Source organism: Streptomyces sp. NPDC043853, from assembly GCF_056436025.1.
Window position 1 is genome coordinate 376,811 of the sequence record NZ_JBWKDJ010000002.1, and the last position, 55,428, is coordinate 432,238.

Consider the following 55,428-nt stretch of genomic DNA (forward strand, 5'->3'; position numbering starts at 1 on the left):
GCGGCTCGCCGCGGGTACGAGGCGGTCATCACCCTCTCCAACGACGTCGCCGTGGAAGGCACGGCCATGGTCGACGTCAAGACCGACGGCCGGCGCAAGCACAAGGTCGCCCTCTGGCACCTTTCGTGGGCGGAGGTGGCCCACCAGGCTCAGATGCTCATCCGGCACGAGGGGGTGGGGAATGCGGCGCACGCCTGGCTCCTGCAGGAGCTCCTGGAGTACCTGCAGCACGAGAACTCCGGGTGCCACGGCTTCCAGAACATGGGGGCATCCTGGGTCCCCGTGCGCAAGGGTATCGAGGACGAGACCCTCGGGCAGGGCGACCCGCGCGCGGTAGAGGTCGTGGAGAACTGGGAGCGGCTCATCCGCCAGGTCTGTCTGCGGCTGGGTGGCGAACTGGGCCAGAAGGCCCTTCCGGTCCAGCGGTCGAGGAAGGACGGCGATCCGTCCGCCCGTCGGCTCGCCGCCGCAGACCGGCTCTGTGCGGAAGGGCGGCTCTCCGCGGAGCTGCGGATCGACGGTACGACCAGCGTCATCGCCGTGACCGCCGACCTCCGGACCAGCCGGATCCGCACCTCGATCGACATCCCTGCACCGGCGGGCTCGTACCCGCTGTCCACCGCCAAGAAGCTGGTCCGGCTGCTTTCCGACGCCCCTGCCGACCTGCACGTCGAGAGCCTGGTGGAGGCCCAGAACGGACCTCGGGGAACGCTCGAGCGGTTGCGCCCGGAACCGGGCGACCTCCTGCCGAAGGACGGCGGCCCGATCATCGGCTTCCGGCTCACGCTGCTCAAGGGCATGGGCAACACCCGGGGCAGTTCGGAGTCCGGTTTCATCCGGAGCGTCGACGACGCGGTTGACCGCTTCTACCAGGGGGTCGTGGCGCACGTGGCGTCCGGGCCCCGCCGGACTGCACGCCGCGGCTGAAGTGGCGGGCGGCCTGCCGCAGGGGAATCTCCCTGCGGCAGGCCGCCCGTCGGAACCGGCCGGCGCAACCGGCGGCGGAAGCCGGCCGCGACGGCTCAGACGTCGGTGACGCGGAGGCCGGCGTGGGCCTTGTAACGGCGGTTGACCGAGATCAGGTTGGCGACGAGGGCCTCCACCTGGTGGGCGTTGCGCAGGCGGCCGGAGAAGACGCCGCGCATGCCGGGGATGCGGGCGCAGAGGGCCTGGACCAGGTCGGTGTCGGCCCGGGACTCGCCGAGGACCATCACATCGGTGTCGATCTCCTCGACCGACGCGTCCTGGAGCAGGACCGCCGAGAGGTGGTGGAAGGCGGCCGTGACCCGGGAGCCGGGGAGCAGGGCCGCGGCCTGCTGGGCGGCGGAGCCCTCCTCCGGCTTGAGGGCGTAGGCGCCCTGCTTGTCGAAGCCGAGCGGGTTGACGCAGTCGATCACGAGCTTGCCGTCGAGCTCCTCGCGGAGCGACTCCAGGGTCTTGGCGTGGCCCTCCCAGGGGACGGCCACGATCACGACGTCGCTGCGGCGCGCGCACTCCGCGTTGTCCGCGCCCTCGATGCCCAGGCCCAGCTCCTCGGCGGCGGCGACGGCCCGTTCGGCCGCCCGCGAGCCGATGATCACCTTCTGGCCGGCCCGGCCGAACCGGTAGGCGAGGCCGCGGCCCTGGTCGCCGGTGCCGCCCAGGACGCCGATCACGAGGCCGGAGACGTCCGGCAGGTCCCAGGGGTCCTTCGCGGGTGCCTTGGCGGGGGCCGCGCCGCCGGTGCTGTTGCTGCTGTCAGTGGAGGTCATGGGGGCGAGGGTACTGCCGGGTAGCGCAAGGCCGAACGGGTGAGGCCGCGGCAATCGCCCGCCGTCACGCGCTTCCTGCGGCAGGATGCCGCGCATGGACGCCGTCAGGGTCGCGCTGCTGCGTGAGGTGCTCGCCGGTACGGAGTGGCCCGGGGCGGCCCGCCGGTTCGCGGGTTCGCTGCGGCGGTCGGTGACCCCGTCCGGGGCCGGTCTGCTGCTGGTGGGCACCGAGGAGTACGAGCCCTGGCACCTGGCGGCGCACCTGGTGGACGAGGCGGCCTGGTCCGGACTGCCGGAGCTGGCCCCGACGCTGGTCCGGCACCGGGTGCTGCCCGGCGATCCGGCCCACCTGTCGGTGGGGCTGGGGCGGCTGGAGGCGGCCCGGCGCGGCGAGACCCTGCTGGTGGTGGCGCCGGAGCGGCCCCCGGCCGGGCTGCTGGAGCGGGTGCACGGCGCCCGTCGCGCCGGGGCGACCGTACTGTCCCTGGACGGCGGCGACCCGGAGCTGGGCACCCTGGCGCACGATGCGCTGTCGGTCCCGGCGGGCGCGGATCCGGGCCTGGACCTGGACACGGTGCAGCACCTGGTCAGCGCGGCGGCCGGGGAGAACAGCCTGCCGGCGCAGCGGGGCCCGCGCCGCTTCCGGGACCGGCTGGCGCGGCTGGCCGACCGGCTGGCGGACCAGCTGACGGCGCCGCCGGCCGGCCGCTGGTGACCGTGCCGGACCAGGGCCGGACCAGAGTGGGTCGGGGTGGGGCGGGGTGGGTCGGACGGACCGGGAGTGGATCAGGGGCTGCCGGTGGCCGCGCCCCCGTCCTCCTCGCGGGAGACGTCGTTCCACTTGGGGTCGGTCTGCCAGTCGAGGTTGCGCTCCTGGGCGGTCTCCATCGCGTGGGCCGCCTCCTCCGGGGTGGCGTACGGCCCGAACCGGTCCTTGGCCGGGCACTCGGGTCCCTCTTCCACCTTCTTGTGGACCAGGCAGTAGTACCACTCGCCCGCCTTGCCGACCTGACGCTTCTTGAACAGAGCCATCCTGTGCTCCTTCCTCTGCCGCCATGCTGCCCGATCCCCGCTGGATACACTCGCATGCATGTCTGGCCAGTCGCTGCTCGTACCGGGGACGCTCTCCCCCACCCGTTCCGTACCCGGAAACATCCGCCGTCCCGAGTACGTGGGGAAGCCCGCGCCCACTCCCTACTCCGGACCGGAGGTGCAGTCGGCCGAGACGATCGAGGCCATGCGCAAAGCCGGCCGGATCGCCGCCCGGGCGATGGAGGAGGCGGCCAAGCTGATCGCCCCGGGGGTGACCACCGACGCCCTGGACCGGGTCGCGCACGAGTACATGTGCGACCACGGCGCCTACCCCTCGACGCTGGGCTACCGGGGCTTCCCCAAGTCGCTGTGCGCCTCGGTCAACGAGGTCATCTGCCACGGGATCCCGGACTCCACGGTGCTCCGGGACGGCGACATCGTGAACCTGGACGTCACGGCGTACATCGGCGGGGTGCACGGCGACAACAACGCCACCTACCTGTGCGGGGACGTCGACGAGGAGTCGCGGCTGCTGGTGGAGCGCACCCGGGAGGCGCTGAAGCGGGCCATCAACGCGGTCAAGCCGGGCCGCCAGGTCAACATCATCGGCCGGGTCATCGAGTCGTACGCGAAGCGCTTCGGCTACGGCGTGGTCCGTGACTTCACCGGTCACGGCATCAACTCCTCGTTCCACTCCGGCCTGATCATCCCGCACTACGACAGCCCGCACGCCACCACCGTGATCGAGCCCGGGATGACCTTCACCATCGAGCCGATGCTGACGCTGGGCACCCACGAGTACGACATGTGGGAGGACGGCTGGACCGTGGTCACCAAGGACCGGAAGCGGACCGCGCAGTTCGAGCACACCCTGGTGGTGACGGAGAGCGGGGCGGACATCCTCACCCTGCCGTAGGTTTCCGGCCCGCGCGTTCTTCCGCCCGCGCGTCTTCCGCCCCGGATGTTTTCCGAGGGGCCGGACAGGGGATGCATTTACCGACAGCCTGTCGGCAACACATTGACTTAGGTAAACCTAAGTAGCAGGATCGGGTGCGGCGGCGCTGCCGCCGCACCCGTCCGCCTTCCTCTGGAGGTCCTGTCTTGGACGCCTTCTCCACCGTCATCCGCGTCGCGTCGCACGAGCAGCACACCGAGGCCGAAACCTCCAGCTTCATGAGCGACCTGCTGGGCGGCCGGCTCGGGGTGGACGCCTACGCGCGCTACACCGAGCAGCTGTGGTTCGTCTACCGGGCCCTGGAGGACGGGGCCCAGGCTCTGGCTGGCGACCCGGTGGCCGGTCCGTTCATACGGCCCGAGCTGATGCGGGTGGCCGAGATCGAGCGGGACCTGGCACACCTGCGCGGGCCGCAGTGGCGCGAAACCCTCGTCGCCCTGCCGGCCACCGCGGCGTACGCGGCCCGGGTCGCCGAGTGCGCGGACGGCTGGCCCGGGGGCTACGTGGCCCACCACTACACCCGCTACCTCGGCGACCTCTCCGGCGGTCAGATCATCCGCGACAAGGCGGAGCGGACCTGGGGCTTCGAGCGGAAGGGCGACGGAGTCCGCTTCTACGTGTTCGAGGCGATCGACAACCCGGCCGCCTTCAAGCGGATGTACCGGGGCCTGCTGGACACGATCGCCGCCGACGACCTGGAGAAGCAGCGCATCATCGACGAGTGCAAGCGGGCTTTCGACTTCAACGGCGCGGTCTTCCGCGAGCTGGGCGCCGAGTTCCCGCTGAGCGCATGAACGCCTGCGCGCCTGAACGCCTGAGCGCCTGAGCGTGCGGACTGTGACGGCCGAGGCCCCGATCCGGGTGCCTCGGCCGTTCACGGACGCCGTCGGTCAGCTGTCGTCGCTGTCCTCGTAGTCCTCGCCGAAGCGCTTCTCCCACTCCGCCTGCGGCATGTTGTACAGCTCGTGGCAGTTGAGCCCCTCGGTGTTGTCCCCCCAGGTATCGGGGTCCTGGTGCGCGTACGCGCAGGTGCTCAGGCGGTGCTGCTTCTCGAACTCCGTCGCGGTGTCGGGCTGGTCGGAGTACATCAGGCCGGTGAACACCGCGGTGGCCACGAGCGAGGCCACCGCTATCAGCCCGCCGGCCAGCACGAGCGGACTGCTGCCGGAGCGTACCGGCCCGGAGACGGGCGGCTGCACCGCGCCCACCTGCTGATAGGTGGGCTGCGGCGGAATGCCGTACTGCTCGGGCGGCACCGGCGGCTGGGGCGGCGTGGTCACATGACCTCCAGAAGAGGGCCGTTCATCCTCAAACGGCGTTCAAGGGACCATACTTCGGCAATGCGCTATCGCACCCCGGCGTCCGCGAAACGGACCCGGCCGCCTATCTCTATCGTGCCGTCGGGTCCCGGTGCCGTCAGGATCTGCGAACCCTCGCCCTGGGTGATGTTCAGGGCCCGGTTCAGCTGTGCCGTCAGCAGCAGCGCCGCCGAACCGGTCGCCTCGTCCTCGGTGATGATGCCGTCCGGGCGGCGCGGGAAGCCGCGGGCCCGGATCCGGCCGGCGGTCTCGTCCTCCCAGGCCCAGGCGTAGAGCCAGCCCTCGCCGGGCGGCGGCGCCGGAAGCGCGTCCACCTCCTCCGGACTGGCGTACTGCCGGGTCCGCTTGGCCGTGACCCACTCCGGGCGGGCCGTGATCCAGGTGAACTCGCCGTCGTCGCGGGCCCAGACCGGTCCGGCCGGCGGGTTCAGCTCCTCGATGTCCAGCAGCCAGGCCACCCCGACCAGCGGGTGCCCGGCGAAGGACATCCGCGTGCCGGGGGTCCGGATGTCGACGATCCCGCGCTCGGGGTCGTCGACGAACACCGTCTCGCTGTAGCCGAGTTCGGCGGCGAGGGCCTGGCGGCCGGCGTCGTCGGGGCAGGTGCGGCCGTCCCGGACGACACCGAGCCTGTTGCCGTACCGTCCGTCACCTGCGCAGAAGACCATGAGCACGTCGAGATCGTTCACGCGGGCATTGAAGCACGCTCAGCGGCGGAACGTCCGGCTCCGCCGGGCGAGGAACATCGAGCCGGCACCCGCGGCGACCACCACCCCGGAGGCGGCGAGCAGGCTCCCGGCCGGGACTTCGGCGCCGGTCGAGGCCAGGCTGCCGCCGCCCTGGGCGGTGGTGCCGCCGCCGGAGGAGCCACCGGTGCCGGCCGGGAGGGACGCACTCTTGTCCAAGGCCACGGACAGGGTCAGCGGGTCGATGGCCTGGCCCGCCCGGTACATCGAGCCCGTGGTGCCGTTGGCGAAGACGGCGGCGCCTTCGGCGGTGAAGACCGCCGGGACCCCGTTCAGTGCCAGCACCCCGTTGGCGGCCCGGTAGTCGGCCTTCGACAGGTCGAGTGTGGCGAAGGGGACCGCCGTCTTCGTGCCGGAGGCGGTCTTCACGTCGAGCACCAGGGTGCCGGTCTTCCCGGCCGCCTGAACGCGCAGGTTGCCGAAGGTCATGTCGATGCCGTGGGCGGCGTAGAGGAAGCGCAGGCTGCCGTTGAAGGAGGCGTTCAGCTTCTTGTTCTTCGTGTCGAGGTCGCCCTTGCCGAGGGTGAAGTCGAAGAGTGCGCCGTTCCGTACGGCGCCGCCGGTCGGGGTGACCGTACCTCCGGCGTTCTGCACGTAGCTGCGGAAGGATTCCTTCATACCCCAGGTGGCCTTGCCCGCGACGAGCTTCTGCGGACCGCCGGGGGCCGGGCTGCCGGTCCGCGGCGGCGTGGAGGTCTTCGTCGGGCTCGGGGTCTTCGCCGGGGTCTTCGTCGGCGTCGGGGCCTTGGTCGGGGTCTTCGTCGCCGTCGGGGAGGGGGTGGTGCCGGTGGTGCCCGTCGGCTTCGGGCTCGGCCGGTCGAACTGCAGCTTCGCGGTGAGCGGGTCTCCCGGCTTGTTCTCGTACGTGGCCGAGCCGAGCGAGTCCGCCGCCTGCTTGGTGAGGGTGGTGGCCAGCCCCGTCATGTCCGGACCGGTGAAGGCCGCGGTGGCCAGCGGCACGTCCTGGGCGGTGGCGCCCCCCTTGGTGACGTCCGCGGTCACCTGCCGGGTACCGCTGTCGATGCGGAAGTCGGAGAGCTTGACCTCGAAGCCGTGGCCGGTGGGCGGGGCGGGCGAGAAGAAGGTGACGCTGCCCTTGAAAGCGGCCCTGACCACGTGGGTGGCCGGGTCGTACTGCCCGGTGGCGGACCCGAACCGGAAGGTTCCGTCGGCGTTGCGCTGCGCCCCGTCCGCGACGGTGATCGTGCCGGCGGCCATGCCCGTGACGTAGGCGCGGTAGCTCGCCTTGACCCCCCAGTCCAGGGTGCCTCCGGTGACCTTCAGCGGAGTGGTGGGGCGTTCCGCCGCGGCGGCGGTGCCGGGGAGGGAGAGGGTGGTCGCGCCGAGGGCGACGGCGGTGAGGGCGGCCGCCGCGAGGGCGAGCGGGCTGCGGTAGGGGGAGGAGGACATGACTGAGGAACTCCTGAACGGATGAGAGGGGAAAGGAGGAAAAGAGGAAGGGAAGAGAAGCGGGGAGGAGAAGAAGGGGAAGGGGGCGGACCCGGGGTCAGTCCTGCGGGGCTGCGGCAGCCGATGCCCGGCGTCTGCGGACGGCGAGCCAGGCGCCCCCGCCGGCCAGGACCAGCACGGCCGCGCCGAGCGCGACGTAGGTGCCGGTGTCCGAACCGGAGCCGGACCCACCGCCGGCGAGCCCGGCGGTACCGGACGGGTCGGCCTGCGGGGCGGTCGTCGGCGGGGTCGAGCCGGTGGTGCCGGTGGAGCCGGTGGAGCCGAGGTCGGGCAGGGCCGGCAGCTTCGCCGAGGGGTCGAGGGCGACCGACAGCGAGACCGGGTCCATCTCCGTGCCCGCCTTGTACATGGAGTTGAACGCCTTGGATCCGCCCTCGGTGAGGGTGGCGGGCGCCTCGGTGACGGTGGCCAGACCGCCCTCGGTCTTCAGTCCCCGGGCATCGAACTCGACCAGCGCGACCGCCGGTTCGGTGCGCCCGCCACTGGTGACGTCGGCGGACAGCACGCCCTTGCCGTCGGCGATCCGGACGGCGACCTTGCCGAGCGTGAGGTCGAGGTGGGCCCCGGTGAAGCGGACGGCACCGGCGAACGCGGCGTCGAGCGTGCCCTTCCGGCCATCGTGGGTGCCCTTGCCCTGCGGGAAGCGGAAGAGCGCGCCCCCGTCCTGGGCGCCTTCGGTGAGCTCCCACCCGCCCTGCCCGATCGGGCCGGTCACGTACTCGCGGAAGGTACGGCGGACCCCCCAGTCGACGGCGGCGTCGGCGAAGGCCCCTGCCCCTGCGGGCTGCCTGCCGGTGTGCCGGCGGCGGGCGGGGCGCTCGGGGCGGGCGATGCCGCTCCGGGGGCCCGTACGTCCGCGGACAGGCTCACCGGATCGAGTTTGGTGCCCGCGGGGTAGTAGCCGGCGAAGGACTGCGCGCCCTCCTCGGTGAGGGTGGCGGGTACGCCGTCCAGGGCGATCCGGCCGCCGTCCCCGCCCTTGAGGTCCGCCAGGTGGGCGCCGGTCAGGGAGAGCGAGGCGAAGGGCACGTCCTTCCGGTCGGTGACGGCCCCGGTGCCCTTGGCCCGGCCCACCACGTCCACGTAGAGGGTTCCGGTGCCGCCGTTGATCCTGACCGTGGGGTGGCTCACGGTCAGGTCCAGCTCGTAGGAGCCGTCCGGCTTCTGATGGCCCTGGAACTGCACCCCGCCGGTGAACGCGGCGTCCAGGCTGCCGGCTTCGGGGTCGTGGGACCCGGCGGCGGAATGGAAGCGGAACAGGCTCCCGCCGGCCGTGGCGGCACCTCCCTTCAGCCGGAAAGCGCCTTTCCCGACGGGGCCCGTGACGTAACTCTGGAAGGAGGACTTCACTCCCCAGTCGAGCCGGCCGCCCTGCACCGTGCGGGGCGCGGCCTCGGCGGTGTCTGCCGGGAGCAGCACCACCGAGAGGGACGCCAGCAGGGCCACCGGGAGTACGGCGCCGAGCGCGCGGGCTGGTCGTACGGACATGGAAGTCCCCTTCAAGGCCTGGCGGGTAAGGTTAGGCTAACCTAAGCTATCTCGGCCTGGGTTTGGCAAGACCCCGGTCCCCAGAACATCGAAAACCGGACCCAGCCGGACGAGCCGGACGACAGGACGGTGCCTTCGTGCCCACGCCCGCCAGACCAACCCCCTTGCGCCGCACGCTCGTCGCGCTGGCCGCCCTGACCCTCGCCCTGACGGGCTGCGGTACGGGCGGCGGCGACGGCCCCGGCCCCGCGGCGGCCCCCTCCGCCGCCCCGGACCGGGTGGAACCCCTGGCCTCCGTGCCCGTACCGGCGCTGCCGGCCACGGTCCGCTCGGCCGAGGGCCGCGAGGTCACCGTCGGTTCGGCCGACCGGATCGTGCCGCTCAGCGGAAGCCTGAACGAGCTCGTGCACACCCTCGGACTGGGCGGGAAGGTGGTCGCCCGGGACATCACCGCCACCTTCGAACAGGCCGCGCACCTGCCGGTGGTGACCCGGGCCCACGACGTGTCGGCGGAGAGCGTGCTCTCACTGCGCCCGACGCTGGTGCTCGCGGAGAGCACGACCGGTCCCGCCGAGGCGGTCCGGCAGATCCGCGACGCGGGGATCCCGCTGGTGGTGCTGCCCCCGGCCAAGTCCCTGGCCGACGTGCCTGTACGGATCCGCGCGGTGGCCGCGGCGCTGGGCGTCCCGCAGGCCGGCGCCGAGCTCGAACGGCGCACCGCCGACCGGATCGCCGCCGCCCGGAGCAGGGTTCCCGGCTCCGCGCCCGGGAAGCCCAGGGTGGCGTTCCTGTACCTCCGCGGCTCCGCCTCCGTCTACCTGCTGGGCGGCGCCGACTCGGGAGCCTCCTCGCTGCTGGAGGCGGCCGGCGCGACGGACGCGGGCAAGGAGGCGGGACTGACGAAGGACTTCACGCCGATCACCAGCGAGGCCCTCGTCGCCGCCGCGCCCGACGCGATCCTGGTCATGACCAAGGGGCTGGAATCGGTCGGCGGGATCGACGGACTCGTGAAGATCCCGGGGGTCGCCCAGACCCCGGCCGGCCTGGACCGCCGCGTGGTCACCGTCGACGACGGCGTGCTCCTCAACTACGGCCCGCGCACCGACCGGGTGCTGGCCTCCCTGATCGCCCAGCTCTACCGTCCGGACACCGCGGGGACCGGGTGACGGCGCCGCACGACGAACTGCGCGGCCCGGCCCCGGCCCTGACGCACCCGGCAGCGGAGTCGAGGCCGGAGACCGGCCCGGCCGCCGCCCGCCCGCGCCCGAGCCGGGCCCCGTGGCTCGGACTCGCCCTGGTCGCCGCCCTGGTGGCGCTCGCGCTGGTGTCCGCCGGCACCGGCGCCTACCGGATCCCCGCCGGCGACGTCCTCTCCTCCGTCCAGTACCGCCTGGGCCTGGGCGGAGCCCCTCTCGACCGGGTCGGCGAGAGCGTGCTGTGGAACGTACGGCTGCCCCGGGTGGTGCTCGCGCTGCTGGTCGGGGCCTCTCTCGGGTGCGCGGGCGCGCTCATGCAGGGCGTGTTCGGCAATCCGCTCGCCGAGCCCGGGGTCATCGGCATCTCCGCCGGGGCCGCGGTCGGCGCGGTGGCAGCCATCGCGCTCGGGCTGTCGTTCCTGGGCAACTGGACGGTGACCGCCTGCGCGTTCGCCGCCGGACTGGCCACCGTCACCGCCGTCTACCTGCTGTCCCGCAGCGGCGGCAGGACCGAGGTGGTCACCCTCATCCTCACCGGCATCGCCGTCAACGCCTTCGCCGGTGCCCTCATCGGGCTGTTCGTCTTCTTCGCCGACAGCGGCCAGGTCAACCAGATCACCTTCTGGCAGCTCGGCTCGCTCGCCCAGGCCACCTGGCCCAAGGTGCTCGCCGTACTCCCCTGCGCCGCCGCCGGCCTGCTGGCCGCTCCCCTCCATTCCCGCCGTCTGGACCTGCTCTCCCTCGGTGAGCGGCCGGCCCGGCACCTCGGCGTGGAGGTGGAACGCCTGCGGATGTCGCTGATCCTGGTGGTGGCCCTGCTGACGGCCGCCGCGGTGGCCGTCGCCGGGGTCATCACCTTCGTCGGCCTGCTCGTTCCGCACCTGCTGCGGATGGCGGGCGGTCCGGGCCACCGCTTCCTGGTCCCCGGCAGCGCCCTCGCCGGAGCCGTGGTCCTGGTCGCCGGCGATCTGGCCGCCCGTACCCTCGCCCAGCCCGCCGAACTGCCGCTGGGCGTCCTCACCGCACTGCTCGGCAGCCCCTTCTTCTTCTGGCTGCTGCGCCGGACCCGCCGCAAGCAGGGAGGCTGGGCATGACGCCTGCCCGAAGGCCGTTCGCCCGGAACCGGCGCAGCCTCCCCGCGCCCGCCGCACCCGGCACCGTGCTCGCCGAGGCGGCGGCGCTGCGGGTCCGGCTCGGGCAGCGGGACGTCCTGGCCGGTATCGACCTGGCCGCCCGGGCCGGCGAGGTGCTCGCCCTGGTCGGCCCCAACGGGGCGGGAAAGTCGACGCTGTTGGCCGCTCTGGCCGCCGACCTGCCGGCCGCGGGCGGCGAAGTGCGCGTCGGCGGGCGCCCGGTGGGCGAGTGGTCCGCGCCCGATCTGGCGCTGCGCCGCGCCGTGCTCCCCCAGGCGGCCGCGCTGTCCTTCCCGTTCCCGGTGGCGGAGGTGGTGCGGATGGGCCGGGCGCCCTGGTCCGGCACGCCCCACGAGGACGAGGACGAGGTGGCGGTGGCCGCCGCGATGGCCGCCACCGAGGTCGCCGGTTTCGCGGCCCGGCCCTTCTCCGCGCTGTCCGGCGGCGAGCGCGCCCGGGTGGCGCTGGCCCGGGTGCTGGCCCAGCGGACCGCGCTGCTGCTGCTCGACGAGCCGACCGCGGCCCTGGACCTGCGGCACCAGGAACTGGTGCTGCGGATCTGCCGGGAGCGGGCCGCGGCAGGGGACGCGGTGGTGGTCGTCCTGCACGACCTGGGACTGGCGGCGGCGTACGCGGACCGGGTGGCGGTGCTGCACGGCGGACGCGTCGCGGCGGCCGGGCCCCCGGCCGCGGTGTTCGAGGAGGGGCTGCTGAGCCGGGTGTACCGGCAGCCGGTGGAGGTGCTGCCGCACCCGCGGACCGGGGCCCCGCTGGTGGTCCCGGTCCGCGGATGAGCCCCGGCCGGGTGCGGGCCGGGGGCGGGTCCCGTCCGGTCGTACCCCGTCGGCCGCACGCGACGTACAGAACATAAAGGGCATATGTGCATATGCAGCCAAGAAATCCCCCTACTTGACCGGCACTTGACTCCCGCTTGGGAGCTCCGTGCCCGCATCTTGAGGTGACCGTGATGACCCCGTGACGGGGCGGCGACCCGCCCCGAATCCTGTGACACGGATCACGACGGGAGGGTTCTATCCGCAAGTAAGGCTCGGCTAAGTTAGGGGCGCCTCACCGGCCCGTCCTCCGCTCTGGGCGGCCCCACGCCGAATCTGTCAGGAGCCTCCATGCGCCCCGCCCGCCGTACCGCCCGCCTCACCGCCGCCACCGCGGCCGCCGTCGTCGCCGCCGTCGTCGCGGCCACCGGCTGCTCGAAGAAGACCGAATCGGGCTCCGCGGACCTGGTCAAGATCACGGCCACGGACAGCGCCTGTGAGGTCTCCGTCAAGGAGTTCCCGGCCGGCAAGGTCTCCCTGGAGGTCCAGAACAAGGGCTCCAAGGTCACCGAGGTCTACGTGCTGTTCCCGGACGACCGGATCGTCACCGAGCGCGAGAACATCACCCCCGGCACCAAGGCCACCATCACGGCCGAGATCAAGGCCGGCGACTACGAGATCGCCTGCAAGCCCGGTATGAAGGGCGACGGCATCCGCCAGCAGGTCAAGGCCACCGGCGGCGCCGTCGTCGCGAAGCGCAGCCCCGAGCTGGACACCGCGGTCGCCGCGTACCGCAGCTACGTGCTGCAGCAGGCCGAGGAGACCCTCCCCAAGGCGCAGGCGTTCGCGGACGCCGTCAAGGCCGGTGACGTGGAGGCCGCGAAGAAGGCCTACGCCGTCTCCCGCATCGGCTGGGAGCGCACCGAGCCGGTCGCCGAGTCCTTCGGCGACATCGACCCGAAGGTCGACGTCCGCGAGGACGGCCTGGAGGCCGGCCAGGACCCGGCGAAGGACTGGACCGGCTGGCACCGCCTGGAGAAGGCGCTGTGGCAGGACGGCAAGATCGGCGACGCCGAGAAGCAGCTCGCCGACAAGCTGATGGCCGACCTCACCGACTGGCGGAAGAAGGTCGGCCAGGCGGAGATCACCCCGACCTCGATGGGGAACGGCGCCAAGGAGCTCCTGGACGAGGTCGCCACCGGCAAGGTGACGGGCGAGGAGGAGCGCTACAGCCACACCGACCTGGTCGACTTCAAGGCCAACGTCGAGGGCGCGCAGAAGGCGTACGAGCTTCTCAAGCCGGTCGCCTCGAAGAACGACCCGGCCCTGGCCGCCGAGCTGGACAAGCAGTTCGCCGCCATGAACACGCTGCTCGACAAGTACCGCGCCGACAAGAACACCTACGAGTTCGAGTCCTACGACAAGGTCGGCGAGCCGCAGCGCAAGGAGCTGTCCGACGCCGTCAGCGCGCTCGGCGAGCCGCTGTCGAAGCTCGCCGCGGCCGTCGTCAAGTAGTCCGGGAGTCCTGAGATGACGGAAAAGACGGACAAGACAGGCGAGACGGAATCGGCGCCCGCGGTGGACGCGGCGCCCGTGGCGGTCCCGGCGGACGGCGGCACCCCCGCCGCCGCCCCCTCCCGCCGCTCGGTCCTCGGCTGGGGCGGTGCCGGGCTCGCGCTCGGCGCCGCCGCGGCGGGCGGCACCGCCGCCGTGCTGCGCGGCGGCCCGGACCACGTGCCGGCCGCGCTGACCGGGGCGGCCGTGCCCTTCCACGGCGAGCACCAGGCGGGCATCGCCAGCGCCGTTCAGGACCGGCTGCACTTCGCCGCGTTCGACGTGAAGACCAAGGACCGGGCCGAGCTCGTCCAGCTCCTCAAGGACTGGACCCGCGCGGCCGAGCGGATGGCGGCCGGCCTGCCGGTCGGCGAGGGCGCCGTCGGCGGCCTGCCCGAGGCCCCGCCGGACGACACCGGTGAGGCGCTCGGCCTCAAGCCGTCCCGGCTCACCCTCACCATCGGCTTCGGTGCCTCGCTGTTCGCCAAGGACCGCTTCGGCCTGGAGGGCAAGCGCCCCGAGGCGCTGATCGACCTCGAACTGTTCCCCGGCGACAACCTGGACCCGGCCCGCTCCGGCGGCGACATCTGCGTGCAGGCCTGCTCCGACGACGTCCAGGTCGCCGTGCACGCCATCCGGCAGCTGGCCCGCATCGGCTTCGGCAAGACCGTGATGCGCTGGTCGCAGCTCGGCTTCGGGAAGACCTCCTCGACCACCCCCGAGGAGCAGACCCCGCGCAACATGATGGGCTTCAAGGACGGCACCCGGAACATCTCCGGCACCGACACGGCCGCCCTGGACAAGCACGTCTGGGTGTCCGGGAAGGACGTCCAGGGCCCTTCGGCGTGGCTGGCCGGCGGCTCGTACCTGGTGGCCCGGCGGATCCGGATGAACATCGAGATCTGGGACCGCACGCCGCTCCAGGAGCAGGAGGACATCTTCGGCCGGGACAAGGCCGAGGGCGCCCCCGTCGGCAAGTCCAAGGAGCGCGACGAACCCTTCCTGAAGGCGATGAAGCCGGAGGCGCACGTTCGCCTGGCGCACCCGGACACCAACGACGGGGCGATGATGCTGCGCCGCGGCTACTCCTTCACCGACGGCACGGACGGACTGGGCCGGCTCGACGCGGGCCTGTTCTTCCTCGCCTACCAGCGGGACGTGCGCAAGGGCTTCATCCCGGTGCAGCGCAACCTGGCCAAGGCCGACGTCCTCAACGAGTACATCCAGCACGTGGGTTCGGCCGTCTTCGCCGTTCCGCCGGGCGTCCGCGACAAGGACGACTGGTGGGGCCGGGCGCTGTTCTCGTAGGGGGCCGCCGGACATGTTCAGCAACTACCTGATCGGTCTCCGGGAGGGCCTGGAGGCCAGCCTGGTCGTCTGCATCCTGGTCGCCTACCTGGTCAAGACCGGCAACCGGAAGAAGCTGCCGGCCATCTGGCTCGGCGTGGGCATCGCGGCCGGGGTCAGCCTGGCCTTCGGCGCCGCGCTGGAGTTCGGCACGCAGGAGCTCACCTTCGAGGCGCAGGAGGCGATCGGCGGCACCCTGTCGATCGTCGCCGTGGGCCTGGTGACCTGGATGGTCTTCTGGATGAAGCGCACCGCGCGGACCCTGAGGGCCGAACTGCACGGCAAACTCGACGCGGCACTCGCCATGGGCACCGGCGCGCTGGTGACCACCGCCTTCCTCGCCGTGGGCCGGGAGGGCATCGAGACCTCGCTGTTCGTCTGGCGCTCGGTGAAGGCGGCCGGTGACGGCGCCGGCCCGCTGACCGGCGTCCTGCTCGGCATCGGCTCCTCGATCGTGCTGGGCTGGCTGTTCTACCGGGGTGCGCTGCGGATCAACCTGGCCCGCTTCTTCACCTGGACCGGCGGACTGCTGCTGGTCGTCGCGGCGGGCGTGCTCGCGTACGGCGTCCACGACCTGCAGGAGGCGGACTTCGTGGGCGGGCTGACGAACAAGGCGTTCGACGTCAGCTCCACGATCCCGCCGGACAGCTGGTACGGCACCCTGCTGAAGGGCACCGTCAACTTCCAGCCGGACCCGACCGTGCTGCAGGTGTGGGTGTGGGCCCTGTACCTGGTCCCGGCGATGCTGTTGTTCCTGGGCACGGCCTGGGTGGGCCGGCTGGTGAAGCTGGCGTCGTCGGTGGCCAGGGCGAGCACCGACTGATCCTCCGCGGAACGCCGGGGCCGGAGGGGCATGCATGCCCCTCCGGCCCCGGCGTTCCGGTATTCCGGTTCAGCCGATCCGGGCGCCCTCGCCGCCGACCCGCACCCGGGGGTCGCCCGCGCGCAGCTCGACGGTCAGCACGCCCGGCCGGCCCATGTCCTCGCCCTGGTGGAGGGTGAGCACGGCCTCCTCCGGGACCAGGCCCAGTTCGCGGGCGTACGCGCCGAAGGCGGCGGCCGCGGCCCCGGTGGCCGGGTCCTCCACGACCCCGCCGACCGGGAAGGGGTCCCGTACGTGGAACACCCGGTCGCCGGCCCGGTGTACGAGCTGGACCGTGGTCAGGTCCAGGCGGCGCATCAGCGCCTCCAGGCGCGGGAAGTCGTAGGCGAGTTCGGCGAGGCGGGCGCGGGTGGCGGCGCCGAGCACCAGGTGGCGGGCGCCCGCGTAGGCGATCCGCGGCGGGAACGCCGGGTCGAGGTCGGCGGCGGGCCAGCGCAGGGCGGCCAGTGCCTCGGCGAGGTCCTCGCCGGCGATGTCCTCGACGTGCGGCTCGACGCTGGTGAGGGTGGCCCGCAGGGTGCCGCCGTCCTCGGTGACCGTCACGGGGACCGGCCCGGCCTGGGTGGCGAACAGCAGCTCGCCCGGCCCGGTCCGCTCGGCCAGCGCCACGGCGGTGGCCACGGTCGCGTGTCCGCAGAAGGGCACCTCGGCCTTGGGGCTGAAGTAGCGGACGGTGAAGGCCCGTACGCCGTCCCCGCCCAGCCCCTGCGGCGGCGCGGTCAGGAAGGCGGTCTCGCTGTACCCGAGCTCGGCGGCGATGCCGAGCATCGCCGCCTCGTCGAGTCCGGACGCGTCCAGGACGACCCCGGCGGGGTTGCCGCCGTCCGGGTCGGCGGAGAAGGCGGTGTAGCGCAGCACATCAGTCATGCCCACCCCAACTGCCTCTCCGGCCACAGCATTCCCGGCCCTTCCCGGCCCGTCATACCGGCGGCGGCCCGGATCTCACTGCTTGCGCGGCTGGTTGAAGCGGAGCATGTTGCCGGAGGGGTCGCGGAAGGCGCAGTCGCGGACCCCGTAGGGCTGGTCGATGGGCTCCTGGAGCACGTCGCCGCCCGCGGCCTGGATCCGCTCGAAGGTGCCGTCGACGTCGTCGGTGGTGAAGATGACCCCGCGCAGCAGGCCCTTCGCCAGCAGCTCCGCCATGGCCTGCCGGTCGGCGGGCGAGGCGTTCGGGTCCGCGAGGGGCGGTTCGAGGACGATCTCCACACCGGGCTGCGAGGGCGAGCCGACCGTCACCCAGCGCATCCCCTCGAAGCCGACGTCGTTGAGGACCTCCAGGCCGAGCACGTCGCGGTAGAAGGCGAGCGCCTTGTCGTGGTCGTCGACGGCGATGAAGCACTGCGAAAGCTTGATGTCCATGCGCCACACGCTACGCGCGGGGGTCGGCCTTCGCTTCTCCGTTCCTGACCGGTCGGGTGTGGAGTCTGGCGATGCAGGCCGGGATGACGGCGCCCTCGTCGTGGTCGCGGGCCCGGTAGGCGCTCGGGGACTCGCCCACCAGCTCGGTGAAGCGCGAGCTGAAGGATCCCAGGGAGGTACAGCCGACCTCGAAACAGACCTCGGTCACCGTCAGGTCGCCGCGCCGGAGCAGCGCCTTGGCCCGCTCGATCCGGCGCGTCATCAGGTAGCTGTACGGGGTCTCGCCGTAGGCGGCCCGGAAGCTGCGGGAGAAGTGCCCGGGCGACATCAGGGCGACCTTCGCCATCGCCGGGACGTCGAGCGGCTTGGCGTACTCGCGGTCCATCAGGTCACGCGCCCGGCGCAGCCTGACGAGGTCCTCCAGTGTGCTCACCCGACCACCTTCCCACAGCCCCGGGCGCCGCCGCCCGGGTCGGCCCCGGCCCGCCCCGGCGGCCCCGGCCCGGTCAGCCCCGCCCGATGTACGGCATCGCGGTCGCCATCACCGTCGCGAACTGCACGTTCGCCTCCAGCGGGAGCTCCGCCATGTGCCGGACGGTCCGCGCCACATCGGCCGCGTCCATCACGGGCTCGACGGCGAGCTGCCCGTTGGCCTGCAGGATGCCCGTCTGCATCCGCTCGGTCATCTCCGTCGCCGCGTTGCCGATGTCGATCTGGCCGCAGGCGATCCGGTACGGGCGGCCGTCCAGGGACAGGGACCTGGTGAGGCCGGTCATGGCGTGCTTGGTCGCGGTGTAGGCGATCGAGTTCGGCCGCGGCACGTGGGCGGAGATGGAGCCGTTGTTGATGATCCGGCCGCCCTGCGGGTCCTGCTCCTTCATCATCCGGAAGGCCGCCTGCGCGCACAGGAACGCCCCGGTCAGGTTGACGTCGACGACCTGCTTCCAGGCCTCGTAGGCGATGTCCTCGACCGGCACCCCGGCCGGCCCGAAGGTGCCCGCGTTGTTGAAGAGCAGGTCCAGCCGGCCGTACCGGTCGCGCACGGCGGCGAACAGCGCCGTCACGTCCTGCGGGTCGCTCACGTCCGCCGGTACGCACAGCACCTCGGCGCCGGGCCGGGCCGCCCGCGCCGCCTCGGCCATCGCCTCCAGCGGCTCCGGCCGGCGGCCCGCGACCGCCAGGGACCAGCCGCCTTCGGCCAGGGCCAGGGCCACGGAACGCCCGATGCCCGAACCGGCGCCGGTCACCACAGCGATCTTGTTCCTGCTCGTGTCGTTCATGCTGCCGGAGATTACGTCACACGGCGCTCACCGCCCGGGACCTTCCGACAGCTGAGAACATGAACCGGTCGGGGATGTTGAAAAGAAGACGATCAGACTGGAGCAGCAGATGCCCGAGAGAGGTCCCACGCCGGTTTCCTCCTCCCCCACGTCCCCGCCGACCGCCTCGGGCACGCCCCCCGCGACGCCCGCCGCCCGCCGGACCGGGCTGCTCGTCACCTTCGTCCTCGGCGGGCTCTCCGCCCTCCCCCCGCTGTCCATGGACATGTACCTGCCGGCGCTGCCGCAGGTCACCACGGCCCTGAACAGCCCGGCCGCCACCATCCAGCTGACCCTGACCGCCTGCCTCGCCGGCATGGCCGTGGGCCAGCTGGTCATCGGCCCGATGAGTGACAAGTGGGGTCGCAAGCGCCCACTGACCGTCGGCATGATCATGTACGTGCTGGCCACCGCCGTCTGTGCCTTCGCGCCGACCGCCGAGATGCTCATCGGCTTCCGGCTGCTCCAGGGCCTGGCCGGATCGGCCGCCATCGTGATCGCCCGGGCGGTCGTACGGGACCTCTACGACGGCGTGGAGATGGCCCGGTTCTTCTCCACCCTGATGCTCATCTCCGGGGTCGCCCCGATCGTCGCCCCCCTCATCGGCGGCCAGGTGCTGCGCTTCTCCGACTGGCGCGGCGTCTTCCTCGTCCTGACCGCCGTCGGGGTGCTGCTGACCGTGGTGATGTGGCGCGGTCTCGGCGAGACCCTGCCGCCGGAGCGGCGGCAGACCGGCGGGGTCGGCGCGGCCCTGCGCACCATGCGCGGACTGGTCGCCGACCGGGTGTTCGCCGGGTACATGCTCGCTGGCGGCTTCGCCTTCGCCGTGCTGTTCGCCTACATATCGGCCTCGCCCTTCGTGGTGCAGGAGATCTACGGCGCCTCCCCGCAGACCTTCTCCTTGCTCTTCGGCCTGAACTCGGTCGGCCTGATCGCCGCCGGCCAGGTCAACGGCAAGCTGCTGGTCGGCCGGGTCAGCCTGGACAAGGTGCTGGCCGTGGGACTGGCCGTGATCACGGCCGCCTCGCTGGCGCTGCTGCTGATGTCCGCCGGGGTGTTCGGCGAGGTCGGACTGGTCCCGATCGCCGCCGCGCTGTTCGTCGTGATGTCCGCGATGGGCATCGTCCTGCCCAACACCAACGCCCTCGCCCTGATGCGGACCCCGCACGCGGCCGGGTCGGCGTCCGCTCTGCTCGGCACCTCCTCCTTCCTGGTGGGAGCGGTCGCCTCCCCGCTGGTGGGGATCGCCGGGGAGGACACGGCGGTGCCGATGGCCGTGGTGCAGCTGACCTGCGCGCTGCTCGCGGTGGCCTGCTTCGCGGGCATGGGCCGCCCCTGGCAGCGCCGGGGGACCGAGGGCCAGGGGGCGCGGGCCGGGGAGGACGGGAAGGCCGGGGTCACGCCTCCCGCGGCCGGCGCCGAGGCCTCCCGGGAGCCGTAAACTTCGCGGGTGAACCCCGACTCCACCTCCGCCGAATCCCTGCGGGCCGCGCTCGCCGGCCTCCTCGACGGGCTGCCGCCCAAGCAGGCCGCGGCCGCCGTCGACCGGCTGATCGCCAACTACCGCGGCCGGACCCCGACGGACGCCCCCGTGCTGCGCGACCGCTCCGACGTGGTGGCGTACGCGGCGTACCGGATGCCGGCGACCTTCGAGGCGGTACGGGCGGCCCTGGACGGCCTGGCGGCCGCCGCCCCCGGCTGGGCTCCGGACTCGCACGTGGACGTGGGCGGCGGCACCGGCGCGGCCACCTGGGCCGTGGACGCCACCTGGTCGGGGCCGCGCGAAACGGTGGTCCTGGACTGGGCGGAGCCGGCCCTGACCCTGGGCCGGGAGCTGGCCGTCGCCTCCGGATCGGAGGTGCTGCGCGGCGCCGAGTGGCGCCGGGCGGTCATCGGCACCGGGCTGAGCCTGCCGGAGGCCGGCCTGGTCACCGTCTCCTACGTCCTGGGCGAGCTCACCGAGCAGGCCCGGCGGGCGGTGGTCGCCGAGGCGGCCCGCGCCGGACAGGCGGTGGTGGTGATCGAGCCGGGCACCCCGGAGGGCTACCTGCGCATCCGGGAGGCCCGGGAGCAGCTGATCGCGGCGGGGCTGCACGTGGCGGCGCCCTGCCCGCACGACGGCACCTGCCCGATCGAGGTGGGCCAGGACTGGTGCCACTTCGCCGCCCGGGTCAGCCGGTCCTCCCTGCACCGGCAGGTGAAGGGAGGCTCACTGGCCTACGAGGACGAGAAGTTCAGCTACGTGGCGGCGGTCCGCTTCCCGGTGGCCCCGGCGCCCGCCCGGATCACCCGGAAGCCGCAGATCCGCAAGGGGCTCGTGCTGCTCGACCTGTGCGGCCCGGAGGCGGAGGGCCTGACCCGGGCCAACGTCAGCAAGCGCCACGGCGACCTGTACAAGGCGGCGCGTGACGCGGAGTGGGGCGACGCCTGGCCGCCGGCCGCGGACTGACCGCGGCCGGGGCCGGGGCGTGTTTCCGGCGCCGGGCGGTGAGCACCGGACGCCGGCTCCGGTCAGTCGCGGAGCTCCATGGTGCAGCACTTCACGCTGCCGCCGCCCTTGAGCAGCTCGCCCAGGTCCAGGCCGACCGGTTCGAACCCGCGCGCCCGCAGCGGCTCGAACAGCCCGGTCGCCGCCTGCGGCAGGAACACGTGCCGGCCGTCGGAGACGGCGTTGAGGCCCAGTACGGCCGCGTCCTGCTCGGTGGCGATCAGCGCGTCGGGGAAGAGCCTGCGCAGCACCGCCCGGCTGCCGGGCGAGAACGCCTCCGGGAAGTACATGACCTCGTCGCCGTCGAGCACGCTGAGGGCGGTGTCCAGGTGGTAGTAGCGCGGGTCCACCAGGTCCAGGCCGATCACCGGCCGCCCGAAGAACTCCTGGGCCTCGTCCGCCGAGAGGGGACTCGACCGGAAGCCGCGGCCGGCGAGCAGGTAGCTCGCCGTGACGGCGAAGTCCCCCTCGCCCTCGTTGATGTGGGAGGGCTCGTGGACCTCGGTGTAGCCGTGGGCGCGGAACCAGGCGAGGTGGGCCTCGGCCTCGGCGGCGCGTTCGGGGTAGGCGAACCGGGCGCCGAGCACCCGTCCGTCCACGACGGTCGCGCCGTTCGCCGCGTAGACCATGTCGGGCAGGTCCTCCACCGGGTCGAGGACCTCGACGGTGTGGCCGAACGAGCGGTAGCGGTCACGGAGGTCCTCCCACTGGGCGAGTGCGAGGGGCAGGTCCACCGGTTTCGTGGGATCCATCCACGGGTTGATGGAGTACGTGACCTTGAAGTGCACGGGTGGGCACATCAGGTAGCGCCGGGGTGTGGCGTCTCTGCGCAAAGAAGGCTCCTTACGAAGACAGGTAAGAGAATCGTCGCTCCTCCGCCCGCACCGCGCAGTGAACTGTCCGGGTGGTTTGACTGACGAAACGATTTCCGAACCACAAAGACGATACGTCTCGGCTCGTACTACACTCGCGGGATGGCAAAGACCCCCGACGCCTCGCGCCGCAGCGACCGCTCCCGCCGGGCCATCCTGGACGCGGCCCTCGCCCTCGTCGGCGAGGTGGGCTACAACAAGCTGACCATCGAGGCCATCGCCGCCCGGGCCGGGGTCGGCAAGCAGACGATCTACCGGTGGTGGCCCTCGAAGGCCGCGGTCCTGCTGGAGGCCTCCCTCTCGCTGGCCGGGGACGCGGCGGAGGAGGGCGGCTGGACGGGCTTCCCGGACACCGGCGACCTGGCCGCCGACCTCAAGGCGGTGCTGCGCGCCACGGTCGACGAGTTCAACGACGAGACGTACGAGGCGCCGGCCCGCGCCCTCACCGCCGCCGGGGCCACCGACCCCGAGCTGGGGGCCCGCTTCACCGAGCAGCTCCTGGAACCACAGCTCGCCCTGTACGAGCAGCGGCTGCGCTCCGCGCGAGAGGCCGGCCAGATCGCCGAGGACACGGATCTACGCCTGGCGGTGGAGATGCTGCTCGGCCCCCTGACGTACCGCTGGCTCCTGCGCACCGCCCCGCTCACCCACGCGTTCACGGACGCCCTGGTGGACCGCGTCCTGAGCGGCCTGGCACCCCGCTGAACACGGGGGCGCACAGCGGCCACACCCCCACCGCATGAACTTCCGATGTGCGCCCCGTGACCCCCCGGTGAGCAAAGTCACCGCCGTCCCCCGGCCGGAAACAACCGTCCGAAACCAGCCCATTCACGCACTATCAGGACACCCCCCGGCGGGTGAGGGCGGTCAAGGGGCCCGCGGGATGGTGGGACGATGTCAGGGTCTGCCTGAAGGTCTGCCGGGCATCGGTGAGGTGAGGGGATACATGGGGTCCGTGGGGTCTGAGTCCGGCCGCTTCAAACGCGGTGCGCAGAGCAGGATTTCCCAGTGGCTGCGGCTGCGCCCGAAGCCCACCCCCGAGGACCCCGGACGAGAGCGCGAGCGGCTGCTGCTGGCGGTGGCCTCGGCCGGCCTGCCGATCGCCCCGGCCGCCCACCCCGTCGGCTACCGCTGTTCCTGCGAGCGCATCGGCTGTCCCACCCCCGCCCGGCACCCGCTGTCCTTCGCCTGGCAGACCCAGTCGACCACCGACCGCGCGCAGATCGAGCGGTGGGCCCGCAACCACCCCCAGGCCAACTTCGTCACCGCCACCGGCATGGTCCACGACGTCCTGGACGTGCCGCTGGAGGCCGGGCGCGACGCGCTGGACCGCCTGCTGGCCGCGGACATCGCGGTCGGACCGGTCGCCGAGTCCGGGGCCGACGGTCCCGCCGAGAAGGCCCGGATGCTCTTCTTCACGGCCACCCGCGGCACCCCCGAGGACGAGGACGAGTGGTGGCCGTGCGAACTGGACTGTCACCCCGAGACGATGGACGAGCACCCCGGCCTGCGGTGGCACTGCCGCGGCAGCTACGTCCTGCTGCCGCCCGCGGCCCTGCCGGGCGACCTGGCGGTCGCCTGGGTCCGCGGGATGGAACATCCGCTGCCGGATCCGCTGACGCTGCTCGAAACGCTCACGGACGCGTGCGCGCTCCATGCCGGCGCCACCGACCACGATCCGGTCGCCACCGTGGCCTGGCCCCTGAGCCACTAGCCCCTCCGGGGCCGCGCCCGCCCCGTACGGGAGCTCCGCCCCGCCCCCCTGACCTGGGCTCCGCCCCAGACCCCGCACGAGGCTCGGCCCCGACTGCCCACGGGACTTCGCCCTGCCCCCGGGAACGGGCTGCGCCCTTACCCCCGAGCGGGCTTCGGAGCGGGCTGCGCCCGAGCGAGGTACGGTGCTCCGCCCCGGGCAGCGTTTCCGGGGCTCCGCCCCGGACCAGGGCCGGCTTCGGGTGGGGCCGGGTTCCAGCCGCACGCGGCGGTGTCCCGGTGTGCCCACCCTCCCCCAAGCTCTCGACTTCGCTCGAACAGGGGGGACCCCCATCGCCCTGCGGGACGCCTGCCCACACCGCGGTAGTCCGGCAGACCGCGCCGTTCGGCGTCTGTCACCACCTCTCGGACCGGCCGGAGTGCCGCGGGAGGGGGTCGGGGGTGGAGGGTGGGGTGTCCGGGACACTCAAGCGTGATTTGTGGCGCGCCCCCCGCCCGACAACCGGATGCTGCGCAACGCGCCGTAAATCATGCCGTCCCGGATACCCCACCCGGAGCCCACGGCCCCCGCACCCGAAGCCGCCCCAACCCCGGCCCGGCCCGGCAGCCAACGCGCCCGGACCCGGAGCCGCCCGAGACCGGCCCGGCCGGCAGACTCCCGCCCCTCCGGGAAGCATCGGCATCAGTGGATCTGGGTGACCACCACGTCCAGAGACCACGCCTTCGCCGGCTTGGCCGGAGCCTCCGCCTCGACCACGTAGCCCAGGTCCCGCAGCGCCGTCACCAGTTCCGCCGGAGTCGCCGGCACCGCCCCGGCGAGCAGCAGGTCCCGGACCATCCGCCCCTTCGTGGCCTTGTTGAAGTGGGAGACCACCGACCGCTTCTCGACCCCGTCCACCACCTGCGAGTGCAGCACCCGAACCGAAGCCGTCCGCCCCGCGAGCTCCCCCTTCGGCTTCCACGCCGCCCCGTAGGCCGCCGACCGCAGGTCCAGCACCAGCCCGTCCCCGGCGGCAGCCGGCATGACCTCGGCCATCGGCGTGCGCCAGTACGCCCCGAGCGCGCCCAGCCCCGGCAGCTTCACCCCCATCGAGCACCGGTACGACGGAATCCGGTCGGTCATCCGCACCGCACCCCACAGCCCGGAGAACACCAGCAGCGACTCCTCGGCCGACGCCCGCGCCGCCTCCGGCAGGTCCGCCAGGCCCAGGGCGTCGTACAGCACGCCCGTGTAGACCTCCCCGGCCGGCAGGGCGGCAGCGGACCGCAGCAGAGCGTTCTTCGCGACCTCGCCCCGCAGCCCCTCGCTGAGCCCCAGCACCTCGCGCGCCTTCGTCTCGTCCGCCGAGCACAGCTCGACGAGCTCCTCCAGGACGGCCGCCCGGGCCTCCGCCAGCCCCGGCAGGGAGAGCCCCTCGGGGCGCAGGGGTGCGCCGGAGCCGCCGGCGGCCTTTCCTTCGGACGGCGGCAGCAGCACGAGCACGGTGGTTTCTCCTTCTTCGCGTACGAGCGCGGGGGTGCGGCCCCGACATGCCAGCGTAGGCCCTTGCGGACCGGCCCCCTGACCGGCGGCCCGCCCGAACGGACCGCCCCGCCGTGCCGGTGACCGCCTGCCGCCCTACGCTCGGGACATGCCACGTCGCCGCATGCACATGTCCGACAAGGCCAAGGCCGCACTGCGTACCGCCCTGGAGAAGTTGCGGACGGAGGTGGGTGCCTCCGCGGCCTTCCCCCCGAGCGTGCTCGAAGCGGCCGACGCCGCCGCCCGGGCGCCCCGGCTGCCCGACAAGGACGCCACCGACCTGCCGCTCTTCACGATCGACCCGCCGTCCTCACGCGACCTCGACCAGGCCATGTACCTGGAGGAGCGGCCCGGCCGCAGGTTCCGCGTGCACTACGCCATCGCCGACGTGGCCGCCTTCGTGGCACCGGGCGACGCGGTGGACACCGAGGCCCAGAAGCGGGTCATGACGCTGTACTTCCCCGACGGCAAGGTGGCCCTGCACCCCCCTGTGCTCTCCGAGGGTGCCGCCAGCCTCCTTCCGAACCAGACCGTCCCCGCCCTGCTGTGGCAGCACGACCTCGACACCGACGGGCACGTGACCCGCTCGAACGTGACCCGGGCCCTGGTCCGCAGCCGGGCCAAGCTCGACTACGCGGGTGTCCAGCAGCAGCTCGACGCCGGTACGGCCGAGAAGCCCCTGCGCCTGCTGCGCGACATCGGCCGCCTGCGCGAGACCCTCGAGGTCACGCGCGGCGGCATCTCGTTCACCCTGCCGGACCAGGAGGTCACTTTCGAGGACGGGCGGTTCCGGCTGAGCTACCGGGCGCCGCTGCCGGTGGACGGCTGGAACGAGCAGATCTCCCTCATGACCGGCATGGCCGCGGCCCGGATGATGCTGAACAGTGGTACGGGCATCCTGCGGACCCAGGGCACGGCCCCGACCCACGAGGTCAAACGGGTGCGCCAGATCGCCCAGGACCTGGGCATCGACTGGCCGCACCACGTCTCGTACGCCGATCTGGTCCGCTCCCTCGATCCGCAGAACCAGAAGCACGCGGCCTTCCTCAACGAGTCCACCAGCTTGCTGCTCGGAGCGAACTACACCTCGTTCAAGGGGCACCGCATCCCGGAGCTCACGGTCCACGCGGCGATCGCAGCCCCGTACACGCATTGCACGGCTCCGCTGCGACGCCTGGTCGACCGGTACTCCGGTGAGCTGTGCGTGGCCGTCTGCGCGGGGCAGGCCCCGCCCGAGTGGGTACTGGCCGCCCTGGACGGCCTGCCGGACACGATGGCGAAGGGGAAGGGGAACAACGCCGAGCGGGAGTCCGTGAACCTGGTGGAGGCGGCACTGCTCATGCACCGCAAGGACGAGATCTTCGACGCCACGGTCATCGACACCGACGCGGAAGAACGCCCGCCGCGGCCGAACGAGGGCAAGGTGCATCTGGCGGATCCGGCCGTGATGGGCAAGATCATCGCGGACGGCCACCGTCTCGTCCTGGGCGAGACCGTCCGGGCCAGGCTCGACCGGGCCGACCCGAATTCCCCCGAGCGGGAGAAGATCCTCTTCAAGATCCCGTAGTGGACCGCCGCCTCACACGGGTGCGGCCGGAGCGCCGGCCGCCGCCGCCCGCACCGCCGCGACCAGCGCCGCCGGGTCGTCGGCGTGGAAGCGCAGCCCGGTCGCCTCGCCCCGCGCGCCCAGCGGCCGGACGTACGGAAGCGGCCGGTTCAGCGCCACCGTGACCGTGGTCTGGCTGCCCACGATCAGGTCCAGTACGCCGTCCTCGCCGAGCCTCACCAGCCGTCCCTCGGGGAAGCGCCGGTCGACCCGGACCGAGGCGATCGCGTCGGCGGGCACCGGCAGGTCGAACAGGGCGCCGTAGCGGATGCGCAACGACCCGTCGGGGGACACCACATGCGGCCGGGTCACGCAGGCCGCGTGCAGGGCGAGCATCAGCAGCACCCCGTAGACGTCGATCACCAGCACCACCCGGTGCACGGCGGGCCAGGGGATCAGCACGGAGAGCGCGACCGTCTCGACCACCGACACGAAGACGAAGGCGTACATCATCGCCGTCTGCGGGGAGGTGTACGGGACGGCGCGGTCCCCGGCCCGCACCCCGTGCCGGCGCCGCGCGGTCCACAGCGCCAGCGAGTGCGCGGCGCGCAGTTCGTGCACCAGCAGCCGACGGACCTGCACGGGCACCACGGTCCGTACGGCCGCCCGCAGGGCCTCGCCGCGCCCGGCGCCCGCGGCGCGTCCGGCGGCGTACGGGCCGCGCAGCGCCCACGCCTCGAGCACGAACACGCACAGCACCACCACCTCCGCGCCGAGCACCGCCCACTCCGGGATCCGCACCCCGGAGGCGACGCACAGCACCAGCAACAACTCCGCGGGTATCACCGCGGCCGCGACGATCCGCGCCGCACGCAGCAGGCTCATCCCCGCCCCCTCTCCAGGAACGCCTCCATCACCCGGCGGACCACCTCGGCCTGCGCGGGTTCGTACTCGGCCAGCAGGGCCTCCTTGAAGCCCGCGACCACCGGGCCGCCGCCGGCCGGGATCGCCTCGAACACCTCGTCCGGGACCGCCGCCACCAGGTCCTCGGCGAGTGCCGGGATCCGCGGGTCGTCGGCGGCGGCGCCGTGCAGTTCGTCGAGCCTCTCGTACAGGGCCAGTACGGCGGGGTCCCCGGCCAGCGGACCGAGGGCCGCGTAGAGGGCGTCGCCGCCGCCCGTCGCGTGGAGCAGCTCCAGGTGCTCCCGGTCCTTCCGGGCCGTGACCGACCCGGTCTCCGGCGCCTTCGCCAGCAGCGCCGCGAGACCGGGCGGGAGCACGGCCGCGTCCTCTCCGGAACCGCTCTGCGTCGCGGTGAGCAGCGCGGCGAGCCGTTCCCGTCGCGCACGGATCTCCGTCTCCTGCCGGGCCAGGTCCGCGTCGAGTTCCGTGAGGACCTCGGCCAGGTCGCGTCCGGCGTCGTCGCCGAGCACGTCCCGGACTTCGTCCAGGCTCAGTCCGAGCTCGGTGAGCCGGCGCACCCGGGCCAGCAGCACGGCGTCCCGCACCGTGTAGGCCCGGTAGCCGTTGGCCAGCCGATCCGGCTCCGGGAGCAGCCCGACGTGGTGGTAGTGCCGGATCGCCCGGGTGGTGAGCCCGACGACCGCGGCGATCTCTCCGATCCGCATGCGGCCAGTAGAAACCCTGACGCTGCGGCAAGGTCAAGCGGACGGGGCGGGCGGTACGGCGGGTCGGCCGGTACCGCCGCGGCAGGTAGCATGGTCATTCGCAGAACGACACAGGCGGACGGCCGCGTCGGGGTGAGAGCCCCGCCGAGGAACGTCCGGGCTCCACAGGGCAGGGTGGTGGGTAACGCCCACCCGGGGTGACCCGCGGGACAGTGCCACAGAAAACAGACCGCCGGGGGCCGCGAGGCCTCCGGTAAGGGTGAAACGGTGGTGTAAGAGACCACCAGCACCTGGGGTGACCCAGGTGGCTAGGTAAACCCCACCCGGAGCAAGGTCAAGAGGAGTCGTCTCCGGACGGCTCTGCGCGGACGATCGAGGGCTGCCCGCCCGAGTCCGCGGGTAGACCGCACGAGGCCGGCGGCAACACCGGTCCTAGATGGATGGCCGTCTCCCCGGCGACCGCGAGGTCACCGGGTGACAGAACCCGGCGTACAGCCTGTGTCGTTCTGCGGTGCCGCCCCGACCGGGGACTCCCTCCGGTCGGGGCGGCTTCTGCGTGCCCGGGGTCGTCAGCCGGTCAGAGGCCGCTGGTGTCGATCTCGACGTCGAACGGCTCCGGGAGCCTGATCGGCATGCCGAACGGGTGGGGGCCGTCCTCGTGGGCGTAGCCCTGGTGAACGGGCTCGGAGAACAGGGTCCACGCTCCGTCGATCCGGTCGATCAGGAGGTACAGCGGCACGCCGTACTGACCGTACCGTCGCCGCTTCTTGACCCGGTCGTCGGCCGCGTCGGATTCCGAAGTCACTTCCACGACGAGGAGCGCCTCGTCCACGGGCAGGGACTTGGCACCTTTGGCGATCTCCTGCGGGACGGGCCGGGGCCCGCACACACCGTGTGCGGGGCCCTCGGCCGTTCCGACCGCTGTGCCGCTCTACCGCAGGTGCGAGGTGTCGTTCAGCAGGCGGACCGAGGCGTTGCCGTCCGCGTAGTACGCCACCGCCGACAGCGAGGCCGCGGAGAGCTCCATCTTGAACAGGGCCTCCGGCGGGGCGCCGAGCGCGAGCCGCACCAGGGTCTTGACCGGGGTCACGTGGGTGACCAGCAGGACGGTCCGGCCGGCGTACGCGGCCAGCAGCCGGTCGCGGGCGGCCGAGACCCGGCGGGTGACGTGGCCGAAGCTTTCGCCGCCGCCGGTGGGGGCGGCCTTCGGGGAGTCCAGCCAGGCCTGCAGGTCGTCCGGGAAGCGGTCCTTGACCTCGGCGAAGGTCAGTCCCTCCCAGGCGCCGAAGTCGGTCTCGCGCAGGTCCTGTTCGACGGCCACCGGCAGCCCGAGGCGGTCGGCGACGGTCTGCGCGGTCTCCCGGCAGCGGCGCAGCGGGGAGCTCACGACGGCCTGGATGGTGCCGCGTGCGGCGAGGGCCGCCGCGACGGCCTCGGCCTGCCGGCGGCCGGCCGGGGACAGCTCGGGGTCGGTGCCGCCGCTGCCGGAGAACCGCTTCTCGGGGGTGAGGGCGGTCTCCCCGTGCCGCAGCAGCACGAAGGTGGCGGGCGTCCCGAGGTCGGGCGCGGCCCACCCGGCCGTCGGTGCGGCCGAGGTTCCGCGTGCGGCGGAGTCTCCCCGCGCCGGCGCGGGCACCGCGCCGGTGGCCGTGCCGGAAGCAGGGGAGCCGGCCTCCGGGCCGAAGAGCGCGTCGGCCGCCTCCACTTCGACGAGGGATCCGGCGGCGGCACCGGAAGCGGCGGGAGCTCCGGAGCCGCCGGTCCTGGCGCCGGCCAGCGCCGCGCGGGCCGCGGCCGCGCCGGCGGCCTGGTCGCCGGGCACGCCGGACGGCGGCGGGGTGGCCAGGGCCCGGGCCGCCCCGCGGTCCAGGGCGGCGGAGGAGTCCGCCGGCTTCCACTGCTCGCCGCGCCGTCCGGCGTCCATCGCCTCGTTGGCGAGCCGGTCCGCGTGCTTGTTCCGCTCGCGCGGGATCCACTCGTAGGTGACCTGCGCGGGCGGCAGGATCCGGGCCGCCGCGGCGGCCAGCGGCTTCATGTCGGGGTGCTTGATCTTCCAGCGGCCCGACATCTGCTCGACGACCAGCTTGGAGTCCATGCGGACGGTGACCTGCGCCTCCGGCGACAGCTCGCGCACCGCCGTCAGACCCGCGATCAGGCCCTTGTACTCCGCCACGTTGTTGGTGGCCACGCCGATGAACTCGGCGCGCTCGGCCAGCGGTTCACCGGTGGCCGCGTCCAGGACCACCGCGCCGTAGCCGGCGGGCCCCGGGTTGCCCCGGGAACCGCCGTCCGCTTCGACGATCAGCCGCATCAGATGCCCGAGTCGGCCGTACGCACCAGGATGCGGCCGCAGTTCTCGTGGCGCACCACCTTGTTGGCGGCCGCGGCCTTGACCTCGTTGATCTCGGAGAGGTCCAGTTCGAGCTGGCAGCCCAGGCAGCGCTTCTGGTACAGCTTCGCCGCGCCGATCCCGGCCTGCTTGGCGCGGATCTTCTCGTACAGGGCGATCAGGTCGGCGGGCACGGAGCCCACGACGATCTCGCGGTCCTTGGAGACCGCGGCGACCTCGGCGTCGATCTCGCCCGTGGCCGCGTTCCGGCGGGCCGTCGCGTCATCGGTCTTGGCCTGCAGGGCGGCGACCCGATCGGTCAGCTCGGCGACGCGCTCCTGCGCGGACTCGCGGCGCTCCATGACCTCCAGGACCACGTCCTCCAGGTCGCCCTGGCGCTTGGCGAGCGAGACGATCTCGCGCTGCAGGTTCTCCAGGTCCTTGGGCGAGGTGACCGCGCCGGAGTCCAGACGCTGCTGGTCACGGGCGGCCCGCTGGCGGACCTGGTCGACGTCCTGCTCGGCCTTGGTCTGCTCGCGGGCGGTGTCGCTCTCCTCGGTCTGCGCGGCGACGAGCAGGTCGCGCTGCTGGGAGAGGTCCTTGGTCAGGGAGTCGAGCTCGGCGTGCTCGGGCAGCGACTTGCGCTTGTGGGCGAGCTGCGACAGCCGGGTGTCCAGGGCCTGGACGTCGAGAAGTCGGATCTGGTCGGCGGGCTCGGCGTTCAGTTGGGGGCTCCAGGGATAGAGGGTGAGGTGGCGGACGGCGCGTGCACCGTCCAGGGGTCGGTGACCGTGCGCGACACGTGGGTACGCAGGCCCCAGCCGTGGCGCTCGGAGATCGCGTCGAGCTGGGCCGCGGCCTGCTCGCACCAGGGCCACTCGGTGGCCCAGTGGGCGGCGTCGACGAGGGCGAGCGGGCTCTGCTCGCGGGCCTCGGACACCGGGTGGTGGCGCAGGTCGGCGGTGAGGAAGACGTCCACCCCGGCGGCCCGTACCTGGTCGAAGAGACTGTCGCCGGAGCCTCCGCTGACGGCGACGGTACGGACCCGCGCGTCCGGGTCGCCGGCCACCCGGATGCCCTGCGCGGTGCGCGGCAGCCGGGCGGCGGCGCGGGCGGCGAACTCGCGCAGGGTCTCGGGGTGGTCCAGCTCGCAGATCCGGCCCAGGCCCCGGCGGCCCGCCGGGTCGGTCGGGTCGGGCACCAGGGGGCCCGTGACGCGCAGGTCCAGGGCGCCGGCCAGGGCGTCGGAGACGCCGGGGTCGGCGGTGTCGGAGTTGGTGTGCGCGACGTGCAGCGCGATGTCGTTCTTGATCAGGGTGTGCACGACCCGGCCCTTGAAGGTGCCGGCCGAGACGGTGGTGGTGCCGCGCAGGTAGAGGGGGTGGTGGGTGACGAGCAGGTCGGCGCCCAGCTTCACCGCCTCGTCGGCGATCTCCTGGACCGGGTCGACGGCGAACAGCACCCGGGAGACCTCGGCGTCCGGGTCGCCACAGACGGTTCCGACGGCGTCCCACTGCTCGGCCCGGGTGGGGGGCCAGAGGGAGTCGAGCGCGGCAATGACTTCAGAGAGACGAGGCACGGGCCAAGGCTACCGCCCGCCGCGGGCGCCCGGCCGCCCGGCGATCACAGCGGCGGCGGTGACCGGCCCGGGGTCCGGCCGTGACCCGGCGGGCGGGAACGGGGTCCGGGCCGGTCCCGGGCACCACCCGCACATCGCCCCAGCACAACCGCCTCGCCCCGCACAGGGGAACCGCCGGGCGGCCACCCTTATGTGTGAAGCGGAGTTGGTCGTGTTGTTCGGCAGGAAGTGCGAAAACTAGCTTCCTCACCGGAGGTGACGCACGGATGACTGCCTGTGCCGAAGCTACTGCCCCACGCTCCGCCGCCGACCGGGAACCCGTCCCGGAGCGGGAGCCCGCGGCCCCGGGGAACGCGGTGACCGCCCCGGACGCGGCGCACGCGCCGCACACGTCGAACACGTCGAGCACGTCGTTCACCTCGAACGCGTCGTTCACGATCGCCGCGGACGGGTCGTACGCCGCCCGGCTCGCCGGTACCGGCGACGCCCGTTACCCGGAGCGCTGGACCCTGGGCGGGCCCGAGCCCTACGCGGTACCGCTGCCGCTGGAGCAGCCTGAGGAGGCCGACAGCGAGGTGCTGCCGCTGGCCGACGGACGGGTACTGATCCACCGCCGGGTCGCCGACCGGCACTCCTTCGCCCTCCTCTATCCCACCGGCCCGGGCACCGGAGAGCTGGCGCTCGGCTCGGTGGAGGCCGCCGAGGGCCTGCGGCTGCGGCTGCTGCCGCCCGCTCCGGACGGGTGCGGCGCGTACGCGCTGGCCGTGGACGGCACCTCGACCACGGTGTGGCGGGTGGCGGGCGGCACCGGCGGCCCGGAGCAGGTCGCGCGGATCCAGGGCCGCTGCTCCGGCGGGGTCTGGCTGGACCGGACGGGCCGGCTGCTGGCCCTGGACCGGGAGCGGGCGGGACGGGTCAAGGCGGTCGCCGTGGACCTGGGACGCGGCGGGGAGGTGTCGCCGCTGCTGCAGATCGCCGACGCCAGCGACGACCGGCTGCTGCTGGCGGACCCCGACAGCGGGCTGCTGCTGATCCGCTCGGACGCGCCCGGCGAACCGCGGCTGGGCTGGGGTGTGCTGGGCAGCGCCCTGCCGGTCCGATTCCCGGAGTGCCTGCGGGCCGTGGGGGCGACGGCGGTGCCGTTCGCGGTGCAGCCGGGGCAGGTGCTGATGCCGGAGACCTGCGCGGTCGCGCTGCGCCTCGCGCCTCCGGCGGAGGCGGCGGCCGGCGGCACCGGGTTCGGCGGCTCCGGGGAGGCCCTGGCCCTGTGGCGGCCCACCGACCGGTACGTGTTCCGGCTCGGCGCCCCGGCCGGCTGGCTGGGCGGTACGGGCCTGTGGACCCGCGAGGGCCGGCTGAGGCTCCCGTACGCCGTCCCGGGCGTGCCGTGCGGCGTCGCCTCGCTGGGCATGCCGGATTGCCCGCCGGCCCCGGTGCGCATCACCCCGCCCCCGGCGGCCCCGAAACCGGTCCCGCTCCAGCAGGCGCCGCTGGCCGCCACGGCGTAGACGGCGTGGCGTAGACGGCGCGGGGACGCCGCGTCGTCGCGCACGTCCGGTCTCCGGGCTCCCCCCGGAGAGCAGCCGTGTGCGTCCGCGGTGCGTCAGCCCGGGTGCCCTGCGACGAGGGCCTGCAACCTCCCGTGCTGCTTCTGCGGGAGGTCCGCCGGGACCCGGCCGTAATACGTCGCGAGCACTCCGCCGGTACGGACGACGGTGACGGGCACGACCTCGTTCATCGGGATGTCCGGCACGTGCCAACTGAAGGCGGCGCTGTCGTCCCCGACGGCCGGTGCCGGGAGCTCCACCACGCGGATGCGTTCGGACTGACTGCCGTACGACTGGGTGTAGACCATGAACGCGGCGCACACCGGCAGGGCCTTCTTGAGGGACTCCATCACCGCCGATGCCTCGGCAACGCCGTAACTGGACAGGTGGAGGAGATGGAGCTCCTTGAAGTCACGGTTCTTCCCCGACACGTCACTCCGCGGCAGCACGTCGGCGCTGACCCGTGCGGCCGGCCGGTGCAGTGTCCGGTCCAGTTCGAAGTCGACCAACGCCCGGCATTCCTCGGAGTCGACCCCGCTGCTCGGAGCGGCCCCGTCCGGGGTGCCCTCCGGCGCGCGGGGCACAACGACACGGCCCGGCCACGCCTTCCTGGAAGGCAGCCCGGACCTCAGGTCGTCCCAGGTCAACGGCTCCGCAAGCGGTGCCTGGTGCCGTTGCTGCCCGGCCGCGGGCTGCTCTGCGGGCGCACGGGACGTGCCGGCGGTCGCACATCCGGCCAGGACGACGACTGCCGTCGCCCGACGCCCGAGGCGTCGTATCCGATGCCCCATCCCGACGACCCCGTCCTCCGCACTCGTGGCAGGCAGTGGGTCCGGCCCTCCGACCGCCTGTGTCACGCGGTCACGATAGCCGCCCGGACGAGGGGACGGTGCCGTCGTCCGGGCCGCGCCCCAAGCCGCCCCTTACGGACTAGTCGTGCTTGAGGCCGAGTACCTCCACCGCGGCGAAGGTCTCCCCCGCCGGGCGGGACTCGTAGTGCGGGGTGAGCACCTCGTCGAGTTCCTCGAAGGAGAAGGACTCCTTCGTGGTGTCGAACTTGGCGGCCACCCGGGGCCGCTCCATCACGACCACGATCCCGCCGTGCACCACGAACAGCTGCCCGTTGGCCTTGGCCGCGGCCGGCGAGGCCAGGTAGCCGACCAGCGGGGAGACGTGCTCGGGCGCGAGCGCGTCCAGCTTCCCCTCATCGGGGACCTGGAAGCCCGCGAACACGTCCTCGGTCATCCGGGTGCGGGCCCGCGGGCAGATCGCGTTGGCCGTGACCCCGTACTTGGCCAGGGCCAGCGCGGTGGAGGTGGTGAGGCCCACGATCCCGCCCTTGGCCGCGGCGTAGTTCGGCTGCCCGGCCGATCCGCCGAGGAACGCCTCCGAGGAGGTGTTGATGATCCGGCCGTAGACCGGGCCGCCCGCCTCCTTGGACCGCTCCCGCCAGTGCGCCGACGCGAAGTGCGTGGTGTTGAAGTGACCCTTGAGGTGGACCCGGATCACCGAGTCCCACTCCTCCTCCGACATCGAGAAGACCATCCGGTCCCGCAGGATGCCGGCGTTGTTGACCAGGATGTCGAGCTTGCCGAAGCTGCTCACGGCCAGCTCGACGAGCTCCCGCGCCTGGTCGAAGTCGGCCACGTCACCGAGGTGCGCCACCGCCCGCCCGCCCGCCGCCTCGATCTCCGCGACGACCTCCTCGGCCGGTGCGGCCGAGGCCTCCCCGGAGCCGTCGCGGCCGGGCCGGCCGTAGTCGTTGACGACCACGCTCGCGCCGAGCCGGGCGAGTTCGACCGCCTCGGCCCGGCCGAGCCCGCGGCCGGCCCCCGTCACGACGGCGGAGAGTCCTTCGAGTGGCAGTGCCATGGAGCCGTTCCTCCCGGGATTCGATTCTTCGGTCAGATCTCTATGCAGGTGCGCAGGGCCACACCCGTACGCATCTGGTCGAGCGCGTCGTTGATCTCGGGCAGTTGCACCCGGTGGGTGATCAGACCCGCGAGGTCGATCCGGCCCGCCCGCCACAGCGAGATGGTCCGCTCGTAGGAGCGGAGCACGTCCCCGCCGCCGTACATGGAGGGCAGGATCCGCTTCTCGTCGAAGAACAGCGAGAACATGTTGACCTGGAAGTCGTCGTCCATGGCACCGGCTCCGACCACGCAGACGGTGCCGCCCCGCCGGGTCATCTCGTAGGCGGTCCGGGCGGTCGCGGACTTGCCGACCACCTCGAAGACGTAGTCGAAGCCCTCGCCGCCGGTGATCCGGTTCTTGGCGTCGCCGAAGGCTTCCGGGGCGACCGCCTCGGTGGCACCGAACTTGAGCGCCGCCTCGCGCCGCGACTCCACCGGGTCCACCGCGATGATCTGCGAGGCACCCTGCACCTTGGCGCCCTGGATCACCGAGATGCCGACCCCGCCGCACCCGACCACGGCGACCGAGGAACCCGCTTCCACCTTGGCCGTGTTGATGGCCGCACCGAGGCCGGTGGTGACCCCGCAGCCGATCAGGGCGGCGATGTCGAAGGGCAGGTCGTCCGGTATGGGGATGGCGCAGTTGGCGGGCACCACCATCTCCTCGGCGAAGGTGCCGGTGCCGGCGAAGCCGAAGACGTCCCCGGTGCCGCGCCGGAAGTTGGGGGTGACCACGTTCCCGAAGCTCTCCAGGCACAGGTGGCCCTGGCCGCGCTTGCAGGCGGGGCAGTGGCCGCACGGCGGCAGCCAGCAGACCAGGACCCGGTCGCCCTCCTGGTGGCCGGTCACCCCGTCACCGATGTCGGTGATCACACCCGCTCCCTCGTGGCCCGGGATGAAGGGCGCGGGCTGCGGCAGCACGCCGTTCATCGCGGAGAGGTCGGAGTGGCAGAGCCCGGTCGCCTTGATCCGGATCCTCACCTTGCCGGGGCCGAAGCCCACGGCCTGCATGTCCTCCACGACTTCGAGCTTGTCCTGGCCGATCTCGCTCTGCAGTGCTGCGCGCACGGTGCGGCTCCTTGGGTCGGTCGGTCGTGCGGGATTCCTTGCCTGCGGCTCTCCGGGCTCGCCGGCCCGGTCAGGCGTGTGTGACGACGGTGTCGGCGAGGACCGGCGCGTCGTCCCGGTCGGCGGCCGTCACCGACACCTGGACGCGGCCGGGCTCCTGCCACATCCGCATGCGCAGCGTCTCGCCGGGGAACACGATTCCGGCGAACCGCGTCCGGTAGGAGGTCACCCGCGACACGTCCCCGCCCAGGGCGGTGTCCACCACGGCCTTGAGGGTCATGCCGTACGAGCACAGGCCGTGCAGGATCGGCCGGTCGAAGCCGGCCGTCTTGGCGAACTCGGGGTCGGCGTGGAGCGGGTTCCAGTCACCGGAGAGCCGGTAGAGCAGGGCCTGCTCCTCGCGGATCAGCCGCTCCTCGGTCCGGTCGGGTGCCCGCTCGGGCAGCTCCATCCGCTCGGAGGGACCGCGCTCCCCGCCGAACCCGCCCTCTCCGCGGACGAAGATCTGCGCGTCGGAGGTCCACAGCGGGCCGTCGGCGTCGGCGACCTCGGAGCGCAGCACGATGACGGCCGCCTTGCCCTTGTCGTAGACGGCGGCGACCTTGGAGCTGGAGGTGGCCTTGCCCTTGACCGGGATCGGGCGGTGCAGCTCGATGGAGTGCCCGCCGTGCAGCACGGCGGCGAGGTTGACCTCGATCCCCGGTGCGCCGAGCCCGCCCAGCATGGCCATTCCGGCGCCGGCCACCGTCGCGAAGCTCGGCAGCACGTGCAGCTTGGACTCCAGGGTGTAGCGCAGCTCGTCCGGGTCGGTCGCGGGGCGGCCGGCCCCCAGCCCGAGGTGGTAGAGCTGGATGTCCTTGTGGTCCCACTCGATCTCGCTGCGGCGGGGATCGGCGGCAAGGGCCTTGGCGGCATCGATCGGCATGAGGATGCTGCTCCTTGTTCCTTTTGGAAGACCCCGGTGCGGCCGTCCGCACCGTCGGCCGCACCGGGGTCGTATGCGGACCGGAGTCCCGAGGCGTTTCTGAAACGCGTTCTATCTGCTCCGGTGAGGGAATGTATAACGCACGTCCCGGCACTTGGGAAGACTGCTGACGTCATGTCAGATCGGGCGCCGGGAGGGGGCCTGACCTACCCTGGGCGGGTGGACGAAATGCCCCGGGACCCCCGCCCCGCCAAGTCCCTGCGGGTCCTGTTGGTTCCGCCCGACCCGGCCCTGGCGGTCCTGCTCGCCCTCCAGCCGGACATCGAGGTGGTCCCCTCGCCGATGCAGCGCCCCCAGGTGGCCCTGGTCGACTCGGTCGCCGCGGTCGAAGCGCTGGCGGCGGAGGAACCGGAGTGCCGGGCCCTGGTCCTGACGGGCCGGGCCCGGCCCGGACTGCCGGAGGCCGCGCTCACCGCCGGCGCGGCGGGCGTGGTCCTCCGTGACGGCCCGGTCGAGGACCTCGCGGCCGCCCTGCGCGCGGCCTCCACGGGCGAGACGGTCGTCGACCCGGTCCTCGACGTCTGACCCCGGGCGCGCCGACACGGGAGCGGGCGCCGTCAGCGCCGCAGCAGGGTCACCACCGCCGCGCCGCCCAGTCCGATGTTGTGGGCCAGGCCCACCCTCGCGCCGGCGACCTGGCGCGGGCCCGCCGTGCCGCGCAGCTGCCAGACCAGTTCCGCCGCCTGCGCCAGCCCGGTCGCGCCCAGCGGATGGCCCTTCGAGATCAGACCGCCCGACGGATTGACCACCCAGCGCCCGCCGTACGTCGTGGCTCCCGACTCCACGAGCTTCCCCGAGGCGCCGTCCTCGCACATGCCCAGCGCCTCGTAGGTGAGCAGCTCGTTGACCGAGAAGCAGTCGTGCAGCTCGATCACGTCCACGTCCTCGATGCCGAGTCCGGAGCGCTCGTAGACCCGGCGCGCGGCCGCCGCCGTCATCGGCTTGCCGACCACGTCGATGCACGAGCCGGAGGCGAAGGACTCCTCGGTGTCCGTGGTCATCGCCTGCGCCACGATCTCCACCGCCGCATCGTGCAGCCCGTGCGCCACCACGAACCGCTCCGAGACCACCAGCGCCGCGGCCGCGCCGTCCGAGGTCGGCGAGCACTGCAGCTTCGTCAGCGGCCGGTGGATCTCCTTCGCCGCCAGGATCTCCTCGACCGTGTAGACGTCCTGGAACTGCGCGTTCGGGTTGTCCGCGCTGTGCCGGTGGTTCTTGGCGCCGACCGCCGCCAGCTGCGCGGCCGTGGTGCCGTACCGGTCCATGTGCTCGCGCGCCGCGTTCCCGAAGATCTGCGCGGTGGGCGGGGACATCTCGAAGCCGTGCCCGGCCGCCATGATCCCGTAGTGCCGGGCCACCGGGGAGGTCTTGAAGTCTCCGCCGTCGGCCCCGCCGCCCAGCGCACCCCTCTTCATCTTCTCGAAGCCGAGCGCGAGCACGCAGTCGCTGATCCCGCCCTCGACGAACTGCCGGGCCGTCATCAGCGCCGTCGAGCCGGTCGCGCAGTTGTTGTTGAGGTTGTAGACCGGCACCCCGGTCAGCCCCAGCTCGTAGGCGGCCCGCTGCCCGGCGGTGGACGCCTGGAAGCAGTACCCGGCCGCGACCTGCTCGACCAGCCCGTAGTCGATGCCCGTGTCGGCGAGTGCCGCCGTCCCGGCTTCCTTCGCCATGTCCCAGTACTGCCAGTCCCGCGACTCCGGCTTCTCGAACCTGGTCATGCCGACACCGACGATGTACGACTTCATGCCTGACATCTCCTGTTCCTCGGGTCAGTCCCTGGGGAGGCCGAGGATCCGCTCGGCCACGACGTTCAGCTGCACCTGCGTGGTCCCGCCCGCGATGGTCAGGCAGCGCGACATCAGCACTCCGTGCACCGCCCGCTCGCCCGCACCCTCGGACACCGCGCCGGCCGGCCCGAGCAGCTCCAGCGCGAGTTCCGCCGTCCGCTGCTGGTGCGGGGTCTGCACGAGCTTCCGTACGGACGCACCCGCGCCCGGCTCCAGCCCGGACACCTGCTGGAGGGTGGTGCGCAGCCCGATGCAGGCCAGCGCGTGGGCCTCGGCGGCCAGCGCGCCTATCCGGGCCCGGTACGCCCCGTCCAGTTCGGCGGAGCGGGCGATCAGCGCCTCCAGCCCGGTGTCGAAGGCCATCTGGTCGGCCATGTGGACCCGCTCGTTGCCGAGGGTGTTGCGGGCCACCCGCCAGCCGCCGTCCGGCTCGCCCACCAGCGCCTCCGCCGGGAGGGGGACGTCGTCGAAGTACACCTCGTTGAACAGGGCCTCGCCGGTGATCTCCTTGAGCGGCCGGACGTCGATGCCCGGGGTGTTCTTCATGTCGACGACGAAGTAGCCGAGTCCCTTGTGTTTGGGGGCGGCCGGGTCGGTGCGGGCGAGCAGGATGCCGTGGTCGGCGGTGTGCGCGGAACTCGTCCACACCTTCTGTCCGTTGACCAGCCAGCCGCCCTCCGGCGTGCGCTCGGCCCTGGTCCGCAGCGAGGCCAGGTCCGAGCCGGCACCCGGCTCCGAGAACAACTGGCACCAGGTGGTCTCCCCGCGCAGGGTGGGCAGGACGTAGCGCTCCCGCTGCTCCGGGGTGCCGTAGGCGAGCAGCGAGGGCACCACCCAGGTGGCGATGCCGAGCTCGGCGAGCCTCACCCCGGCGGCGGCCAGTTCCTGCTGGATGACGAGCTGTTCGACGGGCCCCGCCCCGAGCCCGTACGGCGGCGGCAGGTAGGGGGCCGCGTAGCCGGTGGGGGCGAGCACCCGGCGGGCGGCGACCGGGTCCAGGCCGCGCGCGTCCTGGATGGCCTCGCGGGCCCTGGCCCGGTACGCCTCGGCCTCCTCGGGCAGTTCCAGGCGCAGTTCACGGCGGGTGCCGGCAGCCGCCAGCCGTACGGCGCGCACCCGGTGCCCGTCACCGGGGCCGAGCAGCTGCCGGGCGGTCAGGGCCCGGCGGAGGTGGATGTGCGCGTCGTGCTCCCAGGTGAAGCCGATCCCGCCGAGGACCTGGATGCAGTCCTTGGCGCAGGACCAGGCGGCGTCCAGCGCGGTCCCGGCGGCCAGGGCCGTGACCAGCGCCCGGACCTCGGCGGGAGCCTCGGTCCCGGCGGCCGTCGCCGCGGCCGTCCCGGCGACCGTCGCGGCGTCCCAGGTGAGCGCGCGGGCCTGCTCGACCCGGACCAGCATGTCCGCGCACAGGTGCTTGATGCCCTGGAACTGCCCGATGGGCCGTCCGAACTGCTCGCGCACCTTGGCGTAGGAGGCTGCCGTCCGGAGGGCCCAGGCCGCGGTGCCGCAGGCGTCGGCGGCGAACAGGGCGCAGGCCAGGTCCCGTACGAGGGCGGCGTCGAGCGCGAGCAGCCGCCCGGCCGGTACGGCGGCCCCGCGCGCCCGCACCTCGGCGGTCGGCCGGGTGGGGTCCGCGCTGTCGTGCGTACGGACGTCCAGCGCGGCGGCGTCCACTGCGAACCAGAGGGTGCCGTGCGCGGCCTCGGCGGCGAGGAGCAGGAGATCGGCCTCGCCGGCGCCCAGCACCGGGGGTGCGGTGCCGTCGAGGAGGTGCCCGCCGCCTTCGACCGCGACGGCGGTCATGCTGCCGGAGCCGAGTGCGACGGCACCGATCCGGCTGCCGTCGGCGAGGGCGGCGGCGAGGTCGTCGGCGCCGGCCCGGTGCAGCAGCGCGGAGGCGAGCGCGCTGGGCAGGAACGGCCCGGGCAGCGCCCCCAGCGCGGCCTCCTCGACGACGACGGCGAGTTCGAGCAGGGTGCCGCCCTCCAGGTGCGGGGCGAGCAGCCCCTGCGCGGCGAGCGCGTCCCACCAGCCGGGCCGGCCGCCGGTCCGCGGGGGACCGTCGAGCAGCTTCCGCACGTCCTCGGGCGGCACGGTCCGCGCCACCCACCCGCGCACGGCCCCGGCCAACTCCCGGTGCTCTTGCGTGATTCCGATGCCCATGCGCGGCAGAGTAGAACACGTTCCAATCTGACGGAAGGTCAGATACGTGGGTTCTTGGGCGCCCCCTCGGCACGGTCGGCCCGTGTCTCACACCGGTACCGGTGTGAGTACCGGTGCCGGTACCGGCCGGCGGCTACTCCGCACCCCACAGTGGGGCGAGGGGATCCGAGGCGAGCGCGACCGGCTCGGCCAGGGCCTCGTCGTAGACCGGGCGCGGAAAGACGTACGGCCCCAGGGGCAGTTCACCCCACTGCGGCCGGTGGGGCTGGTGGAAGCCGGACCAGGTGACCTCCGTCGCCGTGGCACGGACCGTGGCGAGCAGGGGCCAGCAGGCGTCGATCCCGCACGAACAGCCCAGCAGGCACACGGCTCCGGTGTCCTGGTGGCGGAGATCCGGCTGGGCGTCGCCCAGGAAGTGGGCCCGGGCCCGAGCGCCGTCGGCGTCCAGGTGCAGCGGGGCGTGCTGGCGCAGCAGGAACTCCTCGCGCTCCTGCGGGGTGTCGTCGTCCTCGTCGAGCTCCTTGCCCCAGAGCGCGCGCGTCGCGTCCGCGACCAGGACACGCAGATCAGTGCCGTCGATACGGATACCCCAGGCCATGAGGTGCGGGTATCCGGGGTGGGGGTGACGCAGGAACTCCACCCGGTGCGTGACGGTGACGGTCGGTGTGTACATACGCCCCATCCTGCGGCGCCCACCCGACCGGCACCACCGACTATCGCCGCGACGGGCCGGACACCGAGCCCGGGGCCGGGCGGCCCGGCCAGGCCCGGTCCGTTCACATCCGAGCCGGGCCAGGCATCGGAGACCCGCCGGCTCAGCGCCGCAGGGCGTTCAGAGCGGTCCGGGCCAGCTGCTTGGCGTCTTCCTCACACTTCTCCCCGGGGTGCTTCGACGTGCCGAGCGTCACTCGTACCGCCACAGCGGCGTCGCGAACGTTGAGGGCACAGCCTTCGTTGTATCCGGGGGTGTCCCAGTACGCCTCCTCCCCGACCCCGAGATCGGACACCGCCTGCCCTCCGGCGGCCGCCGCCTCGGCGAAGTTCTTCTCCTGGGCCGTCTTCGCATCACCGGACTCTCCCCCGGCCAGCAGCTCATCCCATCGGATCACCTCGCTCGGCGAGGCCGAGGCCGTCCCGTACCAGGTACATCTCGTCTGCACGCGGCGGGGCTCCGCGGAGTAGAAATCGTGGTCCGCCGACCGGTCCGGCGGCAGTTTGCCGGCCATCTCCGCGCAGGTCCCCACCCTCTCGTAGTCCGCCCCTGCGGACCACAGCGCGTACGCGCCCCACGCGATGACACCCGCCGCGAGCACACCGGCGACCGTGAGCCCCGTGAACAGGGCGGAGCGCGGGCGCTGCGGGAGGAACCGCCGGCCCTCCGGATTCGCACCCTCAGCCGACGCGGTGCTCCGCGCTGCCGTGGACGGCCCGGCGGGCACCTCGACAGGCGGTTCCGGGGTCACCGGGGCGGGCACCGGCTGCGGAGACACTGCCGTCGGCTCCAGGACCGGCTCCGGCGAGCCCGCCCCGCCCGAAGAGCCGGCGCCGGGGGCGGGGAAAGGGGCGGGGGCGTCGGGGATGGGGACGACGCCAGGGACGGCCTTGAGGGCAGGCTCCGGCTCCGGCTCCGGCTCCGGCTCCGGCTCCGGCTCCGGCAACGACTCCCCGGGCGCGACGCCCAGCAGGCGGTCGATGTCCGCCCGCTGCGCGGCGATCATCCCGAACACGGCGGGCGGCCACTGCCGGCCCACCGGGGCGACCGGCCCCAGCAGTTCGAGCAGCTGCACCGGGGTCGGCCGGGCGGCCGGGTCCTTGGCCAGGCACCGGGCGACGACCGGCCGGATGCCCTCCGGCACCCCGCTCAGGTCCGGTTCCGCGTGCACCACGTCGTAGAGGGTCTGCAGGGTCGACTCCCCCGCGAAGGGACTCCGGCCGGTGGCCGCCATGACCAGGACGGAGCCCAGCGAGAACACGTCACTGGCCGGGGTGAGCTCCTTGCTCTCGGCCTGCTCCGGCGACATGAACGCGGGCGAGCCGATCACCCAGCCGGTCCGGGTGAGCCCGGTGCTGCCCTCGCCCTCGACCACCCGCGCGATACCGAAGTCGATGACCCGTACGCCGTCCTCGGCCAGCAGGACGTTGTCGGGCTTGAGGTCCCGGTGGATCAGCCCGGCCCGGTGCACCTCAGCCAGCGCCGTGGCCAGTCCGGCCGCGAGCCGCCGTACGAGCCCCTCGGGCAGCGCCCCGACCGCTCCGACGGCGGCGCCCAGCGACGGCCCGGCGACGAACACCGAGGCCAGCCACGGCGCCGGCGCGTCGGCATCCACCCCGATCACGGCCGCCGTGTAGGCACCGGACACCTTGCGGGAGGCCGCGACCTCGCGCCGGAACCGGACCCGGAACCCGTCGTCGTGGGCGAACCGGGCGTGCACCTGTTTGACCGCGACGAGCCGCCCGTCCGGAGCGGCCCCCAGCAGCACCCGGCCCATACCGCCCTGCCCGAGCACCGCGAGGATCCGGAACCGCCCCACCTGCGCGGGATCGTCCGGCCCCAATGCCTCCATCGTTCCTCCCCTGGGCCCTCGGCCTTCCCACATCCAAGCGTTCGAGGAGGGGGCCGCGCAGCGGGATGACCGAATCCCCGGCCCGCCGCGTCCGCCGTCGTCCCGAGGTCACCGGGCCGTACCGGCCGGCGGCCGGCGGCCGGCGGCGGGGTCAGGCCAGATTGACGTACAGGACGTCCACCCTGAGGCGCAGATCGCGCGGCCAGTCGACGTGCGCACGGAAGGTGACGGTGTTCGTGCCCGGGGCGACGTTGTGGACGGTGAAGCCCGAGGCGCCGACGAAGGGCATGTCGTCCTCACTCCGCAACTCGGTCAGGGACACGAACACCCTGCTGCTCGGACGCACGCCGTTGAGGGCGAACGTCTGCGTGAACATGCCGTGGGCCCAGTACTCGAAACTGGCGGTACCCAGTACCGGGGTGTACCCGTCCATCAGTGTGGGCCAGCGCTCCCAGCTCACCGTGCTGCCCGGGATGGGGGCAACACCCGCCTGCTGATCCGCTTCAGCCACGTCGACCACCTCTCACTCTCCCCCACTCGGAGTGATCATTCCATCACCCCGAGTGGCGGGCATGGGTGACATCCCGCTCCGCCGGACCCCGTCGGGCCCCCGCCATGGACCCCTACCGGACGGTAGGGCAGCATGAGCCCCGCACCGTCCACCACGCACCGCCGGAGGCACCATGGCCGCCGCCCCCAAGCCGGAGATCCTCGCCGCCTTCGAAGCGGCCAAGGGGTTCATGCCCGTACGCGAAGGCCTCGCGCTGTACGAAGCCGCGGCCGGGGCCGCGCGGCTGGGGCTGCCGCTCCTGGAGGTCGGCACGTACTGCGGGCGCTCGACCATCCTGCTCGCCGACGCCGCCCGGGAGGCGGGGGTCGCCGCGATCACCGTCGACCACCACCGGGGCAGCGAGGAGCAGCAGCCGGGCTGGGAGTACCACGACCCCACCGTCGTGGACCCGGAGATCGGCCTGATGGACACCCTGCCGACCTTCCGCCGGACCCTCCACCGGGCCGGCCTGGAGGAGCACGTGATCGCGATCGTCGGGCGCTCCCCGCAGGTCGCGGCGGCCTGGGGCGGCCCGCTGGGCTTCGTGTTCATCGACGGCGGCCACACGGACGAGCACGCCACCGGAGACTACGAGGGCTGGGCCCCGCACCTGGCCGAGGGCGGCGTCCTCGCCATCCACGACGTCTTCCCCGACCCGGCGGACGGCGGCCAGGCCCCCTACCGCGTCTACTGCCGCGCCCTCGCCTCCGGCTCCTTCGAGGAGATCTCGGTCACCGACTCCCTCCGCATCCTGCGCCGTACGGCGCCGGGCATCTAGCGCCGGGCCAGGGGGGCCGACGGCGACACGCCGCCGTCGGCGCAACGTGGTCGACTCCCGGGTCCGGCCTCGCCACGCTGTGACCGATGGAGCCCGCCGATGCCACCGATCCCCCGCCACCACGCCGCCGCCTCGGCTGGTTCCTCAGCCACCCCGGCTGGACGGGCGTCGGCGTCATCCTGACCTTCGGGCTGGGCATCGGCACCGCGTTCGACCTCTTCGGCGGGGAGAACCGGCCCGACGTGCCCCCACCGGCGACTTCCCCTCCCCCACGCACCTCGGATCCGTCCCTCTCCGGTGCCTGGTTGGGCGAAGTCAAGGGCGGGGGCCTCACCATCACGGTCACGGCCGTACAGAGAACCCCGGAGAACTCCCTCCGCCTGCGCGTACGGGTCGTCAACCATTCCGCGCAGAGCCGGGTCCTGCCGGTCTTCGACAACTTCACCGGCCACGACGACCAGGGGCAGGTCTACACCCCGTTGAACGACCCCGCCCGCACCCAATGGCCTGCGAACCTTCCGCCGCACGGGTCGTTCACCGGGATCATCGAGACCTGGGAAGGTCCCCGGCCGGAGGCCAGGTACCTCAGGGTCGTCTTCAGCCGGGTCCAGGGTGAAGGCGCCACCACACCGCCCGACGGCCTCGCCATCTCCGGCATCGTCCTGCCCGCCTGACCCCAGGGCAGAACGCCGGCCCCGGGCCGTCGGTGCCCCCGCCGACCCCGCCCCGACCCCTCTCCCGCCCCGCCCCACCGCGGGCGGCGGGCCTCCGGGAAGGGCGGGTGCCCCGCCCCCGGATGGCCCAGGGTGCGTACAGGGGCCCGTTTCGCGGTCTAGCATCACGACGTGCCGTACGACGACAGCCCCCCGCCCCCGGAGTCCGCTTCCGCCGTGAGCCCGGACCGGCCCTGGTTCGCGCGCCGCTCGACGCTCGCCGTCTGTGCGGCGGCCCTGGCGCCGACGATCCTGGCCGGCTGGGTCCTCGTCCAGGTGACGGGCGGAGGCGGGTCCGAGGACCAGTCCCCGCCGCGGGTGATGCCGCTCCCGGTCTCCCACTCCGCCACCCCCTCCGCCCCGGCCGACGCCAAGGCGAGCGGGACCCCCGCCGCCCCGAGCACGAGCGCGAGCCCGGGCGCGAGCCCGGAGACGGCGGCCGGCCCGGGTACGGCCGCGGGCACGGGTTCGGGCGCGGCGAGTACGACGCCGTCACCGGGCAGCGGCGCGCCCGCCACCGGCCCGCTGGCCGGCAAGACCGTGGTCATCGACCCCGGCCACAACACCGGCAACTTCAAGCACTCCCGCGAGATCAACCAGCAGGTGAACATCGGCACCGGGCGCAAGGAGTGCGACACCACCGGCACCACCACCAACTCGGGCTACCAGGAAGCCGAGTTCACCATGGACGTGTCACGGCGCATCAAGGCGGTTCTCGAAGCCCGCGGCATCCGCGTGGTGTTCACGCACACCGCAGAGCGCCCCTTCGGCCCCTGCATCGACGAACGCGCCCGGATCGGCAACGAGCGGCAGGCCGCCGCCGTGGTCTCCGTCCACGCCGACGGCTCCTCCGCCGGCAACCGCGGGTTCCACGTCATCCTCCCGGCCCGGGTGAAGGGCGGCGCGGCCGACACCGCCCCCATCGTCGGCCCCTCCCGCGAGCTCGGCGAGCGCATCGTCGGGAACTTCGTCCGCAACACCTCCATGGCTCCCTCCAACTACGTCGGCGGCGGTACCGGTTTGGTGGTCCGCGACGATCTCGGAGGTCTCAATCTGTCCACGCAGCCCAAGGTGTTCGTCGAATGCGGCAATATGCGTGACGCCAAGGACGCGGCGCTGCTGACGGATCCGCAGTGGCGGCAACGCGCGGCACAGGGCATCGCGGACGGCATCGTCGGCTTTCTCGGGGGCTGAGACAGGGTAGGGATCGGGCACCGGGTGCCCCGACCCCCTCGGACCCGGACCCGGGAAACATCCGTACGATGGTCCCCGCCCGCGACCGAGACCGAGAAGGACACCTACGAAGTGAACATCCGCTCCCTCACTCGAGGCGACGGCGTGGTGATCGGAGCAGCGGTGCTGCTGTTCATCGCCTCGTTCCTCGACTACTACTCCGCCGACGGACTGGACCTCCCCAGCGCCTGGGACACCGACGTCTACGGTCTGGCCCTGCCGACCGTCTTCCTGCTCGGCTTCGCGGCCACAGGACTGATCGTCGCCTCGCGCTTCCTGCCCGAGGGCCGCAAGCTCGCCGGCATCCCGCTGGCGGCCTGGGGCACCGTACTCGCCGTCGCATCGGCCTGGTCCGCGCTGTGGGCGATGATCATCGCCCCGGACAACGCCGACCTGGGTCCCGGCGTCATCCTCTCCTTCCTCGGCGCACTCGCCCTGGCCGGCGGTGCCATCGCCGGCCCGAAGGTCGCGGCGCTGAGCGCCCCGCTCGTGTCCGCCCCGGCCCCCGGCGCGCACCCGCAGTACGGCGCCCAGCCCGGCCAGCAGCTCGGCCAGCCCGGCGCCGGCTACGGCTACCCCGGCGGCCAGCAGCCGTACGGCAACACCCCGCAGCCGGTGCCCCCGTACGGCGGCCAGGAGCACACCCCGGCGTCCGCGCCGGTGCCGGGCCCGCAGGACGCGCAGCCGATGCAGGAGCCCGCGCCGGTGCCGGCCGCGGACTTCACCCCGTTCTGGTTCGCGGTGCCGGTGGCCCGCCCCCTCTTCCCGGAGGACGGCTCCCCCAACCCGATCGCCGAACTCGCCCCCGGTACCTGGTACCTGGCGGTGGAGCAGCGCGGTGCGGCCCTGGTCGCGCAGACCCAGGACAACCGCCGAGGTGTCCTGAACGACACCTCCGGCATCCAGCGCGGCTGACGCCCGGCGCACCTCCCGAGCACCACCCGACAACGGCCCCTTGCCCCTTCCGGCAAGGGGCCGTTGCCCTTACAGTCACCCCTTGCAGTCAACTGACGTCTCGTCAGAATGAGTCTTCGGGCCGCCACTTGGGGAGGGCTTCGGCGAAGATTTCGCGAAGATCCGACGAACGCCCCAGGAAGGTCCGGCACAGGTTCCGCGCAGATTCGGGCACTTCACCAAGGGGAGGGGACGGACGTCCATGCGCCTCGGACTCGCACTCGGCTACTGGGGCCGCGGCCCCACCCCCGGCCACCTCGACCTCGCCGTCGAGGCCGAGCGCCTCGGCTACCACTCCGTCTGGACGGCGGAGGCCTGGGGTTCGGACGCCTTCACCCCGCTCACCTGGATCGCCGCCCACACCTCCCGGATCCGGCTCGGCACCGCCATCGCGCAGATGGCCGCCCGCAGCCCCACCGCCACCGCCATGCAGGCCCTGACCCTGGACCACCTCTCCGGGGGGCGGATGACGCTCGGGCTGGGCCTGTCCGGGCCGCAGGTGGTCGAGGGCTGGTACGGCCGCCCGTTCCCCGCCAGTCCGCTCACCGCGACCCGCGAGTACGTCGAGGTCATCCGGCAGGTGCTGCGGCGCGAGGCGCCCGTCTCCCTCGACGGCCGCTTCCACACCCACCCCTACACCGGGCCGGACGGCACCGGTCTGGGCAAGGCCCTCAAGCCGATCACCCATCCGCTCCGCCCGGACCTGCCGGTCCTGCTCGGCGCGGAGGGTCCGAAGAACATCGCCCAGACCACCAAGATCGCGGACGGCTGGCTGCCGCTCTACTGGTCGCCCAGCCGGACCGACGTCTATCAGGCCTCGCTGGCGGACCTCCCCGACGGCTTCGTGATCGCGCCGATGGCCCGCGCCAAGGTGTGCGACGACGTCGCCGAGGGCCTGTTCCCGGTGAAGGCGATGCTGGGCTTCTACATCGGCGGAATGGGCCACGCGGCCCGCAACTTCCACGCCGACCTGATGGCGCGCATGGGGTACGAGGCGGAGGCCCGCCGCATCCAGGAGCTGTTCCTGGCCGGACGCAAGGAGGAGGCGGTCCTGGCCGTCCCCGACGCGTTCGCCGACGAGATCTCCCTGGTCGGCCCGCGCGAGCGGATCGCCGAGCGGCTGGAGCTCTGGCGCACGGGCCCGGTGACGGACCTGCTGGTCACGGCACCGGACCCGCACACCCTCCGGGTCCTGGCGGAACTCAACGGCTGACCGGCGGCCGGACGGGCCGGTCCGGAGGGCACGGCCCCGCCGCCGGCGCGGGACCGGACGGGGGCCGGCCCCGCCCGGGCGGGTCAGCCGCCCAGCTGGGACAGGCTGGGGACCTGATCGGTGACCGGCGCGCCCGCGCTCTTGCCCGCGTCCTTCACCCCGGTGATGACGTTCTCGAAGGAGCTGATGTCGGCATCACCGGCCTGGCCCTTGCGCAGCTTCGTGGCCAGGTTCTTGAGGGACTCGACGCCCGCCGTCAGCGGGGCCACCGCCTTGGACAGCAACGGGTCGCCCTGCGCGTTCTTGATCGCCGCCTTCAGCCGGTTGTACGCGAACGCGCCCGCGAGGCCCGCCTTGACGAGCGCGAAGGTGCGCCCCTTGGCGCCCTTCTGGAACTTGCCCGCCCGGTAGGGCTTCACGATCCACTGGTACGTCGCCCCGGCCGCGAGACCGGCGTTGGCCACGAAGCGCGCCTTCGCGAACTTCTGCCGCTCCGCGGAGGTGGTGGGCGTGGGCGTGGGATCGGTCTGGCCGGGCGCCGCCGCCCCGGCCAGTGCGGCCACCCGCGCGAGCGCGGCCTGCACCTGCACGGCCTCGACCGGTTCCGCATACCCCGCCGCGGGGACGGACAGGGACATTTCGCCGCCCTGGCCCCTGACCCCGTCCCAGCCCCCGATCGCGCTGCCGCATCCGGTGGTTCCGGCGAGCAGCGCGGAGGACAGCGTCAGCGCCGTCAGACCGCGGCGGAGTCGGATGGTCCTGCGGTTCGACATGGACACGGTTTCCTCCAGGGGAGTGAGGTGTGTCCCCCGCAGGGTCGCCCGGCCGTCCGGACCCTGCCACTCGGACCACCCGTCCGGCCTCCCCCGGTGGCGCGGGACCGGACCGACCCGCATCATCCGCCCCGCGCCTGCTCCCGGCGCGGGGTTGCGGCACGACCCGAAGGGTGCGGTACCGCGCGCGGACCGGGGCCCGGCCCCCGGGAGACGCCCCCTACACGCAGCAGGAGGGATCCAGCCCCACCGGCAGCCGCTCGCCCCCGAAGACCGCCGTCGTCGCCTCGTCGCCGCCCAGCGCCGCCACGGCGAGGAGCAGCGAGCCCGCCGTCCAGGCGGTCTTCTCGACCGGCCAGACCGCCCGGTCCTCGAAGACGTAGCCCGTCCAGTACATGCCGTCCTCGTCCCGCAGGTGCGCGATCGACCGGAGGATCTCCAGCGCCCGGTCCGACTCCCCCATCGCCCACAGGGTGAGGGCCAGTTCGCAGCTCTCGCCGCCGGTCACCCACGGGTTGGGCAGCACGCAGCGCACGCCCAGCCCGGGCACGACGAACTCCTCCCAGCGCTCCTCGATGCGCGCCTTGGCCTCGGCGCCGGTGAGCGCCCCGCCGAGGACCGGGTAGTACCAGTCCATGGAGTAGCGGTCCTTGTCGAGGAACCGCTCGGGGTGCCGGCGTATCGCGTGGCCGAGGGCACCGGCCGCCAGCTCCCAGTCGGGCTGCGGCTCCTCGCGGTGTTCGGCGATCGCCAGGGCGCAGCGCAGGGCCTGGTGGATGGAGGAGGAGCCGGTGAGCAGGGCGTCGGTGACGACCGTGCCGTCGGCCTCGCGCTTCCAGCCGATCTCGCCCCCGGGCTGCTGGAGGGCCAGGACGAACTCGACGGCCGCGTAGACGGCCGGCCACATCCGGTCCAGGAAGGTGTCGTCGCCGGTGGCCAGGTAGTGGTGCCAGACGCCGACGGCGATGTAGGCGGTGAAGTTGGACTCCTTGCCGGAGTCCTGCGGCCGGGCGGTGTCCACCCCGTCGGGGCGGTCGGCGTAGGCCGCGTACCAGGAGCCGTCCGGGTTCTGGTGCCGGACCAGCCAGGCGTAGGCCCGTTCGGCCGCCTCGTGCTCGCCGGCGGCGTCCAGGGCCATGGCGGCCTCGGTGTGGTCCCACGGGTCCAGGTGGTGTCCGCGGAACCACGGGATGGCTCCGTCCTCGCGCTGCACGGCGAGGATGCCGGCCACCGTGTCGGCGGCCTGGCCGACCGTCAGAACGCCCGGCAGGACCAGGTGTTCGGTGCGGCGGGGGGTACTCACCGGCCCTCCGCCGGGGCCGCAGCGGCGACCGGGAGATGGGGCTTGGTGGCGTAGGCGACGAAGCTCTTGCCGATGAGCGGGTTCAGCGCCTGCTCGGCGAGGCGGGTGGCGAGGGGCTTCTTCATGATGTCCCAGACCAGCAGCTTGTGGTACGCGCGGACCGGCAGGGCCTTGTCGTTGTCCACGCCGAAGGCGCACTTGAGCCACCAGTACGGGGAGTGCAGGCCGTGCGCGTGGTGGGTGCCGTAGGGCTTGAGGCCGGCGGCCTTCATCTTGCCGAGCAGCTCGTCGGCCCGGTAGATGCGGATGTGGCCGCCCTCGACCTCGTGGTAGGCGTCGGAGAGCGCCCAGCAGATCTTCTCCGGCCCGTACCGGGGCACGGTGATCGCGATGCGGCCGCCCGGCTTGAGCACGCGCACCATCTCGGCGAGCACGCCCTTGTCGTCCGGGATGTGCTCCATGACCTCGGAGATGATGACGACGTCGAAGGAGTCGTCGGGGAAGGGCAGCGCGAGGGCGTCACCTTCCATCGCGGTGGCGGTGGCCCCGGCCGGGGCCTCGCCGGCCTCCTTCATCGCCGCGAACCACTTGGCGACCTCGCGGATCTCCTCGCCGTTGCGGTCGAGCGCGACCACCTGGGCGCCGCGCCGGTAGCACTCGAAGGCGTGCCGGCCTGCGCCGCAGCCCAGATCGAGCACACGGTCACCGGGGGCGAGCGGGAACCGGGAGAAATCGACGGTCAGCACGAGGTCCTGCCTTCGCGGTCGAGGGGGTGGGGCGGGTGGTGATGGTGTGGGTGAAGGTGCGGGTGAAGCGGGCGGGTGGCTCTTCACGTCGTACGGATCACCGGGTGCCGCGGGCGGTACGGGTGCCGGGGGCGGTACGGGCGCTGCGGGCGATCGCGGCACGGTAGTGCGCGACGGTGCCCTCCGCGGCCTTGGCCCAGGTGAACCGGGACAGCACCCGGTCCCGGCCGGCCGCGCCGAGCCGGGCGCGCAGTTCCGCGTCGCCCAGCAGCCGGCCGAGCGCGGCGGCGAGGGCGTCCGCGTCGCCGGGCGGCACGGCCAGGCAGGTCTCCCCGTCCGCTCCGGCGACCTCGGGGATGGCGCCGCCGGTGGTGGCGACCAGCGGGGTGCCGGTGGCCATGGCCTCGGCGGCGGGCAGCGAGAAGCCCTCGTAGAGGCTGGGCACGCAGGAGACCTGGGCGCTGCGGACCAGGTCCACGAGTTCGCGGTCGGTGATGCCCTTGACGAACTCCACGGCGTCCGCGAGTCCGTGGGTCTCCATGGCGCGGGCGACCGGTCCGCGCTCGGGGCGCTTGCCGACCACGACGAGGTGGGCGTCGGGCCGTTCGGTGCGCAGTTTGGCGAGGGCCTCGACGAGGTGGACGAGGCCCTTGAGCGGTACGTCGGCGCTGGAGGTGGTGACGATCCGGCCGGGGACCTCGGCGACCGACGGGTCCGGGGACCACAGGTCGGTGTCGGCGCCGATGTGCACGACGTGGATGCGGTCCTCGCGCACGCCGAGGTCCTCGATGATCTCCTCCCGGGAGGAGCCGGAGACGGTGAGGACGGACGGCAGGCGGCGGGCGACCCGCTTCTGCATGCGGGTGAAGCCGTACCAGCGGCGGACGGAGGCGCGCTTGACGCGGCCCTTGGCGGCGGCGAGGTCCAGCCTGCGGTCCACCGTGATGGGGTGGTGGATGGTGGTGACCAGCGGGGCCCCGAGGCCGGCCAGCAGGCCGTAGCCGAGGGTCTGGTTGTCGTGGACGACGTCGAACTCGCCCGCGCGGGCGGCCAGGTGCCGTCGGGCGCGGAGGGAGAAGGTGAGCGGTTCGGGGAACCCGCCGGTCCACATGGTCCCGACCTCCAGGAGGTCGATCCAGTCGCGGTACTCGCCGCGCCGCGGGGTGCGGAACGGGTCGGGCTGGCGGTAGAGGTCCAGGCTGGGCAGTTCGGTGAGCGTGGCGCCCTCGTCGAGCACGGGATACGGCTGGGCGCCGATCACCTCGACGGAGTGGCCCAGCTTGACCAGTTCGCGCGAGAGGTGGCGGACGTACACGCCCTGGCCGCCGCAGAACGGGTTTCCTTTATAGGTGAGGAGCGCGATGCGCAGCGGACGGTCGCCGTCGGCGGCGGTACCCGCGAAAGGGCTCGTCACCATGGCCTCAGCGGTCACTCTCGGCCCCCTTCATCCCTGCACTTTCGCCGGAGCGTAACCGCTCGGATAATGTAGAACAAGTTTCAGACTTGATCCGTCAAGGAGATTGAATCTACCGGTCGGAAACCACACCGTAAGAGGCGGAGCAGGTGATTCGCGCCACGGCGTCCGCTGCTGAGATGCTGGCTCCCGGCCCAGTCCGGAACAGCGCGAATTGAACCACCTGAACCACTCGGAACGGCTCGGAACGGGACAACGGGACATATGACAGCGGAAGCCAAGGGCGTCGGCACTCCGGGCATCACTCCGGCTTCCCCGCCGCTGACGGAGCGCCAGGAGGCGCGCCGCCGCCGGATCCTGCACGCGAGCGCGCAGCTCGCCAGCCGCGGCGGGTTCGACGCGGTGCAGATGCGGGAGGTCGCCGAGTCCTCCAGCGTCGCCCTCGGCACGCTGTACCGCTATTTCCCGTCGAAGGTGCACCTGCTGGTCGCCACGATGCAGGACCAGCTCCAGCACATGCACGCGACCCTGCGGAAGCGCCCGCCGGCCGCCGAGGAGCCGTCGGCCCGGGTGGCGGAGACCCTGATGCGGGCGTTCCGCGCGCTGCAGCGCGAGCCGCACCTGGCCGACGCGATGGTCCGCGCGCTGACCTTCGCGGACCGCAGCGTGAGCCCCGAGGTGGACACCGTCTCCCGGCTGACCACGGCGATCATCCTGGACGCGATGGGGCTGGACGCCCCGCCGACCGCGGAACAGCTCTCCGCGGTCCGGGTGATCGAGCACACCTGGCACTCGGCACTGATCACCTGGCTGTCCGGCCGCGCGTCCATCGCCCAGGTGAAGATCGACATCGAGACGGTGTGCCGCCTGATCGACCTGACGGCGCCGCCGGCGGCCGCCCCCGCGCCGGCCGCGCCGGCCGCGCCCCGGTCCCGGGAAAAGTCCGGTTCCTGACTCCTCAGGAGTCCTGCTCCAGCAGCTCGAAGTCCTCGTCCGAGAACCGCGCCACGCAGGCGTCCTCGGTCGCCATCAGGCTCACCAGTGTCATGGTGCCCCCGATGCTGTTGTAGCCGGAGATCAAGGTCCACCCCCGTTTCTTCATGGTCTGCCGGATGATGACCCCGTCGCGGTCCCGCCCCGTCAGCACCTCGGGCTCGTGGGCGGGCTGCCATCCGCCGCGCCGGAGCTCCGCGAGCGCCGCGTCGTGCGGGGCCCGCAGGGGCTCCCCTCCCTTCCCGGAACCGACGTGCTGGTAGGCCGCGGTGCACGGCCGCATACGGGCCAGTACCGCGTCCTTCTCGGACGCCGGCCGCCCGGACGGTGGCGCCGGCGGCTCGGCCGGCGGCCCGGCAGGCAGCCCGGCGGCGGACACCGCCCCGGTGATGTCGGCCTGGACGGCCTCGCGGTCGAACGGCCGGGAAGGCGGGACCGAGACCGGCGGTGCCGTCGGGGCGACCCCTGCGGAGGAGGCGGCCGGTCTGCCCGCCTCCGGCGGGCGGGCCTCGCCACACCCGGCCAGCAGCACCATCCCGGCGGTCAGCAGGACCGCCCCCCTGACCGTTCCACGCATGGATCCCCCCGGTTCACGGCGCCGCCGGACAGGTTCGTGCAACGGTCGCGCCAGGAGTGTCACACGCCGCCCGGGCGCAGGGGGCCGGGTTTTCTACTCCTCCGGCGGGAACACCGGCTCGCCGGAGCCCAACAGGGTGATCATGATGGCTT

Annotated in this window: 55 protein-coding genes, 1 other RNA gene and 1 pseudogene (2 of these 57 only partly in view); 24 read left to right on the forward strand and 33 right to left on the reverse strand. The window is 73.2% G+C overall.

Annotation, left to right across the window (positions count from 1 at the left end):
* A protein-coding gene (locus tag AC067U_RS06920) for a TerD family protein (protein ID WP_478828592.1) crosses the window boundary here: on the forward strand, positions 1 to 927 show its 3' end. It extends 1,146 nt beyond the left edge of the window; the window shows 927 of its 2,073 coding nt (coding positions 1,147-2,073); its start codon lies beyond the left edge, outside the window; it ends in the stop codon at positions 925 to 927.
* A 95-nt stretch (positions 928 to 1,022) separates the two neighbouring features.
* Here the strand turns inward: AC067U_RS06920 and npdG are convergent, their stop codons facing one another.
* On the reverse strand, positions 1,023 to 1,751 hold the full coding sequence (gene npdG / locus AC067U_RS06925; RefSeq protein ID WP_478828593.1) for an NADPH-dependent F420 reductase: 729 nt from the start codon (positions 1,749 to 1,751) through the stop codon (positions 1,023 to 1,025).
* A 94-nt stretch (positions 1,752 to 1,845) separates the two neighbouring features.
* Between npdG and AC067U_RS06930 the strand changes: the two genes are divergently transcribed.
* Entirely contained in the window at positions 1,846 to 2,466 is a 621-nt protein-coding gene (locus AC067U_RS06930) for a hypothetical protein (protein WP_478828594.1), read from the forward strand.
* A 71-nt stretch (positions 2,467 to 2,537) separates the two neighbouring features.
* Here AC067U_RS06930 and AC067U_RS06935 read toward each other — a convergent pair whose 3' ends face one another.
* Entirely contained in the window at positions 2,538 to 2,783 is a 246-nt protein-coding gene (locus AC067U_RS06935; protein ID WP_478828595.1) for a hypothetical protein, read from the reverse strand.
* 58 nt (positions 2,784 to 2,841) lie between these two features.
* On the opposite strand from AC067U_RS06935, the gene map reads away from it, so the two are divergent.
* Both map and AC067U_RS06945 read left to right on the forward strand, forming a co-directional pair.
* Positions 2,842 to 3,699, forward strand: a complete 858-nt coding sequence (gene map, locus AC067U_RS06940) for a type I methionyl aminopeptidase (protein WP_478828596.1) — start codon at positions 2,842 to 2,844, stop codon at positions 3,697 to 3,699.
* A gap of 185 nt (positions 3,700 to 3,884) precedes the next feature.
* Complete coding sequence (locus AC067U_RS06945) at positions 3,885 to 4,532, forward strand: biliverdin-producing heme oxygenase (RefSeq protein WP_478828597.1); 648 nt, start codon at positions 3,885 to 3,887, stop codon at positions 4,530 to 4,532.
* Positions 4,533 to 4,628: 96 nt separating this feature from the next.
* Here AC067U_RS06945 and AC067U_RS06950 read toward each other — a convergent pair whose 3' ends face one another.
* The 4 genes and pseudogenes from AC067U_RS06950 to AC067U_RS06965 form a co-directional block, all read right to left on the reverse strand.
* Positions 4,629 to 5,018, reverse strand: a complete 390-nt coding sequence (locus tag AC067U_RS06950; protein ID WP_478828598.1) for a hypothetical protein — start codon at positions 5,016 to 5,018, stop codon at positions 4,629 to 4,631.
* Between the two features lie 65 nt (positions 5,019 to 5,083).
* Positions 5,084 to 5,725 carry a PhzF family phenazine biosynthesis protein gene (locus AC067U_RS06955; protein WP_478828928.1) on the reverse strand — a complete coding sequence of 214 codons (642 nt, stop codon included), beginning with the start codon at positions 5,723 to 5,725 and terminating at the stop codon, positions 5,084 to 5,086.
* A gap of 39 nt (positions 5,726 to 5,764) precedes the next feature.
* Complete coding sequence (locus AC067U_RS06960) at positions 5,765 to 7,213, reverse strand: HtaA domain-containing protein (RefSeq protein ID WP_478828599.1); 1,449 nt, start codon at positions 7,211 to 7,213, stop codon at positions 5,765 to 5,767.
* Between the two features lie 97 nt (positions 7,214 to 7,310).
* Positions 7,311 to 8,761: pseudogene (locus AC067U_RS06965) on the reverse strand (HtaA domain-containing protein).
* Positions 8,762 to 8,898: 137 nt separating this feature from the next.
* Between AC067U_RS06965 and AC067U_RS06970 the strand changes: the two are divergent.
* The 6 genes from AC067U_RS06970 (at position 8,899) to efeU (ending at position 15,587) form a co-directional block, all read left to right on the forward strand.
* A complete protein-coding gene (locus AC067U_RS06970) occupies positions 8,899 to 9,927 on the forward strand; it encodes a heme/hemin ABC transporter substrate-binding protein (RefSeq protein WP_478828600.1) in 1,029 nt (342 codons plus the stop codon).
* 38 nt (positions 9,928 to 9,965) lie between these two features.
* Complete coding sequence (locus AC067U_RS06975; protein WP_478828929.1) at positions 9,966 to 11,051, forward strand: FecCD family ABC transporter permease; 1,086 nt, start codon at positions 9,966 to 9,968, stop codon at positions 11,049 to 11,051.
* Complete coding sequence (locus AC067U_RS06980) at positions 11,048 to 11,884, forward strand: heme ABC transporter ATP-binding protein (RefSeq protein ID WP_478828601.1); 837 nt, start codon at positions 11,048 to 11,050, stop codon at positions 11,882 to 11,884. Before AC067U_RS06975 ends, AC067U_RS06980 begins: the two co-directional genes overlap by 4 nt.
* Positions 11,885 to 12,214: 330 nt before the next feature.
* The gene (gene efeO, locus AC067U_RS06985) at positions 12,215 to 13,378 is read left to right on the forward strand and encodes an iron uptake system protein EfeO (RefSeq protein WP_478828602.1); all 1,164 of its coding nucleotides are present in this window, start codon (positions 12,215 to 12,217) and stop codon (positions 13,376 to 13,378) included.
* Positions 13,379 to 13,393: 15 nt separating this feature from the next.
* Positions 13,394 to 14,725 (forward strand): iron uptake transporter deferrochelatase/peroxidase subunit, encoded by a 1,332-nt coding sequence (gene efeB / locus AC067U_RS06990; protein ID WP_478828603.1) that lies wholly within the window; start codon positions 13,394 to 13,396, stop codon positions 14,723 to 14,725.
* Between the two features lie 13 nt (positions 14,726 to 14,738).
* A complete protein-coding gene (gene efeU, locus AC067U_RS06995; RefSeq protein WP_478828604.1) occupies positions 14,739 to 15,587 on the forward strand; it encodes an iron uptake transporter permease EfeU in 849 nt (282 codons plus the stop codon).
* A gap of 69 nt (positions 15,588 to 15,656) precedes the next feature.
* On the opposite strand, the gene AC067U_RS07000 is transcribed toward efeU, so the two are convergent.
* From AC067U_RS07000 to AC067U_RS07015, 4 genes are all read right to left on the reverse strand, one after another.
* A complete protein-coding gene (locus AC067U_RS07000) occupies positions 15,657 to 16,514 on the reverse strand; it encodes a PhzF family phenazine biosynthesis protein (protein WP_478828605.1) in 858 nt (285 codons plus the stop codon).
* Between the two features lie 75 nt (positions 16,515 to 16,589).
* Positions 16,590 to 17,006 carry a VOC family protein gene (locus AC067U_RS07005; RefSeq protein WP_478828606.1) on the reverse strand — a complete coding sequence of 139 codons (417 nt, stop codon included), beginning with the start codon at positions 17,004 to 17,006 and terminating at the stop codon, positions 16,590 to 16,592.
* Positions 17,007 to 17,016: 10 nt separating this feature from the next.
* Positions 17,017 to 17,439 carry a helix-turn-helix transcriptional regulator gene (locus tag AC067U_RS07010; protein ID WP_478828607.1) on the reverse strand — a complete coding sequence of 141 codons (423 nt, stop codon included), beginning with the start codon at positions 17,437 to 17,439 and terminating at the stop codon, positions 17,017 to 17,019.
* Positions 17,440 to 17,512: 73 nt separating this feature from the next.
* Positions 17,513 to 18,286, reverse strand: a complete 774-nt coding sequence (locus tag AC067U_RS07015) for an SDR family oxidoreductase (RefSeq protein WP_478828608.1) — start codon at positions 18,284 to 18,286, stop codon at positions 17,513 to 17,515.
* A 109-nt stretch (positions 18,287 to 18,395) separates the two neighbouring features.
* Here AC067U_RS07015 and AC067U_RS07020 point away from each other — a divergent pair, with 109 nt between their 5' ends.
* Together AC067U_RS07020 and AC067U_RS07025 are read left to right on the forward strand one after the other, a co-directional pair.
* Positions 18,396 to 19,766: a Bcr/CflA family multidrug efflux MFS transporter gene (locus AC067U_RS07020; RefSeq protein ID WP_478828609.1), complete on the forward strand. Its 1,371-nt coding sequence runs from the start codon at positions 18,396 to 18,398 to the stop codon at positions 19,764 to 19,766.
* A gap of 9 nt (positions 19,767 to 19,775) precedes the next feature.
* Positions 19,776 to 20,774 (forward strand): small ribosomal subunit Rsm22 family protein, encoded by a 999-nt coding sequence (locus AC067U_RS07025; RefSeq protein WP_478828610.1) that lies wholly within the window; start codon positions 19,776 to 19,778, stop codon positions 20,772 to 20,774.
* 62 nt (positions 20,775 to 20,836) lie between these two features.
* On the opposite strand, the gene ddaH is transcribed toward AC067U_RS07025, so the two are convergent.
* Positions 20,837 to 21,646, reverse strand: coding sequence for a dimethylargininase (gene ddaH / locus AC067U_RS07030; protein ID WP_478828611.1), 810 nt, complete (start codon positions 21,644 to 21,646; stop codon positions 20,837 to 20,839).
* Positions 21,647 to 21,787: 141 nt separating this feature from the next.
* Between ddaH and AC067U_RS07035 the strand changes: the two genes are divergently transcribed.
* Positions 21,788 to 22,390 (forward strand): TetR/AcrR family transcriptional regulator, encoded by a 603-nt coding sequence (locus tag AC067U_RS07035; RefSeq protein ID WP_478828612.1) that lies wholly within the window; start codon positions 21,788 to 21,790, stop codon positions 22,388 to 22,390.
* 250 nt (positions 22,391 to 22,640) lie between these two features.
* Positions 22,641 to 23,399 (forward strand): bifunctional DNA primase/polymerase, encoded by a 759-nt coding sequence (locus AC067U_RS07040; RefSeq protein WP_478828613.1) that lies wholly within the window; start codon positions 22,641 to 22,643, stop codon positions 23,397 to 23,399.
* 681 nt (positions 23,400 to 24,080) lie between these two features.
* On the opposite strand, the gene yaaA is transcribed toward AC067U_RS07040, so the two are convergent.
* Positions 24,081 to 24,881, reverse strand: coding sequence for a peroxide stress protein YaaA (gene yaaA, locus AC067U_RS07045; RefSeq protein ID WP_478828614.1), 801 nt, complete (start codon positions 24,879 to 24,881; stop codon positions 24,081 to 24,083).
* 148 nt (positions 24,882 to 25,029) lie between these two features.
* On the opposite strand from yaaA, the gene AC067U_RS07050 reads away from it, so the two are divergent.
* Complete coding sequence (locus tag AC067U_RS07050; protein ID WP_478828615.1) at positions 25,030 to 26,487, forward strand: ribonuclease catalytic domain-containing protein; 1,458 nt, start codon at positions 25,030 to 25,032, stop codon at positions 26,485 to 26,487.
* Positions 26,488 to 26,499: 12 nt separating this feature from the next.
* Here AC067U_RS07050 and AC067U_RS07055 read toward each other — a convergent pair whose 3' ends face one another.
* Together AC067U_RS07055 and AC067U_RS07060 are read right to left on the reverse strand one after the other, a co-directional pair.
* Positions 26,500 to 27,351: a hypothetical protein gene (locus AC067U_RS07055; RefSeq protein WP_478828616.1), complete on the reverse strand. Its 852-nt coding sequence runs from the start codon at positions 27,349 to 27,351 to the stop codon at positions 26,500 to 26,502.
* A complete protein-coding gene (locus AC067U_RS07060) occupies positions 27,348 to 28,094 on the reverse strand; it encodes a MerR family transcriptional regulator (RefSeq protein ID WP_478828617.1) in 747 nt (248 codons plus the stop codon). The genes AC067U_RS07055 and AC067U_RS07060 overlap by 4 nt, the downstream gene beginning before the upstream one ends.
* 106 nt (positions 28,095 to 28,200) lie before the next feature.
* On the opposite strand from AC067U_RS07060, the gene rnpB reads away from it, so the two are divergent.
* Positions 28,201 to 28,602: RNase P RNA component class A (gene rnpB, locus AC067U_RS07065), an RNA gene on the forward strand.
* A gap of 69 nt (positions 28,603 to 28,671) precedes the next feature.
* Here rnpB and AC067U_RS07070 read toward each other — a convergent pair.
* The 4 genes from AC067U_RS07070 to AC067U_RS07085 form a co-directional block, all read right to left on the reverse strand.
* Complete coding sequence (locus AC067U_RS07070; RefSeq protein ID WP_478828618.1) at positions 28,672 to 28,926, reverse strand: Uma2 family endonuclease; 255 nt, start codon at positions 28,924 to 28,926, stop codon at positions 28,672 to 28,674.
* 99 nt (positions 28,927 to 29,025) lie between these two features.
* Complete coding sequence (locus AC067U_RS07075; RefSeq protein ID WP_478828930.1) at positions 29,026 to 30,408, reverse strand: bifunctional RNase H/acid phosphatase; 1,383 nt, start codon at positions 30,406 to 30,408, stop codon at positions 29,026 to 29,028.
* Positions 30,405 to 31,148 carry a zinc ribbon domain-containing protein gene (locus AC067U_RS07080; RefSeq protein WP_478828931.1) on the reverse strand — a complete coding sequence of 248 codons (744 nt, stop codon included), beginning with the start codon at positions 31,146 to 31,148 and terminating at the stop codon, positions 30,405 to 30,407. The genes AC067U_RS07075 and AC067U_RS07080 overlap by 4 nt, the downstream gene beginning before the upstream one ends.
* Positions 31,145 to 32,002, reverse strand: a complete 858-nt coding sequence (locus AC067U_RS07085) for a Nif3-like dinuclear metal center hexameric protein (protein ID WP_478828619.1) — start codon at positions 32,000 to 32,002, stop codon at positions 31,145 to 31,147. Before AC067U_RS07085 ends, AC067U_RS07080 begins: the two co-directional genes overlap by 4 nt.
* Positions 32,003 to 32,268: 266 nt before the next feature.
* Between AC067U_RS07085 and AC067U_RS07090 the strand changes: the two genes are divergently transcribed.
* A complete protein-coding gene (locus tag AC067U_RS07090; protein WP_478828620.1) occupies positions 32,269 to 33,510 on the forward strand; it encodes a hypothetical protein in 1,242 nt (413 codons plus the stop codon).
* 95 nt (positions 33,511 to 33,605) lie between these two features.
* Here AC067U_RS07090 and AC067U_RS07095 read toward each other — a convergent pair whose 3' ends face one another.
* The 4 genes from AC067U_RS07095 to AC067U_RS07110 form a co-directional block, all read right to left on the reverse strand.
* Positions 33,606 to 34,058, reverse strand: a complete 453-nt coding sequence (locus AC067U_RS07095; RefSeq protein WP_478828621.1) for a hypothetical protein — start codon at positions 34,056 to 34,058, stop codon at positions 33,606 to 33,608.
* A gap of 421 nt (positions 34,059 to 34,479) precedes the next feature.
* Positions 34,480 to 35,421 carry a 3-oxoacyl-ACP reductase gene (locus AC067U_RS07100; RefSeq protein WP_478828622.1) on the reverse strand — a complete coding sequence of 314 codons (942 nt, stop codon included), beginning with the start codon at positions 35,419 to 35,421 and terminating at the stop codon, positions 34,480 to 34,482.
* A gap of 32 nt (positions 35,422 to 35,453) precedes the next feature.
* A complete protein-coding gene (locus AC067U_RS07105) occupies positions 35,454 to 36,530 on the reverse strand; it encodes a Zn-dependent alcohol dehydrogenase (protein ID WP_478828623.1) in 1,077 nt (358 codons plus the stop codon).
* A 70-nt stretch (positions 36,531 to 36,600) separates the two neighbouring features.
* Entirely contained in the window at positions 36,601 to 37,455 is an 855-nt protein-coding gene (locus tag AC067U_RS07110; protein WP_478828624.1) for a MaoC/PaaZ C-terminal domain-containing protein, read from the reverse strand.
* 228 nt (positions 37,456 to 37,683) lie between these two features.
* Here AC067U_RS07110 and AC067U_RS07115 point away from each other — a divergent pair, with 228 nt between their 5' ends.
* Positions 37,684 to 38,040, forward strand: coding sequence for a response regulator (locus AC067U_RS07115; RefSeq protein ID WP_478828932.1), 357 nt, complete (start codon positions 37,684 to 37,686; stop codon positions 38,038 to 38,040).
* A gap of 32 nt (positions 38,041 to 38,072) precedes the next feature.
* Here the strand turns inward: AC067U_RS07115 and AC067U_RS07120 are convergent, their stop codons facing one another.
* The 5 genes from AC067U_RS07120 to AC067U_RS07140 form a co-directional block, all read right to left on the reverse strand.
* Positions 38,073 to 39,260 (reverse strand): lipid-transfer protein, encoded by a 1,188-nt coding sequence (locus tag AC067U_RS07120; RefSeq protein ID WP_478828933.1) that lies wholly within the window; start codon positions 39,258 to 39,260, stop codon positions 38,073 to 38,075.
* 24 nt (positions 39,261 to 39,284) lie between these two features.
* Positions 39,285 to 41,465, reverse strand: a complete 2,181-nt coding sequence (locus tag AC067U_RS07125) for an acyl-CoA dehydrogenase (RefSeq protein ID WP_478828625.1) — start codon at positions 41,463 to 41,465, stop codon at positions 39,285 to 39,287.
* Between the two features lie 133 nt (positions 41,466 to 41,598).
* Positions 41,599 to 42,138: a hypothetical protein gene (locus AC067U_RS07130; protein ID WP_478828626.1), complete on the reverse strand. Its 540-nt coding sequence runs from the start codon at positions 42,136 to 42,138 to the stop codon at positions 41,599 to 41,601.
* Between the two features lie 142 nt (positions 42,139 to 42,280).
* On the reverse strand, positions 42,281 to 44,029 hold the full coding sequence (locus AC067U_RS07135; RefSeq protein ID WP_478828627.1) for a serine/threonine-protein kinase: 1,749 nt from the start codon (positions 44,027 to 44,029) through the stop codon (positions 42,281 to 42,283).
* A gap of 151 nt (positions 44,030 to 44,180) precedes the next feature.
* Positions 44,181 to 44,540 (reverse strand): hypothetical protein, encoded by a 360-nt coding sequence (locus AC067U_RS07140; protein ID WP_478828628.1) that lies wholly within the window; start codon positions 44,538 to 44,540, stop codon positions 44,181 to 44,183.
* Between the two features lie 172 nt (positions 44,541 to 44,712).
* Here AC067U_RS07140 and AC067U_RS07145 point away from each other — a divergent pair, with 172 nt between their 5' ends.
* The 5 genes from AC067U_RS07145 to AC067U_RS07165 all read left to right on the forward strand — a co-directional run bounded on the left by AC067U_RS07145 (position 44,713) and on the right by AC067U_RS07165 (position 49,470).
* Positions 44,713 to 45,357: a class I SAM-dependent methyltransferase gene (locus AC067U_RS07145; protein ID WP_478828629.1), complete on the forward strand. Its 645-nt coding sequence runs from the start codon at positions 44,713 to 44,715 to the stop codon at positions 45,355 to 45,357.
* 86 nt (positions 45,358 to 45,443) lie between these two features.
* Positions 45,444 to 46,031 carry a hypothetical protein gene (locus tag AC067U_RS07150; RefSeq protein ID WP_478828630.1) on the forward strand — a complete coding sequence of 196 codons (588 nt, stop codon included), beginning with the start codon at positions 45,444 to 45,446 and terminating at the stop codon, positions 46,029 to 46,031.
* Positions 46,032 to 46,202: 171 nt separating this feature from the next.
* Positions 46,203 to 47,264, forward strand: a complete 1,062-nt coding sequence (locus tag AC067U_RS07155; protein WP_478828631.1) for an N-acetylmuramoyl-L-alanine amidase — start codon at positions 46,203 to 46,205, stop codon at positions 47,262 to 47,264.
* A gap of 111 nt (positions 47,265 to 47,375) precedes the next feature.
* Positions 47,376 to 48,218: a hypothetical protein gene (locus AC067U_RS07160; protein ID WP_478828632.1), complete on the forward strand. Its 843-nt coding sequence runs from the start codon at positions 47,376 to 47,378 to the stop codon at positions 48,216 to 48,218.
* A gap of 241 nt (positions 48,219 to 48,459) precedes the next feature.
* Positions 48,460 to 49,470: an LLM class F420-dependent oxidoreductase gene (locus tag AC067U_RS07165; protein WP_478828633.1), complete on the forward strand. Its 1,011-nt coding sequence runs from the start codon at positions 48,460 to 48,462 to the stop codon at positions 49,468 to 49,470.
* A gap of 83 nt (positions 49,471 to 49,553) precedes the next feature.
* On the opposite strand, the gene AC067U_RS07170 is transcribed toward AC067U_RS07165, so the two are convergent.
* The 4 genes from AC067U_RS07170 to AC067U_RS07185 form a co-directional block, all read right to left on the reverse strand.
* Positions 49,554 to 50,243 carry a hypothetical protein gene (locus tag AC067U_RS07170; protein ID WP_478828634.1) on the reverse strand — a complete coding sequence of 230 codons (690 nt, stop codon included), beginning with the start codon at positions 50,241 to 50,243 and terminating at the stop codon, positions 49,554 to 49,556.
* 220 nt (positions 50,244 to 50,463) lie between these two features.
* Entirely contained in the window at positions 50,464 to 51,546 is a 1,083-nt protein-coding gene (locus AC067U_RS07175) for a prenyltransferase/squalene oxidase repeat-containing protein (RefSeq protein ID WP_478828635.1), read from the reverse strand.
* Positions 51,543 to 52,292 (reverse strand): class I SAM-dependent methyltransferase, encoded by a 750-nt coding sequence (locus AC067U_RS07180; RefSeq protein ID WP_478828636.1) that lies wholly within the window; start codon positions 52,290 to 52,292, stop codon positions 51,543 to 51,545. The genes AC067U_RS07175 and AC067U_RS07180 overlap by 4 nt, the downstream gene beginning before the upstream one ends.
* 97 nt (positions 52,293 to 52,389) lie before the next feature.
* On the reverse strand, positions 52,390 to 53,724 hold the full coding sequence (locus AC067U_RS07185) for a glycosyltransferase family 4 protein (RefSeq protein WP_478828637.1): 1,335 nt from the start codon (positions 53,722 to 53,724) through the stop codon (positions 52,390 to 52,392).
* A gap of 246 nt (positions 53,725 to 53,970) precedes the next feature.
* On the opposite strand from AC067U_RS07185, the gene AC067U_RS07190 reads away from it, so the two are divergent.
* Positions 53,971 to 54,660 (forward strand): TetR family transcriptional regulator, encoded by a 690-nt coding sequence (locus AC067U_RS07190; RefSeq protein WP_478828638.1) that lies wholly within the window; start codon positions 53,971 to 53,973, stop codon positions 54,658 to 54,660.
* Between the two features lie 4 nt (positions 54,661 to 54,664).
* On the opposite strand, the gene AC067U_RS07195 is transcribed toward AC067U_RS07190, so the two are convergent.
* Both AC067U_RS07195 and AC067U_RS07200 read right to left on the reverse strand, forming a co-directional pair.
* On the reverse strand, positions 54,665 to 55,276 hold the full coding sequence (locus AC067U_RS07195) for a hypothetical protein (RefSeq protein WP_478828639.1): 612 nt from the start codon (positions 55,274 to 55,276) through the stop codon (positions 54,665 to 54,667).
* 93 nt (positions 55,277 to 55,369) lie between these two features.
* Positions 55,370 to 55,428, reverse strand: the final stretch of a protein-coding gene (locus AC067U_RS07200) for a ferredoxin (RefSeq protein ID WP_478828640.1). It continues 175 nt past the right edge of the window; only the last 59 of its 234 coding nucleotides appear in the window; its start codon lies beyond the right edge, outside the window; its stop codon occupies positions 55,370 to 55,372.

Bases quoted from the DNA above. Each gene is read 5' to 3' on its own strand.
- AC067U_RS07130 (WP_478828626.1), bottom strand. From the start codon at position 42,138: ATGTACACACCGACCGTCACCGTCACGCACCGGGTGGAGTTCCTGCGT.
- AC067U_RS06955 (WP_478828928.1), bottom strand. From the start codon at position 5,725: ATGGTCTTCTGCGCAGGTGACGGACGGTACGGCAACAGGCTCGGTGTC.
- AC067U_RS07120 (WP_478828933.1), bottom strand. From the start codon at position 39,260: ATGAAGTCGTACATCGTCGGTGTCGGCATGACCAGGTTCGAGAAGCCG.
- AC067U_RS06930 (WP_478828594.1), top strand. From the start codon at position 1,846: ATGGACGCCGTCAGGGTCGCGCTGCTGCGTGAGGTGCTCGCCGGTACG.
- AC067U_RS07055 (WP_478828616.1), bottom strand. From the start codon at position 27,351: ATGAGCCTGCTGCGTGCGGCGCGGATCGTCGCGGCCGCGGTGATACCC.
- map (WP_478828596.1), top strand. From the start codon at position 2,842: ATGTCTGGCCAGTCGCTGCTCGTACCGGGGACGCTCTCCCCCACCCGT.
- AC067U_RS07125 (WP_478828625.1), bottom strand. From the start codon at position 41,465: ATGGGCATCGGAATCACGCAAGAGCACCGGGAGTTGGCCGGGGCCGTG.
- AC067U_RS07060 (WP_478828617.1), bottom strand. From the start codon at position 28,094: ATGCGGATCGGAGAGATCGCCGCGGTCGTCGGGCTCACCACCCGGGCG.
- efeO (WP_478828602.1), top strand. From the start codon at position 12,215: ATGCGCCCCGCCCGCCGTACCGCCCGCCTCACCGCCGCCACCGCGGCC.
- AC067U_RS07190 (WP_478828638.1), top strand. From the start codon at position 53,971: ATGACAGCGGAAGCCAAGGGCGTCGGCACTCCGGGCATCACTCCGGCT.
- AC067U_RS07090 (WP_478828620.1), top strand. From the start codon at position 32,269: ATGACTGCCTGTGCCGAAGCTACTGCCCCACGCTCCGCCGCCGACCGG.
- AC067U_RS07150 (WP_478828630.1), top strand. From the start codon at position 45,444: ATGGAGCCCGCCGATGCCACCGATCCCCCGCCACCACGCCGCCGCCTC.
- AC067U_RS07000 (WP_478828605.1), bottom strand. From the start codon at position 16,514: ATGACTGATGTGCTGCGCTACACCGCCTTCTCCGCCGACCCGGACGGC.
- AC067U_RS07015 (WP_478828608.1), bottom strand. From the start codon at position 18,286: ATGAACGACACGAGCAGGAACAAGATCGCTGTGGTGACCGGCGCCGGT.
- AC067U_RS07110 (WP_478828624.1), bottom strand. From the start codon at position 37,455: ATGCCGATCGATGCCGCCAAGGCCCTTGCCGCCGATCCCCGCCGCAGC.
- efeB (WP_478828603.1), top strand. From the start codon at position 13,394: ATGACGGAAAAGACGGACAAGACAGGCGAGACGGAATCGGCGCCCGCG.
- AC067U_RS07020 (WP_478828609.1), top strand. From the start codon at position 18,396: ATGCCCGAGAGAGGTCCCACGCCGGTTTCCTCCTCCCCCACGTCCCCG.
- AC067U_RS07170 (WP_478828634.1), bottom strand. From the start codon at position 50,243: ATGTCGAACCGCAGGACCATCCGACTCCGCCGCGGTCTGACGGCGCTG.
- AC067U_RS06935 (WP_478828595.1), bottom strand. From the start codon at position 2,783: ATGGCTCTGTTCAAGAAGCGTCAGGTCGGCAAGGCGGGCGAGTGGTAC.
- AC067U_RS06980 (WP_478828601.1), top strand. From the start codon at position 11,048: ATGACGCCTGCCCGAAGGCCGTTCGCCCGGAACCGGCGCAGCCTCCCC.
- AC067U_RS06960 (WP_478828599.1), bottom strand. From the start codon at position 7,213: ATGTCCTCCTCCCCCTACCGCAGCCCGCTCGCCCTCGCGGCGGCCGCC.
- AC067U_RS07035 (WP_478828612.1), top strand. From the start codon at position 21,788: ATGGCAAAGACCCCCGACGCCTCGCGCCGCAGCGACCGCTCCCGCCGG.
- AC067U_RS07145 (WP_478828629.1), top strand. From the start codon at position 44,713: ATGGCCGCCGCCCCCAAGCCGGAGATCCTCGCCGCCTTCGAAGCGGCC.
- npdG (WP_478828593.1), bottom strand. From the start codon at position 1,751: ATGACCTCCACTGACAGCAGCAACAGCACCGGCGGCGCGGCCCCCGCC.
- AC067U_RS07005 (WP_478828606.1), bottom strand. From the start codon at position 17,006: ATGGACATCAAGCTTTCGCAGTGCTTCATCGCCGTCGACGACCACGAC.
- AC067U_RS07135 (WP_478828627.1), bottom strand. From the start codon at position 44,029: ATGGAGGCATTGGGGCCGGACGATCCCGCGCAGGTGGGGCGGTTCCGG.
- AC067U_RS07195 (WP_478828639.1), bottom strand. From the start codon at position 55,276: ATGCGTGGAACGGTCAGGGGGGCGGTCCTGCTGACCGCCGGGATGGTG.
- AC067U_RS07100 (WP_478828622.1), bottom strand. From the start codon at position 35,421: ATGGCACTGCCACTCGAAGGACTCTCCGCCGTCGTGACGGGGGCCGGC.
- AC067U_RS07115 (WP_478828932.1), top strand. From the start codon at position 37,684: ATGCCCCGGGACCCCCGCCCCGCCAAGTCCCTGCGGGTCCTGTTGGTT.
- efeU (WP_478828604.1), top strand. From the start codon at position 14,739: ATGTTCAGCAACTACCTGATCGGTCTCCGGGAGGGCCTGGAGGCCAGC.
- AC067U_RS07165 (WP_478828633.1), top strand. From the start codon at position 48,460: ATGCGCCTCGGACTCGCACTCGGCTACTGGGGCCGCGGCCCCACCCCC.
- AC067U_RS07050 (WP_478828615.1), top strand. From the start codon at position 25,030: ATGCCACGTCGCCGCATGCACATGTCCGACAAGGCCAAGGCCGCACTG.